Origin of the sequence: Scytonema hofmannii PCC 7110, from assembly GCF_000346485.2 — a bacterium.
GTDB lineage: Bacteria > Cyanobacteriota > Cyanobacteriia > Cyanobacteriales > Nostocaceae > Scytonema > Scytonema hofmannii.
Genome location: NZ_KQ976354.1, coordinates 7,124,151 through 7,181,772 on the forward strand (window position 1 = coordinate 7,124,151; position 57,622 = coordinate 7,181,772).

The 57,622-nt window shown below is 40.7% G+C and carries 57 protein-coding genes and 5 pseudogenes; 36 read left to right on the forward strand and 26 right to left on the reverse strand.

The genetic code is table 11. The features are described 5' to 3' along the window. Positions 1-321 precede the first annotated feature (321 nt). Entirely contained in the window at positions 322-765 is a 444-nt protein-coding gene (locus WA1_RS29740; protein WP_017740682.1) for a hypothetical protein, read from the reverse strand. Positions 766-1,145: 380 nt separating this feature from the next. On the opposite strand from WA1_RS29740, the gene WA1_RS29745 reads away from it, so the two are divergent. The 7 genes and pseudogenes from WA1_RS29745 (at position 1,146) to WA1_RS29770 (ending at position 6,582) form a co-directional block, all read left to right on the forward strand. Beyond that, positions 1,146-2,360, forward strand: coding sequence for a protein kinase domain-containing protein (locus WA1_RS29745; protein WP_017740681.1), 1,215 nt, complete (start codon positions 1,146-1,148; stop codon positions 2,358-2,360). A 221-nt stretch (positions 2,361-2,581) separates the two neighbouring features. Next, positions 2,582-3,001: a hypothetical protein gene (locus tag WA1_RS29750; protein WP_017740680.1), complete on the forward strand. Its 420-nt coding sequence runs from the start codon at positions 2,582-2,584 to the stop codon at positions 2,999-3,001. Between the two features lie 2 nt (positions 3,002-3,003). After that, entirely contained in the window at positions 3,004-3,429 is a 426-nt protein-coding gene (locus WA1_RS29755; RefSeq protein ID WP_017740679.1) for an HNH endonuclease, read from the forward strand. Positions 3,430-3,613: 184 nt separating this feature from the next. Then, a pseudogene (locus WA1_RS61855) lies at positions 3,614-3,679 on the forward strand (tetratricopeptide repeat protein); the annotation flags it as partial. 91 nt (positions 3,680-3,770) lie between these two features. After that, positions 3,771-5,147 (forward strand): filamentous hemagglutinin N-terminal domain-containing protein, encoded by a 1,377-nt coding sequence (locus tag WA1_RS29760; RefSeq protein WP_026134384.1) that lies wholly within the window; start codon positions 3,771-3,773, stop codon positions 5,145-5,147. Then, positions 5,128-5,799, forward strand: a complete 672-nt coding sequence (locus WA1_RS61380; RefSeq protein WP_336389814.1) for a hypothetical protein — start codon at positions 5,128-5,130, stop codon at positions 5,797-5,799. Before WA1_RS29760 ends, WA1_RS61380 begins: the two co-directional genes overlap by 20 nt. Before the next feature lie 354 nt (positions 5,800-6,153). Next, entirely contained in the window at positions 6,154-6,582 is a 429-nt protein-coding gene (locus WA1_RS29770) for a GFA family protein (protein ID WP_017740677.1), read from the forward strand. Between the two features lie 127 nt (positions 6,583-6,709). Here WA1_RS29770 and WA1_RS29775 read toward each other — a convergent pair whose 3' ends face one another. From WA1_RS29775 to WA1_RS55580, 4 genes are all read right to left on the reverse strand, one after another. After that, positions 6,710-6,922 (reverse strand): type II toxin-antitoxin system HicA family toxin, encoded by a 213-nt coding sequence (locus WA1_RS29775; protein WP_017740676.1) that lies wholly within the window; start codon positions 6,920-6,922, stop codon positions 6,710-6,712. Continuing rightward, positions 6,912-7,133 (reverse strand): type II toxin-antitoxin system HicB family antitoxin, encoded by a 222-nt coding sequence (locus WA1_RS29780; protein ID WP_017740675.1) that lies wholly within the window; start codon positions 7,131-7,133, stop codon positions 6,912-6,914. Before WA1_RS29780 ends, WA1_RS29775 begins: the two co-directional genes overlap by 11 nt. A 212-nt stretch (positions 7,134-7,345) precedes the next feature. Then, positions 7,346-7,507: a hypothetical protein gene (locus tag WA1_RS57385; RefSeq protein WP_017740674.1), complete on the reverse strand. Its 162-nt coding sequence runs from the start codon at positions 7,505-7,507 to the stop codon at positions 7,346-7,348. 66 nt (positions 7,508-7,573) lie between these two features. After that, entirely contained in the window at positions 7,574-8,419 is an 846-nt protein-coding gene (locus WA1_RS55580; RefSeq protein WP_148662793.1) for a two-partner secretion domain-containing protein, read from the reverse strand. Positions 8,420-8,675: 256 nt separating this feature from the next. Between WA1_RS55580 and WA1_RS29790 the strand changes: the two genes are divergently transcribed. Further along, entirely contained in the window at positions 8,676-9,302 is a 627-nt protein-coding gene (locus WA1_RS29790) for a nucleoside/nucleotide kinase family protein (RefSeq protein ID WP_017740672.1), read from the forward strand. A gap of 168 nt (positions 9,303-9,470) precedes the next feature. Here the strand turns inward: WA1_RS29790 and WA1_RS29795 are convergent, their stop codons facing one another. From WA1_RS29795 to WA1_RS29800, 3 genes and pseudogenes are all read right to left on the reverse strand, one after another. After that, the gene (locus tag WA1_RS29795) at positions 9,471-10,439 is read right to left on the reverse strand and encodes a hypothetical protein (RefSeq protein ID WP_017740671.1); all 969 of its coding nucleotides are present in this window, start codon (positions 10,437-10,439) and stop codon (positions 9,471-9,473) included. Between the two features lie 66 nt (positions 10,440-10,505). Next, complete coding sequence (locus WA1_RS58830) at positions 10,506-10,775, reverse strand: hypothetical protein (protein ID WP_081402965.1); 270 nt, start codon at positions 10,773-10,775, stop codon at positions 10,506-10,508. Beyond that, positions 10,750-11,427, reverse strand: a pseudogene (locus tag WA1_RS29800) (DUF4058 family protein). Before WA1_RS29800 ends, WA1_RS58830 begins: the two are co-directional and overlap by 26 nt. A 175-nt stretch (positions 11,428-11,602) precedes the next feature. Between WA1_RS29800 and WA1_RS29805 the strand changes: the two are divergent. The 4 genes from WA1_RS29805 to WA1_RS29820 all read left to right on the forward strand — a co-directional run bounded on the left by WA1_RS29805 (position 11,603) and on the right by WA1_RS29820 (position 13,950). Next, on the forward strand, positions 11,603-12,127 hold the full coding sequence (locus WA1_RS29805) for an outer membrane protein assembly factor BamD (protein ID WP_017740668.1): 525 nt from the start codon (positions 11,603-11,605) through the stop codon (positions 12,125-12,127). Between the two features lie 198 nt (positions 12,128-12,325). Further along, positions 12,326-12,550, forward strand: coding sequence for an AbrB/MazE/SpoVT family DNA-binding domain-containing protein (locus WA1_RS29810; RefSeq protein ID WP_017740667.1), 225 nt, complete (start codon positions 12,326-12,328; stop codon positions 12,548-12,550). A 65-nt stretch (positions 12,551-12,615) separates the two neighbouring features. Then, on the forward strand, positions 12,616-13,002 hold the full coding sequence (locus WA1_RS29815; RefSeq protein WP_017740666.1) for a PIN domain-containing protein: 387 nt from the start codon (positions 12,616-12,618) through the stop codon (positions 13,000-13,002). 15 nt (positions 13,003-13,017) lie between these two features. Further along, complete coding sequence (locus tag WA1_RS29820) at positions 13,018-13,950, forward strand: DUF3153 domain-containing protein (protein ID WP_017740665.1); 933 nt, start codon at positions 13,018-13,020, stop codon at positions 13,948-13,950. Positions 13,951-14,089: 139 nt separating this feature from the next. Here WA1_RS29820 and pdxH read toward each other — a convergent pair whose 3' ends face one another. Beyond that, positions 14,090-14,734 carry a pyridoxamine 5'-phosphate oxidase gene (gene pdxH / locus WA1_RS29825; protein WP_017740664.1) on the reverse strand — a complete coding sequence of 215 codons (645 nt, stop codon included), beginning with the start codon at positions 14,732-14,734 and terminating at the stop codon, positions 14,090-14,092. 98 nt (positions 14,735-14,832) lie between these two features. Between pdxH and WA1_RS29830 the strand changes: the two genes are divergently transcribed. From WA1_RS29830 to WA1_RS29840, 3 genes are all read left to right on the forward strand, one after another. Further along, positions 14,833-15,885, forward strand: coding sequence for an AI-2E family transporter (locus tag WA1_RS29830; RefSeq protein WP_017740663.1), 1,053 nt, complete (start codon positions 14,833-14,835; stop codon positions 15,883-15,885). 355 nt (positions 15,886-16,240) lie between these two features. Continuing rightward, positions 16,241-17,059, forward strand: coding sequence for a segregation/condensation protein A (locus WA1_RS29835; protein WP_017740662.1), 819 nt, complete (start codon positions 16,241-16,243; stop codon positions 17,057-17,059). A 366-nt stretch (positions 17,060-17,425) separates the two neighbouring features. Further along, entirely contained in the window at positions 17,426-18,598 is a 1,173-nt protein-coding gene (locus WA1_RS29840; protein WP_017740661.1) for a nucleotidyltransferase family protein, read from the forward strand. Positions 18,599-18,662: 64 nt separating this feature from the next. On the opposite strand, the gene speA is transcribed toward WA1_RS29840, so the two are convergent. Continuing rightward, entirely contained in the window at positions 18,663-20,681 is a 2,019-nt protein-coding gene (gene speA, locus WA1_RS29845; RefSeq protein WP_017740660.1) for a biosynthetic arginine decarboxylase, read from the reverse strand. Positions 20,682-20,868: 187 nt separating this feature from the next. Here speA and ndk point away from each other — a divergent pair, with 187 nt between their 5' ends. After that, complete coding sequence (gene ndk / locus WA1_RS29850) at positions 20,869-21,318, forward strand: nucleoside-diphosphate kinase (protein ID WP_017740659.1); 450 nt, start codon at positions 20,869-20,871, stop codon at positions 21,316-21,318. A 226-nt stretch (positions 21,319-21,544) separates the two neighbouring features. Here ndk and WA1_RS29855 read toward each other — a convergent pair whose 3' ends face one another. From WA1_RS29855 to WA1_RS29870, 5 genes and pseudogenes are all read right to left on the reverse strand, one after another. After that, the gene (locus tag WA1_RS29855; protein ID WP_017740658.1) at positions 21,545-22,273 is read right to left on the reverse strand and encodes a TerC family protein; all 729 of its coding nucleotides are present in this window, start codon (positions 22,271-22,273) and stop codon (positions 21,545-21,547) included. A gap of 267 nt (positions 22,274-22,540) precedes the next feature. Then, positions 22,541-22,765 (reverse strand): annotated as a pseudogene (locus WA1_RS61860) (DUF433 domain-containing protein); the annotation flags it as partial. Positions 22,766-23,000: 235 nt separating this feature from the next. Continuing rightward, the gene (locus tag WA1_RS29860) at positions 23,001-25,511 is read right to left on the reverse strand and encodes an nSTAND1 domain-containing NTPase (protein ID WP_148662795.1); all 2,511 of its coding nucleotides are present in this window, start codon (positions 25,509-25,511) and stop codon (positions 23,001-23,003) included. Further along, positions 25,444-26,091, reverse strand: coding sequence for a hypothetical protein (locus WA1_RS60375; RefSeq protein ID WP_017740655.1), 648 nt, complete (start codon positions 26,089-26,091; stop codon positions 25,444-25,446). The genes WA1_RS29860 and WA1_RS60375 overlap by 68 nt, the downstream gene beginning before the upstream one ends. A gap of 2 nt (positions 26,092-26,093) precedes the next feature. Beyond that, positions 26,094-27,335, reverse strand: coding sequence for a P-loop NTPase fold protein (locus WA1_RS29870; RefSeq protein WP_017740654.1), 1,242 nt, complete (start codon positions 27,333-27,335; stop codon positions 26,094-26,096). Positions 27,336-27,354: 19 nt separating this feature from the next. Between WA1_RS29870 and WA1_RS29875 the strand changes: the two genes are divergently transcribed. Both WA1_RS29875 and acs read left to right on the forward strand, forming a co-directional pair. After that, on the forward strand, positions 27,355-28,557 hold the full coding sequence (locus tag WA1_RS29875) for an RNA-guided endonuclease InsQ/TnpB family protein (RefSeq protein ID WP_017740653.1): 1,203 nt from the start codon (positions 27,355-27,357) through the stop codon (positions 28,555-28,557). A gap of 220 nt (positions 28,558-28,777) precedes the next feature. Next, positions 28,778-30,748, forward strand: a complete 1,971-nt coding sequence (gene acs, locus WA1_RS29880) for an acetate--CoA ligase (RefSeq protein WP_017740652.1) — start codon at positions 28,778-28,780, stop codon at positions 30,746-30,748. A gap of 479 nt (positions 30,749-31,227) precedes the next feature. Here the strand turns inward: acs and WA1_RS29885 are convergent, their stop codons facing one another. Both WA1_RS29885 and WA1_RS57390 read right to left on the reverse strand, forming a co-directional pair. Further along, positions 31,228-31,497 carry a hypothetical protein gene (locus WA1_RS29885; protein WP_272819255.1) on the reverse strand — a complete coding sequence of 90 codons (270 nt, stop codon included), beginning with the start codon at positions 31,495-31,497 and terminating at the stop codon, positions 31,228-31,230. A gap of 19 nt (positions 31,498-31,516) precedes the next feature. Continuing rightward, a complete protein-coding gene (locus tag WA1_RS57390; protein WP_017740650.1) occupies positions 31,517-31,744 on the reverse strand; it encodes a hypothetical protein in 228 nt (75 codons plus the stop codon). Between the two features lie 1,472 nt (positions 31,745-33,216). Here WA1_RS57390 and WA1_RS29895 point away from each other — a divergent pair. The 10 genes and pseudogenes from WA1_RS29895 (at position 33,217) to WA1_RS29935 (ending at position 42,307) form a co-directional block, all read left to right on the forward strand. Next, a complete protein-coding gene (locus WA1_RS29895; RefSeq protein WP_066613059.1) occupies positions 33,217-34,260 on the forward strand; it encodes a substrate-binding periplasmic protein in 1,044 nt (347 codons plus the stop codon). Between the two features lie 440 nt (positions 34,261-34,700). Then, positions 34,701-35,405, forward strand: a complete 705-nt coding sequence (locus WA1_RS29900; RefSeq protein WP_017740648.1) for an iron-containing redox enzyme family protein — start codon at positions 34,701-34,703, stop codon at positions 35,403-35,405. Positions 35,406-35,595: 190 nt separating this feature from the next. Then, positions 35,596-35,762: pseudogene (locus tag WA1_RS60380) on the forward strand (argininosuccinate synthase); the annotation flags it as partial. A 115-nt stretch (positions 35,763-35,877) separates the two neighbouring features. Further along, the gene (locus WA1_RS29905) at positions 35,878-36,303 is read left to right on the forward strand and encodes an SLATT domain-containing protein (RefSeq protein ID WP_017740647.1); all 426 of its coding nucleotides are present in this window, start codon (positions 35,878-35,880) and stop codon (positions 36,301-36,303) included. A 789-nt stretch (positions 36,304-37,092) separates the two neighbouring features. Next, complete coding sequence (locus tag WA1_RS29910) at positions 37,093-37,956, forward strand: substrate-binding periplasmic protein (RefSeq protein WP_017740646.1); 864 nt, start codon at positions 37,093-37,095, stop codon at positions 37,954-37,956. Between the two features lie 7 nt (positions 37,957-37,963). After that, complete coding sequence (locus WA1_RS29915; protein WP_017740645.1) at positions 37,964-38,638, forward strand: amino acid ABC transporter permease; 675 nt, start codon at positions 37,964-37,966, stop codon at positions 38,636-38,638. Between the two features lie 8 nt (positions 38,639-38,646). Next, on the forward strand, positions 38,647-39,321 hold the full coding sequence (locus WA1_RS29920) for an ATP-binding cassette domain-containing protein (RefSeq protein ID WP_017740644.1): 675 nt from the start codon (positions 38,647-38,649) through the stop codon (positions 39,319-39,321). 195 nt (positions 39,322-39,516) lie between these two features. Then, positions 39,517-40,353 (forward strand): Uma2 family endonuclease, encoded by an 837-nt coding sequence (locus WA1_RS29925; protein ID WP_017740643.1) that lies wholly within the window; start codon positions 39,517-39,519, stop codon positions 40,351-40,353. Positions 40,354-40,443: 90 nt separating this feature from the next. Next, the gene (locus tag WA1_RS29930) at positions 40,444-41,238 is read left to right on the forward strand and encodes a Uma2 family endonuclease (RefSeq protein WP_017740642.1); all 795 of its coding nucleotides are present in this window, start codon (positions 40,444-40,446) and stop codon (positions 41,236-41,238) included. A gap of 367 nt (positions 41,239-41,605) precedes the next feature. Then, positions 41,606-42,307 (forward strand): tetratricopeptide repeat protein, encoded by a 702-nt coding sequence (locus tag WA1_RS29935; RefSeq protein ID WP_017740641.1) that lies wholly within the window; start codon positions 41,606-41,608, stop codon positions 42,305-42,307. 177 nt (positions 42,308-42,484) lie between these two features. On the opposite strand, the gene WA1_RS29940 is transcribed toward WA1_RS29935, so the two are convergent. From WA1_RS29940 to WA1_RS29950, 3 genes are all read right to left on the reverse strand, one after another. Next, positions 42,485-43,063 (reverse strand): Uma2 family endonuclease, encoded by a 579-nt coding sequence (locus tag WA1_RS29940; protein ID WP_017740640.1) that lies wholly within the window; start codon positions 43,061-43,063, stop codon positions 42,485-42,487. Between the two features lie 67 nt (positions 43,064-43,130). After that, entirely contained in the window at positions 43,131-44,408 is a 1,278-nt protein-coding gene (locus WA1_RS29945) for an MFS transporter (RefSeq protein ID WP_017740639.1), read from the reverse strand. Positions 44,409-44,638: 230 nt separating this feature from the next. Beyond that, positions 44,639-45,106 carry a MarR family winged helix-turn-helix transcriptional regulator gene (locus tag WA1_RS29950; protein WP_017740637.1) on the reverse strand — a complete coding sequence of 156 codons (468 nt, stop codon included), beginning with the start codon at positions 45,104-45,106 and terminating at the stop codon, positions 44,639-44,641. A gap of 505 nt (positions 45,107-45,611) precedes the next feature. On the opposite strand from WA1_RS29950, the gene WA1_RS60385 reads away from it, so the two are divergent. The 3 genes from WA1_RS60385 (at position 45,612) to WA1_RS29965 (ending at position 46,479) form a co-directional block, all read left to right on the forward strand. Further along, complete coding sequence (locus WA1_RS60385) at positions 45,612-45,779, forward strand: hypothetical protein (protein ID WP_272819256.1); 168 nt, start codon at positions 45,612-45,614, stop codon at positions 45,777-45,779. 165 nt (positions 45,780-45,944) lie between these two features. Continuing rightward, positions 45,945-46,277 (forward strand): type II toxin-antitoxin system RelE family toxin, encoded by a 333-nt coding sequence (locus WA1_RS29960; RefSeq protein ID WP_017740635.1) that lies wholly within the window; start codon positions 45,945-45,947, stop codon positions 46,275-46,277. After that, on the forward strand, positions 46,234-46,479 hold the full coding sequence (locus WA1_RS29965; protein WP_017740634.1) for a type II toxin-antitoxin system Phd/YefM family antitoxin: 246 nt from the start codon (positions 46,234-46,236) through the stop codon (positions 46,477-46,479). The genes WA1_RS29960 and WA1_RS29965 overlap by 44 nt, the downstream gene beginning before the upstream one ends. Before the next feature lie 147 nt (positions 46,480-46,626). Here WA1_RS29965 and WA1_RS29970 read toward each other — a convergent pair whose 3' ends face one another. After that, complete coding sequence (locus tag WA1_RS29970) at positions 46,627-47,541, reverse strand: glycosyltransferase family 2 protein (protein ID WP_017740633.1); 915 nt, start codon at positions 47,539-47,541, stop codon at positions 46,627-46,629. Between the two features lie 80 nt (positions 47,542-47,621). Between WA1_RS29970 and WA1_RS29975 the strand changes: the two genes are divergently transcribed. Then, the gene (locus WA1_RS29975) at positions 47,622-49,373 is read left to right on the forward strand and encodes a hypothetical protein (RefSeq protein ID WP_017740632.1); all 1,752 of its coding nucleotides are present in this window, start codon (positions 47,622-47,624) and stop codon (positions 49,371-49,373) included. 214 nt (positions 49,374-49,587) lie between these two features. Here the strand turns inward: WA1_RS29975 and WA1_RS29985 are convergent, their stop codons facing one another. After that, the gene (locus WA1_RS29985; RefSeq protein ID WP_017740630.1) at positions 49,588-52,068 is read right to left on the reverse strand and encodes a caspase, EACC1-associated type; all 2,481 of its coding nucleotides are present in this window, start codon (positions 52,066-52,068) and stop codon (positions 49,588-49,590) included. A 633-nt stretch (positions 52,069-52,701) separates the two neighbouring features. On the opposite strand from WA1_RS29985, the gene WA1_RS61385 reads away from it, so the two are divergent. From WA1_RS61385 to WA1_RS30000, 3 genes are all read left to right on the forward strand, one after another. After that, positions 52,702-52,911, forward strand: a complete 210-nt coding sequence (locus WA1_RS61385; protein ID WP_017740628.1) for a hypothetical protein — start codon at positions 52,702-52,704, stop codon at positions 52,909-52,911. 128 nt (positions 52,912-53,039) lie between these two features. Further along, a complete protein-coding gene (locus WA1_RS29995) occupies positions 53,040-54,119 on the forward strand; it encodes a TPM domain-containing protein (protein ID WP_272819257.1) in 1,080 nt (359 codons plus the stop codon). Positions 54,120-54,180: 61 nt separating this feature from the next. After that, positions 54,181-54,747: a Uma2 family endonuclease gene (locus tag WA1_RS30000; protein WP_017740626.1), complete on the forward strand. Its 567-nt coding sequence runs from the start codon at positions 54,181-54,183 to the stop codon at positions 54,745-54,747. A 21-nt stretch (positions 54,748-54,768) separates the two neighbouring features. Here WA1_RS30000 and WA1_RS58265 read toward each other — a convergent pair whose 3' ends face one another. Together WA1_RS58265 and WA1_RS55590 are read right to left on the reverse strand one after the other, a co-directional pair. Next, the gene (locus tag WA1_RS58265; RefSeq protein ID WP_017740625.1) at positions 54,769-54,906 is read right to left on the reverse strand and encodes a hypothetical protein; all 138 of its coding nucleotides are present in this window, start codon (positions 54,904-54,906) and stop codon (positions 54,769-54,771) included. A gap of 99 nt (positions 54,907-55,005) precedes the next feature. Then, positions 55,006-55,158: a HAMP domain-containing histidine kinase gene (locus WA1_RS55590; protein ID WP_017740624.1), complete on the reverse strand. Its 153-nt coding sequence runs from the start codon at positions 55,156-55,158 to the stop codon at positions 55,006-55,008. Positions 55,159-55,329: 171 nt separating this feature from the next. Between WA1_RS55590 and WA1_RS30005 the strand changes: the two genes are divergently transcribed. Continuing rightward, positions 55,330-56,241 carry an RpnC/YadD family protein gene (locus WA1_RS30005; protein ID WP_017740623.1) on the forward strand — a complete coding sequence of 304 codons (912 nt, stop codon included), beginning with the start codon at positions 55,330-55,332 and terminating at the stop codon, positions 56,239-56,241. 91 nt (positions 56,242-56,332) lie between these two features. On the opposite strand, the gene WA1_RS30010 is transcribed toward WA1_RS30005, so the two are convergent. Continuing rightward, a complete protein-coding gene (locus WA1_RS30010) occupies positions 56,333-57,118 on the reverse strand; it encodes a hypothetical protein (RefSeq protein ID WP_017740622.1) in 786 nt (261 codons plus the stop codon). Positions 57,119-57,137: 19 nt separating this feature from the next. Then, positions 57,138-57,622 (reverse strand): annotated as a pseudogene (locus WA1_RS60390) (phospholipid carrier-dependent glycosyltransferase); the annotation flags it as partial.

Sequence of the window (57,622 nt, forward strand, 5' to 3'; positions counted from 1 at the left end):
GGTGCCCTCTTGTCTGTCAGAATCTGATGTTGACTCTGGTGTCTCTCAAAATCGGTTGAGTACGATCGCCTGTCTATCGGATTGGGTTGAGTACGATCGCCTGTCTATCGGATTGGGTATTGAGCACATCCCCACCACCGCGCAAGTCATATCAAGAATGCGTTTGCCAAGGTAGCCCGCCCGCACTTGATTCGAGTTTCGTAAATCCTGATTCTATATTCTCATTAGAGAATAGGGGGTCTGACCCCCCATTCGCCAGCTGTATCCTTAAAGAAGTCGGGGATCTTGCAGCACATCAAAAATAACGTGGTCAAGTACTAGTTACCAACCATATACTTTCGGATAAAGGCTATGTTGTTCTCTTATTCTTGGACGCGATATTCCTCTGTAATAAGGTGAATAGTATAATGGGCGATCGTTAACAATCACGGGATTAATCACCGTTGAGTTTCTAATTTGAGGATTAACTAAAACTGGGTTGACAATCGTGGAGTCAATAATCTTGTATCCCCCTTGTGGGTAGGGGTAATAACCTTGTGGATACGAATTATAGTTGTGTTTCAGTGGTAATCCTGTAGCGGGATTTACGGGTATAGGAGTAGAAATAGGGCTACCGTAAATATAATTACCGACAGTAGGTGCTTGAGGAACGACGTAAGTAGTACCGCCTTTAATATCTACCCAGTTAGCTGAAACAGGAACAGGTGTGACTGCTACTATTGCTGCGATCGATCCCAGCCCAAGTAAACTTTGTTGCCAGTACATAATTTTAAGTGTTTTTTCTTAAATAAGAATATTTAATTAAATATATCATTTTTAGTTCCTAATGGTAATAATACGTAGTTTGTTAGCATCTTAATGTCTAATAGTTCGCGCAGGCGGACTTTACCTGTATAGTAGCTCATTATATTCGCCAAAACTTTTCAAATATCCTCTTACATATTTTCAGCAAAGGGATAGGCAGAATCCTGCAATTTGTGTTTCTCAGCTTTGCAAGTGAATGTACACAAAATGATATTCCCACAGATATTTACTATTTCTATGATAACAGTCAAGGCAAAAGTCAGTAATGCTAATAAGCATTTTGATTGCAAGCACCCACGATCTATGGGGTTTACTTCATCCTTTAGTAAAGGTAGATTTCAATGCTAAAAGAAAAAGAGACTTTAGTCAGGCGTTATGAAATAATTCAGCATCTTTGTAGTGGGGGATTTACAGAAACATATTTAGCTGAAGATAAATTTTTACCTGATAAACCTCGCTGCGTAGTTAAACAACTCAGACTGCGATCGCTCGACCCCGATACCCTTAAAAAAGCTAGAGAGTTATTTGAAGCAGAAGCTCAAGTCTTGGATAAATTGGGAACTCATGACCAAATTCCACAACTCCTAGGTTACTTTGAAGAAAACCAAGAATTTTATCTTGTTGAAGAATATATCGATGGCGAGAATTTAGAAAAGGAACTAGCACAGGTAAAAAAACTGAGTGAAGAGAAAGTTTTAATTCTGTTACAAGAAGTATTGGAAGTTGTCAAATTTGTACATCAAGAAAATGTCATTCATCGCGAGATCAAACCTGCAAATATTATTCGTCGCAAAACTGATAACAAAATAGTGCTGACAGGTTTTGGTGCAGTTAAACAAGTTCAGACACAAATAGTGACTGCTGAGGGAGAAACGAGCTTTACCATACCTGTTGGAACTAAAGGTTATATGGCTAATGAAGTTTTAGGTGGTAAACCTCGTCGTAGCAGTGATATCTACGCTTTGGGAATAACAGCCATTCATGCGCTGACTGGAAAAGACCCAGGAAAGGACGATCCACCTGAATTAGAACAAGATCCTCGTACTAGAGAACTTATCTGGCGCAAGCACGCTAACGTCAACAACCGACTCGCTACAATTTTAGACAAAATGATTAAGTCACACTTTAGAGACCGCTACCAAGTGGTAGATGAAGTGTTAGAAGATTTGCAGAAGTTACAAAACTCTTGGGAAAATACAGTCAGTACGTTTACCTCGACGATCGCCACCAAAAAATTACCTTCTTTACGGCTACCAAAGTTTAAGTATGTCTTTGCTATTTTAGTCGCCATTGGTATAGTTTCTGCAATCCCCCAACTTTTACCATCTCTTCCTAAACTATCGGTTGTTCATTTATCAAGCAACACTGAAGCACTATTCCAAGAAGGAAAGAAACTTGCTACAGATGGTAAGTATGAAGAAGCTATTCGCGTATATGATAAAGCTCTAAAACACAATCCAAAGAACGCTCATGATATTTGGGAAGCAAGAGCGATCGCTTTATTCGGTTTAGAAAAATACGAAGATTCTTTAACATCTATTGTCATTTGTCAATAGTCATTTGTCATTGGTATGATTTGCGCTCCCCTGGATTTCTTACAAATATTTAAACGACTTACCCAAAATGTTAATGCCACTTAGATTTGAGATAAAATACCCCGTCAACGTAGTGTTATAATTCGCACTGTGTCTAAAACGCTTAAACTCTATAAAGGATAAAGGTTTTGGTAATAGCGCTAATATTGAAAGTATAAACAACTTACGACATCCAGCAACCAATGGCAACGCAAAAAGTCACGGTTGAACTTCCACAAGCCATTTTTCAACAATTGGCTCGTATTGCCTCAGCAACCCAACAGCCTTTGGAAGTCCTGGCTGCTCAAAGCATTGCCAGTAACTTACCCCCAACGCCTGACAATGCCCCAGTAGAAATTCAGGCAGAACTTTTGCAAATGCAAACGTGGGATAGTAAAGAATTGATAGCGATCGCCCAAAGTCAAACGACTCCAGAACAGCAACAACGTCATATAGAATTATTAGAGAAAAATCAAAATGGCGAACTTACCTATAGCGAACGTCGAGAACTTAGCGAGTTAAGGATAGCAGCTGACCGCTTGATGTTACAAAAAGCTTATGCTTGGTCAATTCTCCGTTGGCGAGGACACAGAGTCCCTGCTTTAAATGAATTACCCGAATAATCATGGCAATTCCTGACAAAATTCGTTCTGAAGTGTTAGCAAGGGCAGGCTTTAGGTGTGAGTATTGCAAAACTTATTCCCGCTTGATTGGTATGCCTTTGGTAATGGAGCATATCCTTCCTAAAGCTGCTGGAGGTAAAGATGAATCTGAAAATTTGGCAGCTTCCTGTTATCGGTGTAACGAATTTAAAGGTGCAAAAACCCATGCAATTGATCCACAAACAAGTCAATTAGTGCCGTTATTTAATCCAAGGCAACAATCTTGGCGAGAGCATTTTAATTGGGTAAATGGTGGAACTCATGTTGCTGGTCTAACACCTATAGGTCGCGCAACTGTAATTGCTTTGCGACTAAATAACGAGTACATAACAGAGGCGAGAGTATTGTGGATTGAGAGTAATTGGCATCCTCCTTCAAAGGAATTCTAGAGAGAGCTATTATCCAGTTGAATATTGCGTGAATTTTTGAGAAGAAATATATTGTTAGAAAAGCAATTGCTTTATACAAATTAAAAAGATATGAAGAAACCATTACAGCATTAGACCAAGTTACAGTATATAAACCAGATAATGCATTTGCCCGGTATGGTAAAGGATAAGCCCTCTCTAATTACAAAAATATCAGGAAGCAGTCGAAGCTTATAATAAAGCGCTGAAACTCAAGCCAGACTACACCTAAGCAAAAGAAGCAAGGCAAAGAATTGTAGCAAAACTCTAGTCAAAAGCATGAATCCATAGAACAGTAATAATGTTGGAACATTGGAGTGTATATGTTAGGACGAGTTTTACGTAGAACTTCTTTCCAGCGAAGTTGGTCTTGGCAGTTATTAACAAGTTCGGTTTTCCTTACAGGAACAGTTGCAGTTTGGGATTGTGCTCGTGCTCAGCTCGCAACCGATACCACTTTAGGGAATGAAAGTTCTATCGTGACTCCTAACGTCGTTATTAATGGTTTACCAAGCGATCGCATTGATGGTGGTGCAATTCGAGGTGTCAACCTTTTTCATAGCTTTAGTGAATTTAATGTTGGTGAAGGACGGGGTGTTTATTTTAGCCATCAACCTGGAACTGAGAACATTTTGAGTCAGATAACAGGAAATAACCCCTCCAACATTCTAGGGACGCTAGGTGTCACAGGAGGAAATGCTAACCTGTTTTTGATAAATCCGAATGGAATTATTTTTGGAACCAATGCTAGTTTGGATGTTAAGGGTTCGTTTGTAGCCACAACAGCTAACGGGATTCAGTTTGACAATCTGGGCTTTTTTAGTGCGACGAATCCAGAAGCACCTTCATTGTTGCTAACGATTAATCCAAGGGCTTTGTTTTTTAATCAGATTAATCAAAATGCAGTCATTCAAAATAATTCCATTGCACCAGCAGGTATAGATCCAGCAGGTTTTAATGCTCTAGGTTTAAGAGTACCAGATGGGAAAAGTTTGCTGCTAGTGGGTGGTAATGTCACCATGGATGGCGGGAAATTAAGTGCTTATGGTGGGAGAGTTGAGTTGGGGGGGTTAGCAGCACCTGGAAATATTACATTGAGTATAAATGGTGATAGTCAGAGCTTAAGATTTCCTGAGAATGTGACTCGTGCAGATGTATTGCTTAGCGATCGATCTGCAATAAATGTAGAAGGATCTGGCAGTGGTAATATTACAATCAATGCCCGAAATGTAGAGCTTTTGAAAGAAAGTGCCCTTTTCGCTGGTATTGGGGAAGGTTTGGGGACACCTGAAACTGTCGCTGGGGATATTACCCTCAATGCTACTGGAGAAATCAAAGTTGCTGGTAGGAGCAGGATTGCAAATTTTGTATTCTCAGGAGCAAAAGGTAATGGAGGTAATATTACCATTGATGCTGGTTCGTTGTCATTACCAGATAACGCTCAACTTACTGCCGTAACTTTCGGACAGGGAAATGCGGGGAATGTGACAGTGCGGGCAAAAGGTGCTGTTTCTCTTGTAGAGGGTGACATCCTCAGCACGGTGGAAGCAGGAGGTGTGGGTAAGAGTGGCAATATCGATATCAATGCTGCTTCACTATCACTAATTAATAGCGCTCAACTGCTAACTTTTACTCGTGAAGCTTCTGATACCCAACCAGCAGGACAGGGGGATGCAGGTAATGTCAATGTTAAAAGGTAAACTCAACGCCGAATCTGCATCCGGTAACGGTGGTAACATCAACCTCAACAGCAATTTACTTTTACTCCGTCGTAGTGCTCAAATCTCCACTACCGCAGGAACAGCCGAAAAAGGTGGCGATGGCGGTAATATCAATATCAACTCAAAATTTATCGTCGCTGTCCCTAACGAAAACAGTGACATCACAGCTAACGCTTTCACAGGTCGAGGTGGTAACATCAACATTCGCTCTCAGGGAATATTTGGTATGGAAGCACGTCCCAAAGCATCAGACATCACAAACGATATTACTGCTAGTTCCAATTTTGGCTCATCGGGTATTGTCGATGTCGTTTCCCCCGACAACAGTTCCATTCAAAACAACCTCGCTGAGTTGTCGCAAACTCCAATTGATACTAACGCTCTGATTGCCAATAGTTGCATTGTTCGCACTAACTCTCAAAAAGGTACATTTATCATCACTGGTTCTGATGGTTTGCCTAACCGTCCTGGGGATGTTTCAGTTTCAACCTATCCCACGGGTGATGTTCGTAACGTACAAGCTGAGAATATATCGCGTCCCTGGCAAAAAGGCGATCCAATTGTAGAACCATCTGGTGTTTTTCAACTGGCTTCAGGACAACTGGTATTAAGTCGCAAGTGTTCTCAATAAATTGGCAATCTGATACGACTGGAGGCAATTTCCATAGCTGACAAACGCTTCAAACAATATTTAGAAAATTTACACCAAAGGAACCAGCAATGAAATCTGATCAAGAAAAAAGAACGCAGTTTTCAGCAGAGGCTCAAAAACGCATAACTGCTCGGGCGCAGGAAATAAAGAACGAACTTCACATCCTTAAGACGAGATAACATTACGCTTGCTACAAAGCGCGAATATCATCCGTGCTCTTGGTGGTTCTATAGAGATCGCAATTCATCTTCCCGAGCGGGAGCCTGTGAAGTTAACTTTTCCTTTTTACACTACAATTGTAGTATATAGTTAAGAAAATTTCAGGAGAAAGAGATGGCGGGCGAAACCGAGCAAAGAGGAAGTTGCCTATGCGGGGCAGTTCGCATTGCAATAAAGACAATAAAGAACAGTGTGGATGCTTGCCACTGCAATATGTGCCGGAAATGGGGAGGTGGTCCTTTGCTCGCGATTGAGTGTGGGAGCGATGTGCAATTTGACGGCACTGACAGTATATCGATCTTCAGTTCTTCGGACTGGGCTGAGCGCGGCTTCTGTAGCAAGTGTGGAAGTCATCTGTTCTACCGTCTAAAAAAATCCGGGCAATACGCGATTCCTGTTGGACTGCTTGATGACAGTGAGCAATGGGTCTTTAATCAGCAGATTTTTATCGATGAGAAGCCGCCGTTCTATGCGTTCGTGAACGAAACTAAAAACCTGACCGGAACCGAAGTTTTTGCACAGTATTCCGAGCTTTTAGAATAAGGAGGTTACTGACAGTCCCGCGACTATCTGGTAGAGTATCATCACACTTCTTAAAAGTTTCTGTAATAGAGCAATGCATATCTCGATTCAGTTTGGTTCTGCAAAAAATAATTTTTTGTCCTTTTGACTACCGGAGTTGATGAAAATCTTCTTCGGTAATCTCCAATTGTTTGAGGATTTCGTGGAATAACCAACCACCGATTTCGGCATTGCCATGAGTTGGGATTGTCGTTGCTCGCCCATCAGGATGTTTCCAACGCGCATGACTACCTTTTTGTCGAGCCTTGACAAATCCCAATTTCCGTGCAACTTTCTCTATTTCTACGGCTTTAGCAGGCATTGGCTACGACTAACTCAACATCTTCAGGTAGCGATCGCCCAGTTTCTTGATATTCTTCCCGAATCATCTCAAAAACGTACACTAGCTCACTATGTGCCTCATCTTGGGTTTTTCCCCATGCATGACAGCCTGAAATTGCGGGAATGTATGCAACAAAGGTGCCATTGTCGTCAGGACGGATAACAGTTGTGTAGTCTTGCAAAGACTTCATAAATACTGATTTTAAGCATATTTCTTTGAACCCAATGCTAACATAAATTGCTAGTATTTTGGTCAAGCCAAGCAATTAAATTGGAATACATGAGAAAAATTTAGCAATTCTTCTCCCAAAGTTTCTATTTGTTCTTTGGTGAATACTCGAATTCACTCAATTATGGATGAATCTATCTCCCCAAAACGATGATTTAATCAACAACTAAGAAACTAGAAAGCTTCCTTATTTTCCTCCTGCAAAATATCTTGCTCGAATTCGCTCCGCCTGCGATCGCTGTGAAAAATAACAACATCATGCTCAAGAATAACAGACCCGATCTCACTGGGCGCAAAATATGCGCCACAATCTATAAATACAAAGAGTTCAAACACGAGAGGATCTGATGCAATCGGCGTTACGGATCGAAACCAAAGTTCTACCGGGCAATAAGATTGAAATTAACTTGCCTGCGGAACTATCTCAACCTCTGTCGGACAAACCATTGAGGTCACATTCTCAGGAAATCCCAACCTCAAATTATCCCCATCAAACAGAAGATTGATATTTCCAGCTTCCACCAACCCTCCCAGATCTACTCTTCCACCAAGAGCATTTAAGCTGACATTACCACCAATAAGCAGCAAACTCTTACCATCCGGAACGCGTAAACCAATTGTGTCAAAACCTGCTAAGTCTTTTCCTGCATCTGCAATTGAATTATTTTGAATCGATGCAGTTTGATTAATCTGATTAAAAAACAATGCCTTTGGATTAACAGTCAGCAACGACGAAGGGACTTCTGGATTGATAGCACTAAAAATGCCCAGATTTCCAAACTGAACCCCGTTTGCTGTTGTCGCCACAAACGAACCGCTCACATTTAAACTGGCTTTTTCTCCAAAAATAATTCCATTCGGATTGATCACAAATAAATTCAGTGGCGAATTGCCAAAAGTACCCAGGATTCCCAAAATTTCGGAGCGATTATTTCCTGTGACCCGCGCCAAAATATTCTGAATTTCTGTATTTGGACTCAAAAAATATGCCTCTCGCCCCGCACTGACATTAAATTCCTGAAAGCTGTGGAAAAGATTGTTACCCCTAACTGCTCCCCCGCTAATTGCATCTACAGCAAAACCGTTAGTATCAAGTGGTACAACCTGCGATCGCTCATCACCCAAAGTCTCATCGGGTACAATATTACTCTGAGCAACAGCGTGATTCAGAGAATATACCACCGTCTGCAACACAACTCCACTTAGGGTTGTTAGCACCCTCAAACGCCAATCATAAATATTTACCATCTTTTTGTCTGACTTGAGATAATTCAGATCCAACCGTGTCATCTGCTGGGATATGACCGAATAATTCGTAATTCATAATTAAAAATTTAGGAATTATGTTTTCATTTGGATGCACGCCTCATACATCCGCATTGTCTAATGATTTGAGATGAAAAAGCAATAATATTTGTGACTGTGAAATTTACTGTTATCTCAAGACCTTCAACTGCTACACCTAGCTAACTTTTTTTTTAAGTAACCATTCAGACAAGGGTTTATGAATAAATTAATTAATGAAACACGAGTGATTTTAATTGGCGGTTCCTCTCATGTAGGTAAATCAACTCTTGGGCAAGCAATGGCTGTGAAGCTTGGTTGGAGTTATCGTTCTACGGACAAAATCGCTCGGCATCCCGGACGTCCTTGGGTAGGTGCAAATGGTTTGGCGATTCCGGAGCACGTAGCAGAACATTATAGGGATTTGTCTGTCGATGCTCTTTTTTTAGACGTATTGTCGCATTATGAGAAAAATGTATTTCCACAAGTCGAGGCTATTGTTCGTTCTCATGCCACTGATTTATCAAAGGAATGCCTTATATTTGAGGGATCGGCGTTATGGCCAGGATTTGTAGCGAATTTAATTAACAAAAATGATGTTAAAGCAATTTGGCTTACAGCTAAAGACCAACTCTTCCAACAACGAATCAAGCGTGAAAGTAATTTTTGTAATGTTTGTAAGTATGAAAAACGCTTAATTCAAAAGTTTCTAGATCGTACCCTATTCTACAACAAACATATGAGGAAAGAAGTTGAGCGTCTTGGATTTATGTGTATTGATGTAGAATCTGTGTCAACAGTAGACGAACTTTCAAAGAAATGTATGGAATTGATAGAGGCTTTGTAAATAAGCGATCGCTACCGTTATTCATTTTGGGAATTTCTAAGAAATAAATTCTTCATCTTGTGGGACGGGCGTCCTCGCACGTTCTTTATCAGTGACGGGCAGTGAGAGTGCATACCAAAAAAATAGGTAAAGTTCCATCAGCGTTCATCTGCGTTCATCTGCGGTTCCTTAACTCTCAACCTTTAGGCCAACGCCCAATCCAGACACCACCTCGAAAGCGCCAACGGGGAAAAAATAAACGCATAACCACCCAAGTTTTTTACTCCGCATATCTTTAATCTCAAAATCATTCGCCACGTCCAACCGCCCAAACTGATTTAAAGGGAGTTGGTAACGCTCAATCATATCTTTCAACACGGGACTCGCACTAGGATTTGCTTCTAATCCCGTTGCATCAATAATAAAATCTGCGGCTGGAATATCAGTTGTAATTTTGTTGTCAGAGGCGTTACCCGCAATCGAGACTTTTAACTTACCTTGTTCGTTGCGCTCAACTCGATCCACTTGACCAAAATAAATCCGATACCATTGTTCCTGACTGTTAAGTCCTTGGTGAATAAGTCGTCGCCAGTCCCGTCGATCTGCTGTTGTTGTACCGCCCCAATCTTGTAAAAGTTGGTAACGTTCTGGTGGTTTCGCGGCTTCTAGTATTTTACGCATATCTCCACCCCATGCAGCTTTTGGCCAGTTAAAGGGTTGAAATTCCCAATGATTTTCTACAAAACGTTGGGCTGGACCAAATTTATTTCCTCGGGGATTTGGCGATCGCATCAAGTGAATAATAGAAACCTGGTGCTTCTTATTTTGTCCGCGTACTTCATTAAGTTGTTGAATAATGCGAGAAGCAACAATACCTCTACCCCGAACAATAACTATACCTCCTTGCTTCTTTAAATGCTGATAGATATGTTCGTGATTTTCATAAGCATTGACCACCGATTTTCGGTCATCATAAGTTTCTCGATATGTCAATAAATCTGGTAGAAATTGTACTGAGGGATAACCAACAGATAAATGAACATATTTAGCAACCAAAACTTTATACTCATGTTCTCTTATACCAGGAGGAGAATAAACAATCACATAGCGTCTATCATCCGTTTTGCGGATAACTTTAATGTCCCCTGCACTCCACATATGTCGCCAACCAATGCGCTTAGCTTCCCTATCTATGGATTCATAAACATTACCTGCGATAGGAGTTTAAGTATCTGTACCTAGTAAAGGTTCAGCAAATACTTGCCACAGACATTTACCAGTATTGCGGAGATTACCAACAAAAAGACTTCTCCAAGCTTCTCTCAAAGCATACCCCGGCCAACCCCAAATGTTATCCGGACAGGAATCAGAATTAGAACGAATCCGTTCGTACTTCTCTGGTATTTGAGAATTAAGACACAGCAGACGATAGCGGTGGAGGTGGAGCGCTGTAGTTGATGAAGTAGTCCTAGCCCAGTTGCTCGTAAAGTTCATCAACCAACTTTTGTAAATCCACAATAGGAGCGGCGTCTTCAGCTCGCACGGGAAGTTCAAACGAAGGGATGCGATCGCCAAGGTCGAACGGGTACAAGTCGGCTGTGGGTCGCGTCTCTGAGCGACTGACTAAAATGCGATAATGACTGATGGTGTTACTTAGGAAAGGTAAAGGTTCTCCATCTCGAAGCAAGTCAACTTCCACCAGATGAGTCAAGCTGTCCAACACTAGCTGTCGTTTAGATTCATACTTCTGTCATCCGTCTCCTCTTTTGTTAGCAGGGGAGAGAATTTCAATAGCTGTCACTACCTCTTTTGTCGTCGCATCTTTCACCTCAATATAAGATTGTCGGACTTCTTGAAGTAGCGGAACGGTAACTTTGACTGGTAAAGCTTGTGGTTCTGTCATAGTAACAGTCGTCGTGACTTGTTCCCGTCTTCGGTTCTGCTGAACTGTCAAGTCTGGTCTACCAATAGCGATTGCCATGTCACCGCTCACTTTGTATACCCATTTGTCCGTTACCACTCGATATTTTGGTAACAATTTGGGAATCAAGTCCTTAGCTAGCGCCGCTATCAAGTGGTTGTGGAAATCTGACCAGTAATCTGATTGTTCGAGATAAGGATTCATCCCAGGAAATGGGTTAGGCATATTTCAACTCACTGGTTAGGTGGTCGCTGGTCACTGGTCACTATTTAAAATGCTAGCAAAACCTCCATTGATATAGCCAATGGCTTAAGAGCATCCCAGTCAGTGAAAAAAATATGACTACCAATAGTCTCCACTGTTGGCAAAATAGAGAGAGTGCCGATTTTTTGTATGCAAAGTGAGTTCTGAAAGTTTAGAAATAGCTAAAACCAGGTATCAAGCTGGGAGAATTGCTTTTGAGAAAGGGCAATATCGGGAAGCCGTCGAACAACTCTCAAAAGCAAGCGACCTCCTAGCCCCTAATTCTCGTCTTGCTGGGGAGGTGAAACTTTGGCTTGTCACGGCTTATGAAGCGGCTGGACGATCCGAAGAAGCACTTGACCTTTGCGAACAACTCAAGCGCCATCCTCATCTTGAAACCAGCAAGCAAGCGAAAGAATTGCACTACATTCTCAAAGCACCCAGGTTACAACGTCCAAAAGAATGGATGACTGAAATTCCAGACTTGGGAGCAATAGCCGATAATGAAACCAACACTCGTTTCACTGTCAAGCCTAGTTCTTCCCCAAAGCAGATGCGACCCGAACCAGAATTCGTCGATCTCAGTCAGGTAAATACTAAAGATAATCGATTTATCTGGGTGGCGTTAGTTGCGATCGGTTTAACCTTAGGTGGGTTGCTCTGGATGGGTTTGTCAGGTTAACTCGCTCTGTTGTTGAACCTCCAGCTATCGTAGAATGAAGATTCTAGTGGCATATATGCCCGCTTCACAGCTAAGGAGCTATGTACTTACCATCAATCTCTAATGTTTGCTCGAGATTTAACTGTAGAAAAGTAAAAGATTTTAAAGTGGTCTTGTAGCCTTACAATTAAGTAAGGCGCATTTGTAAGGCTTATTGCTATGTCCATTGCAACAGTCACAATTAAAGGACAAGTTACTATTCCCAAGGAAATCCGAGATTATCTGAAACTAGAAACTGGCAGCAAAATTGAATTTATAGTGGATGAAAATGGTGATGTCAAGCTCGTGGCGCTGAATGTCCCGATTGAAGCGTTGTCTGGATTTTTGCATCGTCCTAATATGACGACTGCAACAATAGAGGACATGGAAGCAGCGATAAGCTGAGTACAGCTTGCGCTTCGCGATAAGCCGGGTACGGCTTGCGCTAAGAGCGATCGCAGAGGGTGCTCGTGATTGGACTTGATACAAATGTTCTGGTTCGATATCTTACCAAAGATGACGTTAACCAATGGGAACAAGCGTCTCAAATCGTTCAGGAAAATCAACCTTGTTTTATTAGCAATGTTGTCTTAAGCGAAGTCGTGTGGGTTTTAAGAGGACGACCTTATCAATTTGGAAAAGATGAAATCATTGCCACCTTAGAGATGATATTGCAAAGCTCGGGCTTTGAATTTGAAAACCGTTCCATAGTTTATCAAGCACTACAACGTACTAAGCAGGGACGATCTGATTTTTCGGACTATTTAATTGGAGCGATCGCTCAACAGGTTAGCTGTACTGAAACGGTAACTTTTGATCGAAAATTGCGAGGAGATAAAGGATTTCGTTGCCTTTAAATCACAAACAGCAAAGTGAATGTTCCACGCATCCTAACGGATAGCAAATTGAAAAAAGACTTATTGATTTTTGGAGATATTTATAGCATGAAATGGTCTATATTTCAAAATTATAACCGCATATCTACGCATATACACGCAGAAAAACCAGAAAATCATCAGCGTTCGTCAGCGTTCATCAGCGGTTCAAAAACAATAATTGTATGGACTGTACTGTTGATATCTCTACTTCTCTCAGGATGTGTGAAATACGATCTAGGTGTTAACTTTAACAATTCCAATCATGGCGAACTGGTGCAGCATATAAAACTAGAAGAACGGCTGCTAAGTTTCAGTGGCGACTCTGTCTATGAATGGTTAAATAGCATAGAACGCCGCGCCCGCAAATTAGAAGGCAAAATACGGCGACTTTCCAAAGAAGAAATTTTTGTATCCATACCTTTCAGTAATGGTCAAGAATTACAAACAAAGTTCAACGAATTTTTCCAACCGAATGGCTCTCAAAAATCTGAACCAGTAACCAATGAATCTAACGCGGAACTGCCAAAAATTGAATCAAATATACTCTTGTTTCAAAACAATTTTTTACTCTTAGTTAGAAATCGGTTGATATATGATTTGGATTTGCGATCGCTAGGTCTAATTTCCAGCAAAGGTTCTGTCCTGTCTAATCCTGCTTCCATTCTCGACTTAGAATTTGGCTTAAATACTCCTTGGGGTGCAAAAACTGTGGAGAAAACTGAGAATGCGATCGTGCCAGAAAAGAATGGCAATCAACTTGTGTGGAGACTTAACCCCGGAGAATTAAATCATATAGAAGTTGTGTTTTGGCTTCCCAGCCCTCTTGGAATTGGTACATTGTTCATTATTTTATTTGTAGTGGGAGGGCTGTACCTAAGATACAGTTTTATGCCTGACCCTAGAGTTCAGTTTGCTTCAAAAGGCTAATGGCTAATACCATTTTGGATTTTAGATTTTAGATTTTGGATTGACTTGATTGCAGCCAAATATCTGTCGCATTGTTTTTTCAAATTGGTATAACTTGAATTATTGTGTGGGGAAGGAGGGGACGCCCTCCCTGTTTTCCTTAAGGCGATAACCGTTCAATCTTCCAACTGCCATCATTTATACGGGTATAGCGCAGGCGATCGTGCAGCCGATTGGGACGTCCCTGCCAAAATTCAATTTCTACGGGGATCACTCGCAAGCCACCCCAATGTTGGGGACGAGGAACATCTTGATTTTGATATTTGGCTTGAAGTTCCTGTATTCGCTGTTCGAGGACTGCTCGACTTTCTATCGCTTCACTTTGATTGGAAGCCCATGCACCCAAGCGACTGTTGAGAGGACGGCTATAAAAATATTCATCTGACTCCGCATCGGAAATTTTTTCCACACGTCCAGAGATGCGGATTTGGCGTTCTAGTTCTGCCCACCAAAAAACAAGAGATGCTTGGGGATTTTCTGCTAGTTCCTGCCCTTTTTGGCTATTGTAGTTTGTAAAGAACACAAAACCTCTTTCATCAAAACCTTTAAGCAGTACCATTCTTGCAGATGGCTTACCCTCTCGTGTCGTAGTTGCAAGCGTCACGGCATTTGGTTCCACAAGTTGGGCGGCTATAGTCTGGTCGAACCATCGTTTAAACTGTATAAAAGGATTGGGGTCAACATCAGTTTCGCTTAAACCTTGCAAGGTATAATCTTTGCGAAGGTCAGCAATATTTTTATCCATTTTCATCTTCCTGTATTAAAAAGTCCGGAGTTGGGGCTAACAGTGACCAGTGACCAGTGACCAGTGACCAGTGACCAGTTAACCAAAGTTAAAATAAGATGCGCCGTTCAGCCTCACTTCAACGTCTTTTAATATATGGTCTGAGTGGTCCAATTATCGCTCTCAATTTCTGGTTGCTGTATTTGATTTTTCGTTTATTCCAGCACCCCATCACTATTGTGAGCATTGCAGCAATTTTGGCTTTTTTACTGAACTACGCGGTTAAGTTCTTTGAGCGTGTTGCTCTTAGCCGCTCTCTATCGGTGACGATTGTATTACTGCTGACACTCACACTTTTGATTGTTTTGGGCGTTACACTCGTGCCAATAGTGATTGACCAAACAATTCAACTTTTAGATAAGATTCCAAATTGGTTGGCAACCAGTCAAGCCAATCTAGAGTATTTTGAAGCCATAGCCAAAAAGCGACGTTTACCTTTAGATCTCACAGTTGTCAGCAATCAAATCAATGCCAACATTCAAAGTATGGTACAGCAGATCGCTTCTACTGCTGTCGGATTTGCTGGAACAGTCCTTTCAGGGTTACTGGATGTGATATTGGTCGTTGTCTTGGCATTCTATATGCTTTTGTATGGCGATCGCGTTTGGTTTGGGTTATTTAACCTTTTACCAGTTTATATTCGAGTCCCATTGAGAACGTCCTTACAGCGTAACTTTCACTACTTTTTCCTCAGCCAACTTTTACTGGCGGTGTTTATGGTAGTCATTATGACTCCAATTTTCCTCGTTCTCAAGGTTCCTTTTGCGCTGTTATTCGCTATAGTTATTGGCATATCGCAACTTATACCTTTTATTGGAGCAACATTGGGGATTGGGTTGGTCACATTTTTGGTGTTGTTACAAAGTTGGTGGTTAGCTGTGCAGGTGGCTGTAGCTGCAATCTTTGTACAGCAAATCAAAGATAATTTACTCAGTCCCAAGCTACTTGGCGATTTCATCGGAGTTAATCCTATATGGATTTTTGTAGCTATTTTAATGGGTTTTGAGATCGCTGGTTTGTTAGGGACACTTGTTGCAGTTCCCATTGCCGGAACGATCAAAGGAACTTTCGATGCCATTATGAATAGTAAATCAGTGACCAGTGACCAGTGACCAGTAATCAGTGACCAGTGACCAGTGACCAGTGACCAGTGGTTATTTTTGAGACTAGCAGTGTGTATAAAAATATCATGGTATACTGGATTCCAAAAACGAAATATTCTGATACGTTTTACTCTCTATGTACAGCGCTAACGATTTTGAAATCGTTTAGATGGTAATTTACACGGTAACTAAACTACCAAAATGTCATATGTAATAAGTTTCACCGGAAGCATCAAGCGATCGCAAGGGTAAAATTTGTTATTAGTTAGTAGGGGCGCAATGCAAAAGCGCCCGTACAGTAGTTAGTAGTTCTAACCACTAACCCCTACTCCCCACTCCCCACTCCCTACTCCCCAACTATTTAATGGACGCTGCTGAGCTATTAGAAACAATTACGTTGCTCATTTACCAGGCTGAACAAGGGGAAATTGACCCTTGGGATGTCAAGGTGATTGAAGTTATCGATAGTTACTTAGAGCTCATGGCACCGGAAACTGCAACAAGAGGGTATGAAACCGATTTATCACAATCGGGACAGGCTTTTTTGTCGGCATCAAAACTGGTATTATTTAAGGCAAACACTTTGATGCAGTTGCAAGCAGCTGCAGAGGAACAAGAAGCTACTGAAGAAGCTCTATTGGAAAGTGAAGATGGAGTCACTTCTCGCCATCAGCGCTTGCCATTAGAACGTCATCTGCGCCGTCGCCTGCAAGCTATGCCCCCACCGAAGCGCCGCGTGACTTTGCAAGAACTTATAGAACAGCTGCAAGTCATGGCAAAACAGTTGCAGCTAGTAGAAAAAGCAAGTAAGCCTGCTCGTACTCGACGCCAACCGAGCCTTCAGTCTATGAAGGCTGCTTTAGAATTGGCTCACCAAGAAAATCTGACAGAAGTGGCTTCAGAACTCGAGCAGGTTTTACGCCTTATGACTCCAGAATTAAATTTGGAGAAAAATTGGTTAAATCTAGAACAACTGGTGGAATTATGGACTCAAGCAAAGCAACAGCAACACAAGAGTACAAGAGAGCATTCGCACGAAAACCATATAATTAGCGTTTTTTGGGCATTACTATTGCTTTGTGCTCAGTCTAAAGTGGAACTTGTTCAAGAAGAATTTTACCAAGACCTAAAAATCAGGTTACTCACTGATTCGCCAAGCACTATGGATATACCCTTAAATTAAGGATATACAACATTGTCATATGGGCGTTCGCTATGATGACTTCAGCAAACCTTAAAATCTAATTAAATTGGAAAAATGACCAATACAAATTATAAAGGATGAAGGATAAGGTATGAAAGATGAAAAAAGTATAAAGTATCGAGGTTATTAGCTGAGGTATAAAATTTTCATACTTGGCAACTCGGATTTTATGCTTTTTTTATACTTGATACCTTACACTTCATATTTGGTTCTTATGCCTATCATTGCGCTGATGTGCAATAGCTGCATTCAGTGGTTTTAGGGATGACGAAAAAGCGGAAATACACTGATGATAAAGTATCAATTGATAACAGTAAACTGGCTTGTGTTGAGGAATAAAGATATATGAAGGCGATGATTCTTGCGGCAGGTAAAGGTACTCGCGTCCGGCCGATTACCTACACGATGCCCAAACCGATGATGCCCATCATGCAAAAGCCAGTAATGGAATTTTTACTGGAACTTTTACGTCAGCATGGGTTTGACCAGATTATGGTCAACGTTAGCCATTTAGCAGACGAAATCGAAAATTATTTCCGTGATGGTCAACGGTTTGGCGTACAAATTGCCTATTCTTTTGAAGGTCGCATTGTTGACGGTACCCTTGTAGGGGAAGCTGTGGGATCTGCTGGAGGAATGCGGAAAATTCAGGATTTCTACCCATTTTTCGACGATACCTTTGTGGTGTTGTGCGGTGATGCTCTGATTGACCTAGACTTAACAGCAGCAGTGAAGTGGCACAGAGAAAAGGGGGCGATCGCCACCATCATTATGAAATCTGTTCCACTAGAAGAAGTTTCTAGCTATGGTGTCGTGGTTACAGATGAAGATGGTCGAGTCAAGGCTTTCCAAGAAAAACCCAAGGTAGAAGAAGCTCTTAGCACGAATATTAACACGGGGATCTACATTTTTGAGCCGGAGATCTTCAATTATATTCCCTCTGGAGTAGAGTATGACATTGGTGGTCAGCTATTCCCAAAATTGGTTGAAGTTGGTGCTCCTTTCTACGCTATTCCAATGGACTTTGAATGGGTAGATATTGGTAAAGTCCCAGATTACTGGCGAGCAGTTCGCGGTGTGCTGTCGGGAGAAATCAAAAATGTCCAAATCCCAGGGCATCAAGTCGCTCCTGGAATTTACACTGGCATGAATGTTGCTGTCAACTGGGACAAAGTGGATATCACAGGTCCAGTCTACATTGGCGGTATGACCCGAATTGAAGATGGTGCAAAAATTGTTGGCCCTACAATGATCGGTCCCAATTGCTGGGTGTGCAGTGGCGCAACAGTTGAAAATAGCGTCATCTTTGACTGGTCTCGATTGGGACCGGGAGTCAGACTGGTTGATAAATTGGTATATGGTCGTTATTGTGTGGACAAGACTGGAGCGACGATAGACGTGCAAGCAGCAGCTTTAGATTGGCTGATTACTGATGCTCGTCAAGAACCACCATCCCATACTCCAGTCGAACGACAAGCGATCGCTGAATTGTTAGGAACAAATGCTCCTGTAACGTAATTTGTTAGTGGTTAGTGGTTAGTGGTTAGTAGTTTACATACAACTAACAACTAACAACTAACAACTAACTAGCCAAATACGTATATCTTCGTAGACTCTGTTCGTAAGTTTGTAATAGTTTTTGAGATTCTGCGAGAGTAATTCGATTTTCAATCAAAGCTTGCTCGCATCTCTGACGGATATTTTCCAGCATATCCTCAGAGTCATACTGTACGTAGCTCACGACCTCGCTCATGGTGTCCCCTTTGACAACGTGTTGGATTTGGTAACCCTTGGGCGTCAAGTGGATGTGAACCGCGTTGGTATCACCAAAGAGGTTGTGTAAATTCCCCATAATTTCTTGGTAAGCTCCATTGAGGAACATCCCCAAGAAGTAAGGGTCTCCGGGCTTGAACTTGTGCAGTTCCAAAACAGATTTGACATCGCGCAAGTCAATAAAACGGTCTATTTTGCCATCGCTATCGCAGGTTAGGTCTGCAAGGATTCCTCTCTGTGTTGGTTCTTCACCCAAGCGGTGTATGGGCATGATTGGGAACAATTGGTCAATTGCCCAGCAATCTGGTGCGGATTGAAACACGGAAAGATTGACGTAGTAGATGGAAGCCATAATTTTTTCAAGGTCTTCCAAGTCGTCGGGTACGTATTCTTGCTTGCGAGTGATATCAAGAATTTTTTGACAGCAAGCCCAGTAAAGACGTTCCGCTTTGGCACGTTCTCTCAGACTTAAAATACCTAACTTGAAGCGGCTGATTGCCTCTTCTTTAAATTGGGTCGCATCGTGGTAAAACTCTTGATAGTTCTCTTCGTTTAACGATTGATAGGTTTCCCACATATAGGTAATGATGGGCGACTCTCCTTCTTGGGGAGGGTCTGGTGGATCTCCGGGGATTTCGCTGGTACTGAGAACGTCAAAAATTAAAACAGATTGATGAGATGCGATCGCACGTCCACTTTCACTAATCAGTGTTGGTACGGGGAGATTCTTCTCCGCACAGGTATCTTTTAGTTCAGCAACTATGTCATTGGCATAGTTCTGCATATTGTAGTTTTTTGAAGCGTAGAAGTTGGTTTGAGAACCGTCATAATCTACACCCAAACCACCGCCAACATCAAGATATTTCATATTTGCCCCTTGAGTCGCCAATTCTACGTAGATACGACCGGCTTCTTGGATGGCATCTTTAATCACATGAATGGCAGAAATTTGCGAACCAATGTGGAAATGAAGTAACTGCAAGGATTCCAATAAGTTAGCATCGCGTAACTTGTCAATGGCTTGTATGATTTCTGGAATGGTTAGACCAAATTTAGCGCGATCGCCACTGGAAGTTCCCCACCGTCCCATTCCTTGAGTGCTCAGTTTAGCTCTCACGCCAACAATCGGTTTGATCCCCAACTGCTGGCTGACCTTAATCACAAGATCCACCTCTTCAACTTGTTCTAGAACGATAATCGGCGTTTGTCCCAGTCTTTGAGCCAGCATAGCCGTTTCAATGTATTCCTGGTCTTTGTAGCCGTTGCAAATCAACAGTGCTCCTGGGGTGTCCAGTAGAGCCAAAGCAATCATTAACTCTGGCTTGGAACCTGCTTCTAAGCCAAATTGATGGGGTTTGCCAAACCGCACTAAATCTTCAACTAAGTGCCGTTGCTGGTTGCACTTGACAGGAAATACGCCACGATAAACGCCAGGATAGTTATAGCGGGCAATAGCTTTGGCGAAACAAGCGTTTAACCGTTCGATCCTGTCTTCCAGAATATCAGAAAACCGTATCAACATGGGAAGCCCCAAGTTACGCTGCTTGAGAGCATTCACCAGTTCGTACAAGTCTAGAGAACCACCGCGATCGCCCTTAGGAGAAACAGTGATATGACCCGCAGCATTGATGGAAAAGTAGGGTTCACCCCAACCTTCTATCCGATAAAGTGCTTCGCTATCTTCAATTTTCCAGATGCGAGTTCCATCTGCTGTAGTAGTCATTGGCAGCAGTTTTTGTTGTTTTTGTGCTTTTATTTCGGCTTTGGTTGCATTGGAGGGAGGTTTCACCACCTCGTCTGATGTAGTAGTCGTTAAATCACCACGCATTTCTTTCCTGACCTTTTTGTTTCACCCACGAGAATACAATGTATCGCATTCATCTCGAAGCGCATATGCATTCGGAGATACTTTCTGCGATAATTTCAGATTGTCATTTGTCCTTTGTCATTTGTTAATAACCAGTGACCAGTGACCAGTGACCAGTGACCAATTTACTTAATTTGAGGAGATAGCTTTGGAACGCACATTTTTAGCAATTAAGCCCGATGGCGTACAGCGTGGACTAATCGGTGAAATTATCCGCCGCTTTGAGACTAAAGGCTTTACCCTCATTGGTTTAAAGCTTGTAAAGGCTTCCCGAGAATTGGCTGAACAACATTACGATGTTCATAAAGAAAGACCTTTCTTTGGCAGCCTGGTCGAGTTTATCACTTCCGGCCCGGTTGTGGCGATGGTCTGGGAAGGAGAGGGCGTTGTCTCCTCAGCTAGAAAGTTGATTGGCGCAACAAATCCCTTAACAGCAGAACCAGGAACAATCCGAGGTGACTTCGGCATTAGTATTGGTCGCAACCTCATCCACGGTTCCGATGCTATTGAAACAGCACAACGGGAAGTTTCCTTGTGGTTTAAGGAAGAAGAATTGGTTGCTTGGCAACCTCATTTGACACCTTGGTTGCACGAGTAGTTTCCACTCTCAGGCTTTTGGTAAAGCATTAGCCATTAATACAGCCTCCCCTCATCCCCAACCCCCTCTCCCACGGGGAGAGGAGGCTTGTTGAGCTTACAAGATAGGTAATTGATTTTTTGGAAATCTCTTGTTTACTGAACTCAATAAACAGTCAGCCAATCCTTGAGCTTCATAGTATAGCGTACATTTTTCTACTTGTGTAGAATTGCTTTATTCTCTATGCTTATTGTTGAACTTCAGTTTTTTCTGGTTCCTTTATTGTAGTTTCATCGTCTGAAACTTTACGTTTGGAGAACCCCCAAGCTAAAATCAGGGCAATAGAAGTAATCATTACCCATTGTGGTGGTACAAAGGAGTCGTTCACAACTTTCAAAAACAAGCGCAAGCCCACAAAGGCAACTGTAATGTAACCGGCATCTTCCAAGTAGACGTATTCATCCAACCAACGAATAAACAGACCTGCCATAAAGCGCAGAGTTACAACACCAATGGTAGTTCCTGTTAGTACCAACCAAGTCTCATTAGATACAGCGATCGCAGTGGTTACACTATCAAGAGAAAATGCTAAATCTGTCAGGGCGATAACGGGGATCGCTTGCCAAAGGGAATTAAATCGAGGCCCGTGGTGTTGATTATCTTCACCTTCTTCAGAGGTAAAATGTTGGAATACTAGCCACAGTAGATAAGCTGCACCTAACAATTCAAACTGCCAGAACTGTTGTACCCAGGTAGCAGTTAGAAGTAACGTGATTCGCAGAACATAAGCAACGACTAAACCAATGTTCAGCGCCTGACTTTCGAGTTTCTTGTTTTCCAGACCTTGAGCGATAGCCGCAAGAGCGATCGCATTATCTGCAGAGAGTACCGCCTCTAAAAAAATGAGGAGCAGCAAGACTATAGATGTTTCTAAACTAGGATGAAAGTGGAGGTAGTCAAATATTTGGTCTAGCATTCCTGTTTTCTCAAGCAGCAAAAATTAAAAGTGATCGGCAAAAGAGGGCTTAGTATACAAAACGTAATAAAAAGCTACTCTCTCCAGCTTAACGTGTAGTTGGTAAATTCTGTTCAAGTTGTACCGACAATATTCTATACTTTGAGTTGCATAGCATCTCAAAAAAGTATAAATTAATACATATAACGATTTTGTAGGCTGGGTTGAGGAACGAAACCCAGCAAATGGAGATTAAAAGTTCTGGTGGTGCGGGCATCTTGTCCGCCTTTAATAAGGGACAAAAACCCTCACCCCCAACCCCCTCTCCCATTGGGAGAGGGGGCTTTTTAAAGTCACAATCTCTTCTTGGTTCGCATAATAGTAAGTCAACGCTGCATCAACTTGTGCTAAATTCAAATGCATTCTTTTCTTTACAATTTCTTCTAAAGACTTTTCGGCGTTATAGTCAATAATAATGTTTTGAACAGATATTTTGGTTCCGGCAATATGTGGATATCCTCCACATCATTCCAGTTTTGGCGAATAGTTTTGGCGAATAGAATTCGCTACTATACAAACAAAGTCCGCCTACGCGGACTTACGAAAAATCAGGTTTCTCAAACCCACGGAGGTGGGTTTCGCCTGTGTAGCCGCGAATTCTATTCGCCAAGGCTTGGGTATTTCACACAAACAGAGATGTTGCAGTTTCCCCAATCCAAAATCCACTCATCTAAAATCCAAAATCATATTATTGTTCCCTCAACTTTTTCAACTCATCTGTTGTGAAGGGATTCTTTCCTGCATTTAAGGCATTAATCCAGCGTTGACGCTGCGATTTTTGCTCAGAATTATCAGACCATTTGATAAAAGCTTGGAAGTCTTCAATCGCTCCTTTGCTATTACCAGTTAGCGCTTTAGCTAGTCCTCGACTATCAAGAATATATCCCTCTTTTGGAGAAAGAGCAACTGCTTTTTCACAAGCAAATATGACATCTTTCGCAAAGCCCCGCAAGCTACCACCCCAACAAAGAGAATTCCAGTCAACGGCAGAAATGGTTAAAGAGGGATCGAGTTTTTGAGCATCTTTGTAAAGAGCGATCGCTTCTTTGAATTTATCCTGCTTTATCAGTGTTTCTCTTCGTATAAGAAAAGCTACTGCTTTTGGATTATTTTCTATAGCTTTTGTTTCTGGATTCAAGTCAATATTTCGATCCAGTTGTTGTGCTTTTTTAAACTTAACTAATGCTACCTCAATTTCTCCTTCTTGCGCGAGTTCTATGCCTTGGACAACTATAGCTGGTGCTGCTTTTACTTCTGAATTGTAGTTTAGTTGAGAGTTCCACATTTTAGCTTTATTAAACTTAGCAACTGCCCGCTCAAAATTACCCTCAGTTGCTAATTTCTCACCTTGTTTCACGAAAGTCGAGGCGGCGGCAATCTGGAGAGGCTTTGTTTGACATACCTGAAGTTCTGCCAATGTCTCAGGATGCTGGGGCAAATAGTATTTGAGCCAATCGCATCCCAACACAAGTAAATTTTTTAGATCCAAATTCCATAGTTTCACCGTCTTGTCCGAACTTGCAGAAGCGATGGTCTTGCCGTCGGGGCTGAAGCTGACGCTCAAAACCGAGGCGTCATGCCCTTTGAGGGTTTTGAGTTCTCTGCCTTTTGACTCATACACTGCTTGCCGTAAAGCAACAACAACTTGATTGCGGGTATTGGCTTCCATCCACTTTGACCAAATTGTCTGTTGCAGTTTGTCTCCTGCTTTAATACCTTCTACCAAAGCTTCTTCTTGAACATTAGCAGTAAAAAGTGCTTCGGAAGAAGAAACAAGAGCGCTGATTTGGGCATTTGTTTCACCAATTGTTGACTTGACTCCAAATGTCACAGCGACGGCTGTTAATGCTACCAACCCTACCCCTGCACCAGAAGCTATTCTTAATTGCTGTTTTAAAACCTGATTTAACTTGGCTTCTGCTAATTGACGTTTTTGTTTTTCTCTTTCTAATTCTGCTAATAATTCGGCACCTCGTTGTTGGCGAATAAAAGATACTAGATAATCATGAACAAGTTGATAGCGATCTGCTGGAGATTGCGGTATCAAGAAGACTATCCCTGATGTCACTAAAATCTTTAAAACTAACTCTAGTTTATCAACTTCGGCTGCTAAGACTGCTAGAGCCTCTACTAATTCAGCGTAGGTTTTCAACGGGCGGGTGTTATTCTCATCGGTGAGTAAATACAAGACTAATTGAGCAGCACGTTCGTTTTCTTGTCCGCAATCTTTCACAACTTCTTCTAAATACCTTTGGACAAGCTGTTCTTTTGGTCCTTTTTCCTGATACTGTTCCAAGGTAGTAATTTTCTCTGTTTCCAGTTGCGAACCCACGACTTGCAACTCAATAGGGCGAACCTCTCCTTCTTCTGCAGCTAAATCTCGCACCAATTCGTCAATCAGTGCTGGTTCCAAAGAAGAGGAACGTTGGGTTAAACTTTTAATGACCTTTCTCGCACCTTCTGGAGAAAAGTTGCCGAAATAGTAGCGAATTCCTTTATTCAGGATATCATTTTTTGTGACTTCTAAATTTGTGATGCGATCGCACTCTAATAAATAATGCAAATAATCTTCTCGTAAAGCAAGAATCACTTTCACATAGGGAATATCTAAACTATCCAAAGAGAGTTTCAAAAACTGCCAAAACTCTTTTCGTTGAGATGGTTGAGAACAGTTAAAGAAAAACTCCTCAAATTGGTCAAAAATCAGAATAGTTAAGAAATTGCGAGTTGCATTTTGCCGTAATTTTTGAACAATCTCATGACTATTTTGGATTTTGGATTTTGGATTTTGGATTGAAATAGATTCACTTGGACTTGATTCTACCCAACTATCTGTTGTGTCACGAAGCACTTTACCCAATTCCTGCTGCCAATCGTTGTAAAATCTGACTATTACAGGCAAAGGAATCCGACTATCAATTGCAGGTATGTCCTGTAATGCTGGTACTAATCCTGCTGTCAGCAGCGAACTTTTTCCAACTCCAGAGGGACCATAAATCACGACTAATTTTTGGTCATCCCGACTGATACGCTGGATTAATTGTTTAACATCTTCCTCTCGCCCAGATGCAACAATTTCTTGAGCAATGGTTCCTTGCTGAGAAGTTGTTTCGACAGCATCACCATACAATTCAGTTGAACCAACCGTTATTAAAGCAGGATGAATCACCTGTCGCTGAGATTGCAATCTCAGCTGCATCCATACCTATTTTTAATGCAGCATTGTCTAAAAATCTGTCTCCACCTGTTTCTAAAATTTTGGAGAATAACCCATCTGCTTTTTTTTGGAGAACTTGAATTAAGTCAGTGTTAGAGATGGCAAATCTAATTGGTACGCCAGCATAAGTATAGAAATCTGGTGCTAATTTTATGAACTTTTGCAGCACCAAATCGTTAATCCAGAAGACTACGGGAAATGAAAAACTTTGAGGAAAATCATCCCGGACTCGATTCATGGAAATCAACAGATCGTCAATTGCCGTAACTGACTGTAACCCCAATACCATAATGGCATTGGTAACAGATAATCTGTCAATTGTCAACTTTTCTTGAATAATTGAATATAGATTTGTGGCTGACTTATCTAAAGTTACTTCTAGTACTTGTAATTCAGGGTTTTGGCGCAACTGTTCTAGAATTTGTTCTTGCAGATGTGCGTAGTTGCAGCGCACTAAAATTAGGGAAAAGCGACCTTGAGAACGAGCGATCGCTCTGACAAGAGTCGCTAGCGATCGCTCATTTTGCACGGAAATCTCTTCGGGATTTATCGGTTCGCTCATACCTATAATTGCTTGGCTTCTGCTAATACGGGATTAATACCAAACCAGCGTCCCTGTTTGTCCTGATATTCAAAGACAAACAAACTTCTTAATAAAGTTTGGTAATCATCTTCACCACTCACACTTTGCTGCTGAACGACTTGACGCAGTAATTCCCACTCGTATTTTGTAATAGATAGCACTAAGGTTTCGCGGTATTCGCGGATAGCATTTTCCAGACATTCCTGCGACAAAGGGGGATCTTCTGACTGAAGACAACTGTAGAGCAGTCCCAATAAATTTCGCACGTGACCCCCACTGATTTCGCAAAGCCTGACTAATGTATCTGGAGTATCGAAAACTTCTGCAATCAAACCCAACCTCAGTTCGGAGTTAACTGTGGGAAAAGCTCTCGCTAATACTATCTGTTGCAACAGCGCCATACCTTCAGAGCATGGACTTCCATCACGTAACTGCACGGGAACTATCGGTAGTATCTTGGGACCCACTCCACCGCCCAAACGATTTTTCATCGTCTCATATTCATTAGAGAATACCAAAGCCAGAGGTATTGTGTAAACAACATGGCACTTCAGTTTGCGTAACTCTTCGCCGCGATCGACAAACAAGTGTTCTGGTTGCGATCGCTCTCGGTTTTTCGCCCTGGGATCGACTCGATCCAAATTGTCCACAATCACCACCAACCCTTTCTTACCCTTATCTTTAAGTTCCTGGTTAGCACGAGTTAAGAATTCTTCATTCAGAGATTCCAAAATATTATTAGTGCGAGGTTCCAGATATTGCCTCAACTGACTTCGCAAAAGAGGACTATCTTTTGTTTTAGCGCTAATTTTAGCAATACCTACAGATAACTCCCCCGCAAGTTCTTTGGGAGTTTGTAAAAATTCATGAATTTCACCTAATAGTTTCGCAAAATATCCCGGTCTGAGTTTAATTCCCACTGCTTCTAAACTTTCACTCACTGACCTAGCGATTGCAAGTAATATATCTGTAACATCTACATCAGCCATGTCTAGGTCTTGTGTAGACTCAAAATATACCACATGAAAACCTTGCTGTTGTAACTCTGCTTCCAATTTTCGCAACTCTGTCGATTTGCCACAACCAATATGACCGGTAAATAATTGGCATGTTGGTTTATCTGGTGAAAGGCGTGTAATTGTTCGCCCAAGTGCTTCAATTACTTTAGAACCACGCACAGAAGCAAAGTCTACATAGTACTGTCTATCTTGAGGATTTGCCAAGACTAGAGTTCTGCTGGGGTTGCAACTGTCAAAAAATCAATGTTTTACAACTTATCCCGAACTAGATAAAATTCTTAAGGACAATCCACATTACAAGGCTTTGGCTGCACAGGCTGCACAGCAAACATTGAAAACTGTAGGAGAGTCAATTACTAGTTACAACGGATTAGTTAATGCATATTACAAGGGAGAGGTTGATAAACCATCATTACCACAATATAGAAAAAGTGGTGGACTTGCGGCAGTTACGTTCCCACGACAAGCACTGACCTATAAAGATGGTTGTTTTTATCCATCAATTAGTAGAGAAACTAAGCCACATCTGCTAACTGAAATTGCTTTACCATTACCAGAATTCATTGATTCAGATTGGGTTAAGGAAGTGACAGTGCGTCCTTGTTACGGTCAGTTGTGGATTGATTGGGTAATCGATGATGGTAAACAGGTTGTTGAAATTAATCCCAATCTTGATTACACGCAAGCTTGGAGTTTTGACCATGGTGGAACGAATTGGTTAACAGGTGTTTCAACACTGGGACAAAGCTTAATCATTGATGGTCGCAAATTGAAATCAATGAATCAGGGCTATTGCCGTCTTGTTGCTAAATATAAACAAGGGAAATCGGAGTTTTACTGGGATTCTAATCTTGATAGAGTCCAACTTAAACGCAATAACCAGATGAGAGATGCCATCAATAAAGCAGCAAGATTCATTATTAATCGATGCCTCGCTGATGGCATTGGCAATCTTATTATTGGTTGGAACGAGGGACAGAAGAATGGTTCCGATATGGGCAAGCGTAGTAACCAAAATTTTGTACCAATTCCGACTGGTAGACTTATTGAACGTCTTAAACAACTTTGTCCTGAATATGGAATTGTTTTAACAATTACTGAGGAATCTTATACGTCGAAAGCGTCTTTTCTGGATGATGATTTCCTACCTACTTTTGGTGAGAAACCCAACGGATGGAAGCCTTCAGGTGAAAGAATTGAACGTGGTCTTTACAAAACCAAAAAAGGTTTTTTAATCAATGCTGATTGCAACGGAGCCGCCAACATTGCAAAGAAAGTAGCCACACAGCTAGGACTTGTTCTAGTTAAGGTGGGTAGAGCAGTTTTGAGTCTGCCACATCGGTATGATTTGTTCCAAAGTCTAAAGAATTCATTTCGTAATACGTTACGGAGTGTGGCTTTAGCCCACGGAGAAACATCCATGTAGAATCCCCCGTGTTTCAACCGGGGGAGAACTCAAGATGCAGTCATGATTAGTCATCGCACCCCAAATTCAAAAAACAAAATCCTTTTTTGTAAAGTAGAGATATAGCATACCAAGTCCCTACTCTGTTAATTTCCATACATCTTAACGAAAATCAACCACACTTCTGGTAATTTTACGTACACAATAGTTTTCAGTTGGAACGCCAATAACAGAAACCATCATGTCCCAAATCACCATAGAATCCATCCTTCAAGAAAAGCGTTTATTCCATCCCAGTCAGGAATTTTCTCAAAACGCTCACATCAAAAGTCTTGAAGACTACCAGCGCCTCTACGATAAGGCTAAGGCAGATCCTCAAGCATTCTGGGCAGAATTGGCTGAACAGGAGTTGCACTGGTTCCAAAAGTGGGACACGGTGCTAGACTGGCAACCACCTTTTGCTAAGTGGTTTGTTGGGGGAAAAATTAATATTTCTTACAACTGTATTGACAGACACTTGACAACTTGGCGCAAAAATAAAGCTGCGATTATTTGGGAGGGGGAACCAGGTGATTCCCGCACTCTCACTTATGCCCAATTACATCGGGAAGTTTGCCAGTTTGCAAATGTGCTGAAGCAGTTGGGTGTGAAAAAAGGAGATAGGGTTGGCGTTTATATGCCAATGATTCCTGAAGCAGCAATAGCAATGCTGGCTTGTGCTAGAATTGGCGCACCCCATAGCGTTATTTTTGGTGGTTTTAGTGCAGAAGCATTGCGCGATCGCCTTGTGGATGCCCAAGCAAAACTTGTCATCACGGCTGATGGTGGTTGGCGCAAGGATGCGATCGTTGCTCTCAAGGATCAGGTAGATAAAGCTTTGGCTGATGGGGCTGTTCCTTCGGTGGAAAATGTCTTGGTTGTGCAGCGTACCAACCAGGAAATCCATATGGAATCGGGACGAGACCACTGGTGGCATGAGTTACAAAAAGGTGTATCTGCTGATTGTCAGGCTGAACCTATGGACAGTGAAGACATGCTGTTCATTCTCTACACTTCCGGTAGCACGGGTAAACCGAAGGGTGTTGTCCATACAACTGCGGGTTATAACTTATACACCCACATGACCACGAAATGGATTTTTGACTTGCAGGATACCGATGTATATTGGTGTACTGCGGATGTAGGTTGGATTACAGGACACAGTTACATCGTCTACGGTCCTTTGTCCAACGGTGCAACAACTCTTATGTATGAAGGTGCGCCCCGTGCTTCCAATCCGGGCTGTATGTGGGACGTTATTGAAAAGTACGGGGTGAATATCTTTTATACCGCACCTACTGCAATTCGTGCCTTTATCAAAATGGGCGAACAGCTACCGAAAGCAAGAAATCTTTCTTCTCTGCGCTTATTGGGAACTGTAGGCGAACCAATTAACCCAGAAGCTTGGATGTGGTATCACAAAGTGATTGGTGGGGAACGCTGTCCAATTGTTGATACTTGGTGGCAAACGGAAACGGGCGGTATTATGATTACACCGTTACCTGGTGCTATTCCTACAAAACCTGGTTCTGCAACTCGTCCTTTCCCTGGAATCTTAGCTGATGTTGTGGATTTGGATGGTAACCCTGCGGGTGATAATGAAGGTGGCTACTTGATTGTCCGGCATCCTTGGCCTGGTATGATGCGAACAGTCTATGGCGATCCAGACCGTTTCCGCCGCACTTACTGGGAACACGTTCGCCCTCAAGATGGGCAATCTGTCTACTTTGCTGGCGATGGCGCAAGACGCGATGAAGATGGATATTTCTGGGTGATGGGTCGTGTCGATGATGTGATTAATGTAGCTGGTCACCGTCTCGGTACAATGGAAATTGAATCGGCTCTCGTTTCCCATCCTGCGGTTGCTGAAGCAGCAGTCGTGGGTAAGCCGGATGAACTTAAGGGAGAGGAGATTGTTGCTTTTGTGACTCTAGAAGGAGGAAGTACAGCAACGGATGACTTGAGCAAGGAACTCAAGCAACATGTTGTTCGGGAAATTGGTGCGATCGCACGTCCGGGAGAAATCCGCTTTACCGATGCTTTGCCTAAAACTCGTTCTGGTAAGATTATGCGGCGATTGCTGCGAAATTTGGCTGCAGGACAAGAAGTTTCTGGGGACACTTCTACTTTGGAGGATAGGGGTGTTTTGGATAAGCTGCGGGAAGGTGCTTAGGAATTTTGAACCGCAGATGAACGCTGATGGACGCGGATAAAGCAGTGTTCGAGTCAATAAACTACTGCATTTTCTTGTGGTGCGGGCTTCTAGCCCGCCACAAATGAAAGACGGGCGAGGACGCCCGTACCACAAGAAATTGTGACAGATTTTTTGGCCTTACTTCTGACTATTCCCTTTCCGCCCGAAGATTACCTATTTAAATGAACCGCAAAGACGCAAAGAGCGCAGTGATTGCACTGAAGATAGTTGCAATGTTTTTGACGTTTGGCTGTTGTTATGCAGGTTCATGTTGACTGAAAAATATATGGAAAAATGAAAAAGCTAGTGAAGTAGAGTGTCCACTTGCACTAGCCTTGGTAGAAGTCACGACTATCCTAGCTAGAAGGATTTGTTGATAAGAGTATTTAGTTGTGGTTTGACCCCAGAACTCCAGTTTTTTCAACCGTGTAGTGTTTGTGGATGAGAAATGAGTGAGTCTAATTGGTATTGTTTTGGGTTCCTCCTGATTTTAAAAACTCAATCAAATCTTGCATTTGCTCTTTGTTGAGAACATAACGTTGACTGGGAACTCCTTCATGAATGAGTGCATACTTTTTTGTACTACCGTTGTTTCTCACGGTTTCGATAACAAGACTTGAACGACTAAACCCCGTACCTTGAATAGTTTTTTCAAAAAACTCAGCTAGGTTGGACAAGAAGGCTTGACGTTGGTCTGGATTGTTTTGCTGATTTGGGCTGGGTTTCATGCCAATCTTTATGATGTCCCTAACGTAAGGATTCATGAATCATTGTTATTGCTAATAAGGACAGCAAAATAGCTCCCACACGCACAATCAGACCTCCTAATAACGGTAGCAGTGGGTTCATAAGATGAATTGCACCAAAAGTTATTGACACCAAAAAGACGATTCCAAAACTTGCTAGTGCTAGCAAAAAATATTTGAGCGACGTAGAAATCACTCTGAATAGAAGATTAGGCTCATTTTCTGTCACAGTTTTACACCTACAATAGTTCAGTTGAATTCTGGAGAGGGCATTGCTGAATTAAGCTGTGATTGGTGGGTAGTGCGATCGCTTTGACATTTGAAGTCATATATGAGTAACCAAACAAGTCGTTTCAGCCTTTTTAAGAACTCGTTGATGTAGTCGAGCTACGTCATGTCTAAAACGGCTATCCTCGCCCTCTATACTTGTCAGATAAGTCTTGCTAACAATTTGGTTGCTAGCATCAATTAGGTTCTACTGGGTTTGTTGAATTATGCTCAGTTAGCCCTGAACTAAAGTATGCGCTGAGGCGCACGCTAACGCGAAAGGGCTAAAAGCTCTTTATCTAAGGCTATCTCAGCCAAAGGCTCTATCCCATTGTCATGGGTTTGGTGCTGCTCAATGTGAAATTTATTTCACATCTGAGTGCCAACGAAAATCTCTCTAACTCCCCACGACCCAAAACCAGGGTCTTTCACCACAATTTCAAATTGTGTTTCTCAATACTTAGCTAAAACACTGTGTGGATTATTGTTTACAACTATCCACAGCTTTATTTTGTTGTGTCAATAATTCAGGTAATACTTTCCTTGTGATACTAAATTACTAGTGAATTGGCACAGAATCTTGAAGTCTAAAATCCTTGGATAACAAGGGTTTTACATCTAGCTATTCCATGCATCTTCACATGAGGTATTACAAGGATTTTTACAGAGTCAGATACCGAAAATCTGCGATAGCGATCGCAATTTGCTAGAGTACCCTACTTTTGAGATTGATGCCCAACCAGATTGGTAAAGTCTTAGTTCTTGCTTTCATATAAACTTGTCCTTTAAAGACAGTTTTTAGCGATCGCTGTAACTTTACATTACCTGCGAGGAAAAGCTATTTAGTTTAAACAAACCGATCTACAAGATACCCATCGGACATCTTTACCCGAATTGTTATAAAGCAGTTGCCTGCTGTTGCTTCGTATGCTGTCTTTCTAGGACAGTCTATACTTTTTTTACTTTATAGGTATATTATCCATTTTTGCTTCAAGTGTCAAGCTTTTAACGTCAGTCACGATTTGCAGATTTTTAAAGGTGAAATTAGCTTTGGGAGCGAGGAATACCAGGTTTTAGTGTAATTTGGTTGAGTTTAGCTAATTATGAAAAAATTTGAGAATATTTCTCTTTGTCAGTCGCTCGGTTCCAAATTGGTGTGCTTTTATGTAGATTGTTATTAAATAGTGCAAAATTTTGATAGTATAAAACCGTCATTTAAAGTTTGTCATGACAACCTTTAAATAATGTCATGACAATCATGCTCTTGACGTGCTTACTTCTGATGCAAAAAAACTGAGTTACCCGAACGCGAGTACAAATGTACGCTGTGCTTTAGGGAAGGCAGAGTTATTTCTGGGTAGGTGCGCCTACCTTTTGTGACCACTTATAGGTGAAGAACTAAAAAATTCTATAAATGAGGAGGTGGGTAATTTTGTGACACGTTCAACACGCAATCAATCTAAAAGCACTCCACCTAAGTCTGAGTTCGTTCAAGTTGTTGAAAAATACCTACAAGAAGCAGGATGGACTAACCAAGAGTTGATGAATGAAATCCAGGTTGGAGAAACACAGTTTTATCGGTGGGCACGCGGCGATAGCGTTCCGAGAAAAGCTATTGTTAATCGCATAGCAGTTTCTTTAGCACGGCGGCTGGATCAAACGCGCCAAAAGTTACCTCACGATCCCTTTCCAGCCTCTGATGAAATTGACGGAATCGTGAATGAGCTGCTCGAAGCTGCAGGATATAGATCTGCTGTCAAAGGCAAAGGCGCAGATTATAGCTGGCATGAAATAGCCAAAAACCAATCATGGACACTTGGATATACTGAGGTTCCAACTTGGTCCCAGATTCCAGATAAACCAGGTTCTCCCCCAACTGGTTTAGCCATTAAATACGCCGAGCAAATTGGTCGATTATTGGGGATCAATACAATTTGGGAATATTTGACTTGGCAGGAAATGCCTTTGGCAATCCGAGAACGACGAGTTCATGGTATTGCACCTTTCTTTCTTGCACTACCAGAGCGCTTTTTTGACTACCGATTCTCTCAGTCATGTAGAGAGGAACCTTTCAGTCTTTCTGCTGTCCTTGTTCCTGTGCAGGGCGAAAACTTTGCCATGCTTGAAGACTTGCCTAATAGACGCGTTCAGTTGCTTCATGTAAGGGGTGAGATAGGAAGTTGGGCTGCTGCAGTGCTTAGCGATTCATATCAACATCAGGAATTTGAGGACAGAAAAAAAGCTATTAGCCACCTATTGGCAACCGCAGGAAGAGCGAACGATGTTATTCCTGTATTTTTGTCTGATAGTTTGACCTGTCAGTACATCTCCAATGAGAACAACTTACAGGTCATCAAGATCGAAAGATTGAAAAATATTAAGACGGCTCCAGCCTTTGCCTTTCATCCAGACGAAAAGAAATTGACTACGGCAGTTAATTCTGCTATAGAAATTCTTCCAAAGATTCAGATTAAATGACACAATAATATGGTGGTCTGCTTTGTCAAAAAATTACAAAGATAGTCCGGGTATAGGAGTATCTTTGTAAGTCAAAATAGGGTAGACAAATCTTGATAGCAAAGAAGTTATATAGAACATTTGATCGTAGGGAGGATAATACTCACCATATGAGGCTTTTGTTCAGCATAGCCCTATCTACAGTACTATAAAGATTTCATAAATCATCGATTATGATTTATAAATTCTATTATAAGTTCTATAGTTATGTGCTTTAATGCATCTAAAATATAGCGATTTATAGTTGGCCACAATACATTTAAATGATTGTCTTGTGGAACGGGCGTCTCGCCCGTTTTAAGTGGGCAAGATGCCTGTCCTACAAGCACTGTATTAGATGCAAGTGAGAAGCGCTATATTTGTAGGTTTGACTTGTACAAATTTTGAAAAATCACACTCAAATGAATAGTAATGTTTTAGAAAAGATCGCATTATCCAGCCTAGTTGAATCAATCATCGCTCAAGAGGAAAGTATCTTAAGCGAATTAGAAGTAGAGCATCATCTCTATAAATTAATAATGCAAGAAGAAGGTTTAAAACAATTTGCAGAAGCTTTCTACTTCGTGCGATATAACTTTTGCCATTTGAATTTTATATTAGGAGAACGATGTGGTATTAATGAGTTTTTATGGAGAGGTTTAGCAAGGAATTTAATAGAAGAATTAGGTGGAAGAAAAGGACCAAGTCATAACCAATTATATAGAGATTTTTTATCCTGTGTAGGTATTGATTCAGAAGAGTTTTTACAAGACTCTATATTCTCGTATCAATTCAATGCTTCGTGGGAGAAATTTTGTAGAGATGCACCTCTTTTGGAAGCGATCGCTGCTATTTCAGTCTATGAAGTTCTTGATAAACCAGATTATGCGCTCTTGCTACGTGTTCTTGAAAAATCTGGTGTTGACAAACGAGGTCTTCACTTTTTTCAAGTTCATGCAGTTGCAGAACATTTTGAGATGTTTGAAGATGTTATCTCCTGGTTAAGCAAACAGGAAAAAGGCGAGGAAATTATTAATAATGGGAGAAATTTTGTCTTTCGCATGCAAAGGATGATGTGGTTAGGGCTACTAAACACTTTGGAAGAGCTTTCCGAAAAGCGAAGGTGACGATGATAGCTTCTATGTGTTATGGTCTGTAATTATAAATGCTCAAACCAACAATCAAGAATTTTTCAAATCAGGGTTATTGCAACTGAGATTATGTTTCAGCCAGGACTATTTGCAAATGAACCAGAATTAACTGCAACTAGAAAGGTGTTAAGAAACTAGTGGAGTTGGTACTTCCATGTGAAGTTCCTATCTCAAGTATAAGCGGGGAGTGGAAGAAGTTATTGCTCTAGCCGCAGATTTGGGACAGGGTAATGAATTATATCAAGTCAGAGAGAACGTGCTGAGGTCGGGCGCAAGAGAATCTTTGGTAGCGGACGTTAGAGTTTTACCAAAGGTTAGGCTTTTCCGGCCATTTAAGCGAATGCTATCTATGAAAATTCCTATTTCCTAACAACTGTCCTGTCCCTCTTCACTGATTGTTCAGTTTTTTTGAGAAATTTTTTTAGCCAAAATTAGGAGCACTATTAACATGCAATCATTAACTTCTAAAAACGAGCTATTGAAACAATGTGAATCCGATATTCTCCGCTTTGAGAAGGAAAAGCAATCACATTCTAAGTACGCTGACTACTGGGGTAAGACTTATCTAATTCTTGGAGTATCTGGAACCATTTTCTCTGCCTTATGTGCTGTACTGACTTTCTCGGAGTATAAAATCCAAATCGCCCTTTTAGCGGCGCTTAGTGCTATCCTAACAGGGCTTTTAGCTTTCTTGAATCCTAATCAGAGAGAACAAGATAGGCGAAAGGCAGCAAGAGATTGTAACAATTATGTCACCCGAGTTCAAGCTTTTGTTGCAGAAATTGGTTGTTATAAGACACCAGAAGAAATGTTGAAAGAGTATAAAGTTTTAACTAACGAGAGAAATGAACTGGTAAAAACAAGTAAGTATTAATTGTTCTTGAAGAACGAGTAGGACTCACGCTTTCTCGAAGACGGAGAGAATTGGTTACATTCTCGATTAAATCTACTAGAAGTTTTTTTGATTAAGCTAATTTCTCCTTGTTGAGAAACTGACTCGTGAAATTGACAGATATACAATAAATATAAATATTTTTAGCCTCTATATATATGGTCAATTTTTAGTGACTCCATGTAAGAGCGAAAATAATCATCAGATTCAGATAAATTCAAAATAATTAAGTCAATACTTAGTGACCAAATTTCTTCTAAAACATTAATAAATTTATCCTTGAATTCTTGACTAACATAAGGCTATATAGGCCAAACCTGTCTATGCAGGTTATTCTAGTAAAGTTCACGTAGGTGGATTTTGTTTATATAGTCGCGAATTATATTCACCGAAGCAGTCGGAAATTTCTTATTAATGATTTAGGATTGCTACAGTTTCGCCGGTTTCCTTTCTTATAGGCTCCTGATTCAAACGCTCCGGAGAGGAGACATATTAATACTCATAATTTGTCATAACATTTACAGACCTCACCTGGTATACTGTATTCTTAGATTCAGTAATACACTGTCCTGTAATGACAGTAAAAATTTATGAGTTGATACAATATTGACACATATTGGTTTGATGAGGATATGGAAATTCTCAATCATTTACAAGATAAAGAAACACTTTATCTCCTGGATAGCGTGTTTCTGAGGCTCAGTATTTTCCCTCAAATCAAACAGGATTGCTATAAGAGTTTATCTCATAGTTTTTTAAAACAAATTAAACATGAGTTACAGCAAAAGTGGGCTTCGTCGTTTACTGACATTGGGTATTGCACTGGTTATTACTATTTTATTTTTTCTTAGCTCGTGTACTAGCAATTCTCCACGAGTCAATGAGTCCACTTTGTCTGAAATATCCTCTACTGGAAGGTTAAAAGTTGGATATCTAATTTTTCCTCCAACAACTACGAAAAACCCTACTACTGGTGAGTTAGGAGGTCATCATGTTGAAACGATTAAAGAAATTGCTCGCTTGAATAAATGGAAGCTTGAGTTTATTGAGACAGATTGGGCAAACTTTGCAGCTGGGCTTAACTCTCATCGCTTTGATGTTTCAATAGTTCCTACTTTTGTAACTGTTCCAAGAGCGTTGTCTGTCTATTTTACTAGACCTCTTTTTTTTGCGGGTAATAGTGCAGTAGTGCGGATTAACGATCGCCGTTTCACAAATCTTCAGAGTATAGACCAATCTGGAGTTGTAGTTGCAGTGACTCAAGGTGAAGCGGGAGATGAATATGCAAGAGCAAATTTTCAAAAGGCAAAGATTACTAGATATTCTGGTGGGGATCAATCACTTGTCTTCCAAGCAGTTATAAGTGGTCGAGCAGATATTGCACTTGGTGACGCTTATGTAACATCTCAGTTTGTCAAAGCCAACTCAACGCGGGTGAAAGACTTATTTGCTGAATCTCCATATAATTTGACTCCTGTTTCATGGGCCGTACGTCGAGGAGATGATGAACTTCTTAACTTTTTAAATAGTAGTTTAGAGGCATTCGATTATCAAGGACAGCTTCTTGAATGGGAACGAAAAGCTGGCGCTAACTGGCTTCATCTTAAAAAAGTTTGGGAATTTAGTAAGAAGTAATCTGCATATGGACTGGAATTTCTCTGTCGTTTGGAACAATCTTTTACCACTTTATTTTGCCTTTATAACAACAGCCTGGATTAGCATTGGAAGTATTACGTTAGGAACTATTATAGGTGTACTTTTAGGAGTTTTATCACTTATTTCTTTCAATTTCATTTCATGGTCGGCTAGACTTTTAATTGAGCTTTTTCTTGCGGTTCCAACTCTTGTACTCCTTGTATGGCTATATTACAGTTTGCCACTGATAATTCCTGGCTTAGTTATTGAGGGACAAAGTTGTGCTATTCTTGGTCTCAGTTTAAGTCTTTCCGCGTTTGTGGCTGAAATAATTCGAGGAGGAATTAACTCAGTACCTATTGGCGAAATTGAGGTAGCTTATTGTACGGGAATGACTCGCCTTGAAGCAATTCGCTATATTCTTATCCCTCAGGTTATCCGTAAATCTTGGCCACCTCTTATGGGACAGTACATAACAACCTATAAGTTTTCTACATTGGCATCAGTCATTGCTGTTCCGGAAATTCTACACACGGCAAACTCGATTATTGCTCAAACATATCGACCACTAGAAATTTATTCTGCTGTGGCGATTATGTTTATGATTACTATAATTCCTCTTAATATTCTTCTAAGGCGAGTACAACGTGTTAAACGATTAGGCGGAATTGAAAAAATATAACTTCTACAATGGAAAACTCATTTCTAAATGTAAAAGATATAGGAAAAGAATTTAATCGCACTCAGGTTCTAAGTCATGTCTCTTTTTCTCTAGAAAAAGGTGAAAGTATGGTGATTCAAGGACCAAGCGGGTGTGGGAAGACAACTCTGTTACGATGTATTGCATTCTTAGAAGAAGTTAATCAAGGGCAAATCATTTTTAATGGAGAAACGGTTTCTAAGCCAGGGTTTATAAAACGCAATTTCGGTAAGCATCGCTTAGAAATTGGCATGGTATTTCAACAGCTATATCTTTGGTCTCATATGACCATACTTGAAAATGTGTCACTTCCTCTCTGGCTTCGTAATGGAAAAAGGAAGAAGATTGCAGATAAAGTTGCAAAGGAAAAGTTAGCTCTCCTAGGTATTGAGCACAAAGCCAATGATTATCCAAACCAGCTATCAGGAGGTCAACGGCAAAGGGCTGCGCTTGCACGCGCACTTGTGCATTCTCCTCAACTTCTTTTATTAGATGAAATCACCGCAAATTTGGATTCAGAAACAGCTGACAAGGTTATAGCAATTGTTGAAGAAATTTCAAAAAACACATCAGTGATATTAATCACACATTCTCATCTGTCTTTAGCCAATTGGTCATATGTTTTGTTCTTTGACGGTATACAATGGAAGTTTAAAAAAACTTAATGAATTAGCGAGTGTCTTTGAATATTAAGGAGATAGATCTGGAAGTGGCGATCGCTGATAGCAATCTTCTTTGATTTGTGAAAATTTTCAGTGTTCCAGATCCCCGACTTATCAAAGAAGTCGGGGATCTAATTTTTCTCGATTGATTTAGGATTGCTATTACAATAAAAATCAGATAGATGACTGGTGAATCTTATGACTTCTGTCACTACACCAACTGACTCAGTACTGAGTTTACCCGACCACAGGCAATTGCCTGACTCGGACGGGACATTTGTGAAAAACTTACAAGAACATCCTCAAAGTATTTTACTAACAGATTCGATTAAACCTGTTTTAGAAACTCTGCATCCTGACGGTCAATATTGTATCGGTCAAGATTCTGGTATCTATTGGCGATTAATAGATCCCCCAGAGAGGGGGGCTGAAGCACCGGACTGGTTCTACGTCCCGAACGTACCGCCAACTCTTAATGGCAAAATGCGCCGTTCTTACGTTTTGTGGAAGGAGTATGTTGCACCATTGATTGCGATCGAATTTGTCTCAGGTGATGGGAGTGAAGAACGGGATAAATCTTCGCCATCACAAGGAGGAGAAGGGAAAGTTGGGAAGTTTTGGGTTTACGAGCAGGCGCTCCGCATTCCTTATTATGCGATTTATGAAGTCGAAAAAGCGGGGGTAGAAGTATACCGTCTCGTAGGTAATGCTTATCAGCTAATGACACCCAATGAAAGAGGTCATTATGCCATTACACCCATGGCAGTAGAGTTAGGAATTTGGCAAGGACGGTATCAAAATGCAGAATTGCCGTGGTTGCGCTGGTGGGATGCTGAGGGAAATTTACTTCTGACAGGTGAAGAACGTGCTGAGGTTGAGCAACAAAGAGCCAATGCTGAGCAACAAAGAGCCAATGCTGAGCAACAAAGAGCTGAGCTTGAGCGACAAAAGCGGGAGGAAATTGTAGAAAAATTGCGATCGCTTTCTCCAGAACAGCTTAACGCATTGGGAATTAATCCAGAATTATTGGATTAGCTGAAACTCTAAAAATGAGTAACGAGCAATAGAGGTTAATTTCCTAGTCCCCAATCCCTAGTCGCACCTAATAAAGAAATGGTAAATCTTATGACTTCTGTCACTACACCAACTGACTCAGTGCTGAGTTTACCCGACCACACGCAATTGCCTGACTCGGACGGGACATTTGTGAAAAACTTACAAGAACATCCTCAAAGTATTCTACTGACAGATTCGATTAAACCTGTTTTGGAAACGCTGCATCCTGATGGTCAGTACTGTATCGGTCAAGATTCTGGTATCTACTGGCGGTTAATAGATCCCCCAGAGAGGGGGGCTGAAGCACCGGACTGGTTCTACGTCCCGAACGTACCGCCAACTCTTAAGGGCAAAATGCGCCGTTCTTACGTTTTGTGGAAGGAATATGTTGCACCGTTGATTGCGATCGAATTTGTCTCAGGTGATGGGAGTGAAGAACGAGATAAAACTTCGCCATCACAAGGAGGAGAAGGGAAAGTTGGGAAGTTTTGGGTTTACGAGCAGGCGATCCGCATTCCTTATTATGCGATTTATGAAGTAGAAAAAGCGGGGGTAGAAGTATACCGTCTCGTAGATAATGCCTATCAACTGATAACACCCAATGAAAGGGGTCATTATGCTATTACACCAATGGGAGTAGAGTTAGGAATTTGGCAAGGACGGTATCAAAATGCAGAATTGCCGTGGTTGCGATGGTGGGATGCTGAGGGAAATTTGCTTCTGACAGGTGAAGAACGTGCTGAGGCTGAGCGACAAAGGGCCGATATTGAGCGACAAAAGCGAGAGGAAATTGTAGAAAAATTGCGATCGCTTTCTCCGGAACAACTGAATGCGTTAGGAATTAATCCAGAATTATTGGATTAGCTGAAACTTCAGAAAGGAACCTCGAAATGAAGATATTGAAACCAGTGGTCTATTGGTAGAAAAAGTGAAGTAAATTTTGTTTATGAAATATAATTTCATCGAAATAACGGAACCACACCAATATTCTGCTTTAGAAGTTTTGAAAAAAACTTACACTACGATATTTTCTAATGTCCATCCTCATCTTCTTTCCCTCTTACTTTGCGCTCTTTGCGTCTTTGCGGTTTTTTTCACTCGTCACTTGTGAGTTTACAGACTACTAGTAGTCCGCCACATAAATTCTGATAGGTCAAGCAATTCTTAAGCTTACTCTCTTCTTCTCCTCTGCGCCTCTGCAGTTTTTTATCCAAATAAAAGGAAACTCGAAATGAAGATGTTGAAACTAGCAAAAGCAAAATTAACAAGTGGAATTTGTACCAGTTTATTTTTGACTTTTGCTTTGATTCCATCTTCTCTGGCTGCAAAGTCTGGTGGTGAGTACCGACAATTAGGGCTGTTGTATCGCCAACAAGGACGGTTTCCTGAAGCCATTACAGCAATGCAAAAATCTGTGGAACTCGAACCGAAAAATATCATGGGACGCGTGAATTTGGGTTGGACACAGCATTTAGCAGGTCAGGAAAAAGATGCGGCTATCTCTTTATGGCAAGCTATCTATCAAGAACCGTTGTTTGTTCCTGCTTACAATGCTTTGGGAATTGTCTATTTAGTTGATGGCAATGTACCAGTCGCAACATTAGTTCACGCTTGGGCTGCTATTCTCAAACCGAATAATGAAATTGCTTACTTTAATTTGAGTTTGTCTTTACATCGGCTACAAGTTTATAACTTTGCTATTATTTGTGCTGAACGTGCTGCTACATTAGAGCCTAGTAATCCTCATCCTTTGGTTGCTGCTGCGATCGCTTATTGGGATAATGGCGATAAAGATGCTGCTAAACAAGTCTATACAAAAGCTATACAGTTGGATTCTAGGTATCGCGATCGCTCTTTTTTAAGTCATCTTAAGCAAGCGGCTTTTACTCAAGAACAAATTGAAAGAACAGAGCAAATACTGACTGCGATGTAAATTCATAAAATTATTTCACGCAAAGGTGCAAAGACGCTAAGAAAGTTTTAGCATAATTGTTTGTTGATACTTATATCCTATATAGGACTCCTATTTGATTTTTGAACTGTATGTAGGTAGGGCTAAAGCCCACCACATGATATTTTGTGCGGCATAGCCCTACTACTTTAAAATTTTTCATGATGGTTCTCCAGCTAAAGTAACATCTTCATAGATTGCTACTATTGGGCAACGAAAATCAACACTTGCTAAATGCACTTCTTCGTCTTTTTCAAACGAAAAAAGTTCCCATCGACCTTCCTGATTGCGGCGGAAACACTCCACAATCATTGTGTCTTGGGAAATGAGGACATATTCTTGAAGTGTTTCTAAGTGTCGGTAGTTAGCAAACTTTTTACCTCTGTCTAACGCTTCTGTTGAATCGGAAAGCACTTCTACAATTAAGCAAGGAAACTTTTTAAAGTATTCAAATTCTCTATCTCTTGCATCACAGGTAACCATGACATCAGGATAGTGGTAGCAATTTAAGGCTTCAATTTGTGCTTTCATATCAACCGCGTAAAGACGGCAACTGCTACCCCGAAGATGATTTCGCAAGAGGATTGATAAATTTATAGTGATGGTAACGTGAGCATCGCTTGCTCCCGTCATTGCAAAAACTTGCCCATCAATATATTCGTGTTTAATTTGACTGGATTTCTCAGCTTCTAAATATTCTTCTGGTGAAATGTAGTATTCGTGCCTGCTAGTAACCATTTTAGTGCTTTATTTATCTATAATTTAGTAGCCATTATAAACTGATTGCACTATTTTAAAAAGTGAATTATCCTTTGGCACTGACTACAATACCTTTTTCAACAAAAATTGGATAAACTAATTTTCTTAAGGAGGGTAACTGTCTGGCAAAATATATGGAACCTAAAATACAAACTATACCATCAATGATTAAAGTTGTAGGAACACCGATTTGACGAGCTAATGCACCTCCCACTAAATTACCAAAGGGGATCGTGCCTAAAAATGACATTGTATATAAGCTCATGACTCGTCCGCGCATATTTTCCTTAACAATGGTCTGTAAAACTGTGTTACCACTGGCAATTTGAAGAATTGTGCCTAAACCAATCAACAGCATTGTGAGCAAAGAAATTGGAAGTAGGCGCGATATGGCAAAGGCAATTAAACCAATTCCTAAAACAGTCGGACCTAACACAATCAGTTTTCCAAGCCCTACGACGGTTGTTCGTGTTGCTAAATAAATCCCACCACTTAACGCTCCAACTCCCGAACCTGCCATTAAGAAACCTAAAGTTTCTGCACCACCTTTGAGGATTTGTTCTGCAAAAACTGGAGCAAGAACCGTGTATTGCATTCCAAAAAAGCTGACTAAAGCTGATATTAATAAGATAGCTCGAATGGGTGCAAACCCAAAAGCATAGGCAAATCCTTCTTTAATTTCTACTAGAGGGTTGCCATGAGTTGCTGTCATTCGTAAAGGCTTAATTTTCATTGCCAGTAAAGCTAGAATGACTGCTATATAACTCAACCCATCAATGAGAAAACAATAAGCAGTACCAACTCTGGCAATAAGTAATCCCCCAATTGCAGGACCAATTAACCTCGCCCCATTAAACATGGTTGAGTTAATGGCAATAGCATTGGCTAAATCGTCTCTACGTTCCACTAACTCTGGCACAAATGCTTGTCTGGCTGGTGCATCAAAGGCATTAATAAATCCTTGAAACAAACTTAGAACAATGATGTGCCAAATTTGGATAGTCCCAGTAAATGCTAATACTGCTAACGCCAAAGACTGTATCGTTGCTAGTATTTGTGTACCAATGAGAGTTCGTTGACGGGAAAAGCGATCGACAAATACCCCACCAAAAGGAGTTAGAAAAAAGCTAGGAATTTGACTGGTAAAGCCGATAACACCTAACATAAAGGCGGAGTTGGTTAAATCGTAAACCAGCCAAATTGTAGCCAATTGAGTCATCCAAGATCCAATCAGAGAAATGCCTTGTCCAATAAAAAATAATTGATAGTTTTTTGACTTTAATGCGGGTGGCAGTAGTTTGCTTATGGGCGATCGCGTGTTCATAAAAGGTTGGTTTTATACCTGTAACATATCTTCATAAATATCATCAGACTCTAACGCTAACTGCTCTCTACGGGGAGAGAGCAGTACCACTGCTTTTGGAAGAGATTGAATGCTGAATGATTTTTGGAAATTGTTTAGAGTGCGTAGTATTTATTGAGAAAAACTTATTTAGTATGCGTAATATTTTCCAAGGAAAATTTTCAGATCGCATCACCCAATCGGGTGTTTTTCTATGAAAGATTGTCAATTGCCTTACTAAGAAATTGGGAAAACATCTCGCGTTCGGCGTAGGAAATACCCCGCATTGCTTGCTCGCGAATCTCAACGGCGATGGGTGGTAACACCGTTTCGAGTTCCTTACCTGCGTCTGTTAACCAGATGCGCCAGATGCGGCGATCGCGAGAATCCCGTTCTCGACGAATCAATTTTCGTTCTTCCATTCTATCTAGGACACCAGTTAACGTACCGCCAACTTGTTGTAGTTTTTCCCCTATACTAGATGTCGGTAACCCGTCTTCTTCCCACAAACAGCACAGAACAACCCAGTGAAAGGGTGTCAATCCAAACGGTTCCAAGCGTTCTGTAAATTTGCGAGCCAGGAGTTGTGAAAGAAGTTTGATGCGATAGCCAGTCCCATAGGGAGCGCGAACTTGCTGCCAAGACGCCAAATCTTGAGAATTGTGTGGCTTAGGGACCATATCTAATTACTTAGTATGCTTAATATTATTATACTATTTTAGTATTGATTAGCAAGAGATTGCCGTTATACCGCTCGGTAAAGTCTACTCAGATCTACTCACACATGAGCAAATCTCTTCAACCGGAAAGATAGCGGTCAATCAAACCTACCTTGAAGGATTTACACCTTCACAGACGGATGGGGAGTTGGACTCCCCTGCTTGTGCCGAAGCGCGTGGAAACCCAAGATTTCCGGTGTTCGCCAAGCCGTCACCCGCAGAAGAAAGTTAGAGTAGGTGTACCGAACCAAGCATTACGAGAACCTAGCTTCAAGTAATGCTTATGGAAACGCTGCCAGTATGCAAAGATCCGCAAATCTGAAGGGAACAATTCTACTAGAAAATCTTGCCTCCGGGCATGTTGCTGCTTCTGTATTTGAGTTGCCCGACTGTCGAGTAGAAGCACCAAACAGAGAAGAAGCTATTACCCAAATTAAAGCTGCATTTTTAGAACGGCTTAAGCATATTGAAACAATCTCGACCGGATGTGCCAGTTCAGGCTTCAGAACCTGCTTGGATAAAATTTGCGGGTGTTTTCAAAGACGATTCAGATTTTCAGGAAATTATGCAGACAATTCGAGCCGAGCGAAATAGTAATGATGAATCTGAAGTTGACCCTTCTTATTATTTGTAAAGGGAGTTTTAGTGTCTCTACATATTTTAGATACTGACTATGTTTCATTAATTCTGTACAATCATCCCTTAGCGATCGCAAACGCTGCTTGTCCTTCTTCTTAACATATATATATATTTGTCAAGTTATATTAAAATGCGTTTGTCCCGTTAAAATAAACACGATATGCCCTATGAAATCATCCTAGCACCGGAAGCTGTAGAAGACTTACGCGGTCTTAGGGCAGATGTGCGTCAAAAAGTTAGAGAAGCGATAGAAACTTTTTTAAAATACGAACCAACAAAAGTTAGTAAAAGTAGAATTAAACGTTTACGAGGGATGTCTAGACCCCAATATCGTCTTCGGGTAGATGAAATACGAGTTTTTTACGACGTAACTGATGAGACTGTAGAGATTTTGGCGATTGTGCCAAAATTAGAAGCAGAAACTTGGTTAGCGCAAGAAGGAGAACCAGATGAAGGAAGTAGCCCTAGCGGAAATTCAGAGCGATCTATCTAGATATTTAGAATTAGCTGAAAACGAAGAAATAGTTATTATCAATAATGGAAAACCAATTGGAATTTTGATTGGGTTACAGTCAGATGAAGATTTATTTGATTACCAACTAGAGAATGATTCACGTTTTTTAAAGCGGATTCAGAAATCGCGGCAAAGTTTACGTGAAGGGAAAGGTGTAAAACTGGAGGATTTAGATATTTAATATTTACAAAAGTAATTGTAAGACGTGAAGCCAATAATGAAAGACGGCTTTATCCGTGGTGTATACCCACTTCCAACGTGGACTCTTCAGGAAATGAATGCTCGCTCCCTTCTCCCCAAGGGAGAAGGGTTGGGGATGAGGGGCAATTTACCTTTTCCCACTACGTTTGTCAATCATATCAGCTAGTAAAGCAAACATACCCAATTGAGTAGCAGCAACAAAGAGAATCAAAGTACGCTCAGTTAAATCGCGTCTAATAAAGATATCTTGACAGAGTGTAATCAGAAAACAAGCGAAAAATAACCCAGCGACAGGTAAAAAAACGCGTAAAGGCGCAAAATACACTCCTACGCGCAGAATGAGTTGCACAAAACGTAAAGTATCCTGAATGGGTTTAATCTTGCTCTTACCTACCCGATGATGGTAGTCAATAGGGACATAATGAACGATGTAGTGATTGGTAAGCATCGCTAATGTAATAGTGGTGGTAAAGCTGAAGGTATCAGGTAGGATATTTAAAAATTCCTCAACGATGCTTTTACGGAACACCCTTAACCCACTATTCAAGTCTGGAATGCTCGTCATGGCAATCCATTCAGCAAAACGGACTAAAAACCACTTTGGGATTTTACGGAGTTGTGAGTAGGTGACATTGTTCCCTATTCTAGCTCCAACAATCATATCAGCCTGGTTGGTAAGAGCCACTAATTCTGGAATCCGTTCGTTAGGATAAGTCCCATCAGCATCAGTAATGACAATCAGAGGATACTTAGCTTGGCGAATTCCTGATTTTAGCGCTGCACCATATCCCCGATTTCTGATATGGTCAATTATACGAATGTCACCGTGGGAGCTTAAAATATCACTAGTTTCATCTGTAGAGCCATCGTTAACCACAATGATTTCGTACTCACAATTAGCTAAGTTAAGGGTACGGCGCAAATTATTTAATGTTGCTGCAATGCTTTTTTCTTCGTTATATACAGGCAGAACAAGCGAAAAAGCTGGACATACAGATTGTGTAAATTGAGAATCTTTACCTGTTCGCGTGTCTGGCTGCATAATGATTTCGTAAAAGTTATATTATATTGACCAGTCAATTATATTATGTCTAATTATTTAAACATTAAACATTAACAAAAATGGCAGCAACTGACATATATCATCCATTTACCGCTTTAACTAAAAAAACGAAAAGCTATACAATCTTTTGGTTGACGCTAAGTATAGCTGTGGCAACTATTTATAGTGTTATTGCTATATTACCAACCTTTCAGCATCAATACATCATTCAAGATGACGCTCGACAGCATATTTTTTGGATGCAACGATTTGTAGATAACGAATTGTTTCCAAAAGATTTGATAACCGATTACTTTGAATCCATTTCGCCACTAGGGTACAAAGCTTTTTATCAAATACTAGCAATCGTAGGAATTAACCCAATCTTAGCTAGTAATATTGTACCAGTTCTGCTGGGTGTCATGACAACTGTGTATTGCTTTGGTGTTTGCGTTGAAATTTTGCCAATACCAGTCACGGGCTTTATCGGTACGGTGATACTGAATCAGGGTTTATGGCTGGGAGACGATCTCCTTTCAGCAACATCTAGAGCTTTCCTATATCCTTTTTTCTTTGCCTTTACTTACTATCTACTAAAACGCTCTTTATTTCCATGCCTTGTATTTCTAGCACTGCTGGGATTATTCTACCCTGGATTTGTGCTGATATCCGTTGGCGTTTTAATTTTGCAAATTTTTCAGGTTCAAAATGGTTTACCACGATTGTCTAGAGAACGTAGCGATTATTGGTTTTGCGGATTGGGGATAGTGGTTGGATTGGGAAGTCTGCTTCCTTATTTTTTAGATGCTTCGCAATTTGGGCCCTTAGTCACTGTGAAAGAAGCAAGAACATTACCAGAGTTTCTTTCATCAGGAAGAATGAGCTTTTTTCATGATGACAATCCATGGCGATTTTGGTTGAGTGCAAGCCGTGCTGGGCTAAGAATATCGTTCAATCCACCGATAGTTTTTCTGGGACTCTTTTTACCTCTGTTGCTGCGATTGAAAGAGCGTTTCCCACTCGTTCAACAGGTAAGAAAGAATATTTCTATACTGATTCATCTAATAGTTGCTTCCTTATTTTTGTTTTTTGCAGCGCATATTCTGCTGTTCAAGCTGTATCTTCCAAGCCGATTCACAGTGCATAGTTCTAAAATTGTTCTAGCTCTAGCTACTGCGATCGCACTCACGTTAATATTAGATGCCGTTCTTAACACAAGTCGGAAACGCAAGCTTTTAGCAATTTTGTCAACAGTTATCATTGGGGCATTCGTTGTTTTCTATCCCAATATTTTTTGGAACAATAACTTTCCCCGTAATACGTATGTAGTAGGTCAAACAACAGGTTTATATCAATTTCTGCAACAATATCCCAAAGATACCCTCATAGCATCTTTGGTAGGGGAAGCTAATAACATACCTAGTTTTGCTCAACGTCCTATTTTAGTTGGTAGTGAATATGCGATCGCTTATCATGTTGGTTATTACCGCCAACTTCGCCAACGACTAGCTGATTTAATTCGCGCTCATTATAGTTCCGATCTAGCAGATACCCGAAATTTGATTCAAAAATATGGTGTTGATTTCTTTTTAATAGAAAAAGGAGTCTTTGCTCCAGAATACATCACAAAAACAAAATGGTTGCGGCAGTATTTATCACCAAAATTGCCAGATGATATGCTAGCAAAATTGATGAAAGAAACCTTAGAGAGTTTGCAAAAAGCAACAGTTCCCGCTTTAGCCAAGGTTGTGCAAGATTGTACTGCGTTCAGTGCTGGAGAATCGATATTGTTAGACGCAGAATGTGTTGCTAAAAAAACAAATTTTAATTAAGGGATGTCCAAAAAATAAATTATCCGGTGATTGTGGAACGGGCGAGGACGCCCGTTCTAAATCAGTAGCGGGTTGTGAGCACCGCACTACAAGAGAAAGTTGGATATTTTTTTATTTGGAAGTCCCTAAGCCTATTCGCGTAGCGGTTGCGATCGCAACCGCTCCAGTCACTGGGGAATAACTGACAACTCTTGCTATATAAGCAAGAGTCCTTTTACTTTAGTTGCACAAACTCATAACCTGTGTCAGTGCGAGGATTTGATCTAACTTTGACTAAGATGGCATTACCATTGCTTAAAGTTTGACTTTGCATCGCTTGTTGGAGTCCTTCACGAGTAGTATTTTGCTGTAAACCTGTAATAATCGCCTTAGTCGCCTTATAAGCCATCGCCGTTCGCCATGTCACAAGTCCACCCCAAAGTTGCTTAGAATTTGTGAGAAATGAATTATCTGAAGTTGCCGTAGGATACCAAGTTACAACAAGTATTATGCCGTTGACATTGGCTTGCCCATCCTTTAGGGTTTGATTTGTGTAAAGCGTGGAATTTCCAAATAGATCTAACCGTCTTTTACTGGCTTGATTAGCTTTTGCTAATTCTAGAGCTTTTTGAATTCTGTTTATATGAGGAGCTAAGAACAAGCCATCTGCTCCAGTGTTTATAGCTTGAGAAATGACTGCAATTGGATTGAAGTTTGAGTCAGAAAAATCACAATGTGTAGGATTAACATTGCGACCAGCAGCCTCTATTGTTTTCTTAAAAATAGTTTTGAAAGACTGAGCTTCGATAGATTTGGAATCGAAACAAATGGCAATATTGTTTTTGGCAATTTTATTAGTAACGTAATTAGAAAGGGTAACAGCAAGAACATCACTCCTGGGAACAGTGCGGAATATATAGTTGCCAATCTCATCAGAGTTTAGTGCAAAACTGGTGGGAGAGATCATAACTAACCCTCTTTGTTGATACACTGGCGCAGCGGAAATGGAAGCCTCACTAGCGTTATGTCCCACTACAGCTAAAATGCTGGCATCATTGACAAACTGGGTAGCAATATTTTGGGCTAAGGTAGGTTCATTATTATCATTAGCGATCTCTACCTGTAATAGCTTGCCATTAATCCCGTTATCGCGATTCACTTCATCTTGAGCTTGAGCCACACCGCGCAGTATCTCTTTTGCTACATTCGGGTTACGACCAATGGGTACACTGACTGCAATTGTAAGTTGAGCGACTCCCAGACGAGACTTAGCGTTGTTCAAGTAGATTAATGCTTCGGGGTCATTCCGATTGTCTTTCAGAGATGAATTGAAGTTTTGAATAGCGTTCTCACAATTCCCCTTAGCAAGTGCTTTAACCCCAGATTCTTTGTTAGGATTTCTATCTTCTTGCACTAAAATTTTATCACCCAAGCTAATATTATTGTCGCTTACATACTGCTTATTAGCACAGGAATTTATGAGAGGTGTATGAGACATTAAGGACACTACAGTGCCACCAATAATTATTCCCACGATTCCGATGCTCAACACTCCTATATACTGTCTAAAACGTCTACGTATAGAAATGAGATAATTTTCATTTATAGGAGTGGCTACGTCTTTTTTTTCTTGTTCCGCAATTATATGAGTTTGAATAGGTTCTACATCTTCATTTCTAAGTCCTAAAATTTGCTGTAGACGTTGCAATTCGACTTGAGTATCACTACTAATAGGGTATTTTCGTTCTACTTCTTTTACTAATGCTTGCTCATATTCTTGTAATCTTTTTTGGTACTCTCGGTAAGGTTGTAAAACCTCATTTTCAATTACAATAGCTTCTTCAGAGGATAGTTTTAACTTAACTTGAAACTGCTCTAATGCTGTACGACCTGTGGGAGAAATTTCACCGCGACGAGAGAAAAGTTCAACTTCTTTACGATATCTAAGCCTTGGATCGCCAAGTGGTGCTTTAGCCAGTTTGATAGTAAAACCTTCTTTGACTGGATAAATTTCGGGTCTCATCCTTGGTGCAGCTTCTTGAACTTTCTTTTTTGCATACTCATGCAATTCGTCAACCGTAATTACACCGTTGTCATTTGTATCTGCTGCTCCAGTCTCAATACCCTCGACAAGATAACGAGTGTAGATAGATAACTCCGATCCCTTTTGCTCAAAAGAATACTGTGTTGAAGTCGAAGAGGTGAGGATAGCCCTCCCCTCTCCACCCAGTTGATTTACGACATCGACAGAACCATCATCTTTGACTCTCATGTCCTCAGCAAAAGCACCACTAAAGCAACAGTCCAGAATCACTACCTGTCGCTTAGAAGGACTCTTTCTCATGATTTCCTGCACAAAGCTAGCTGAAACTACTGTTGCCTGAACTAGCCCTCCCTTTTCATTTTTACGAGTGCTTCGAGTTGCAAAATAAAGCCTACCGTTTTCATCTTTTATTCCATGACCAGAGAAGTAAAGCAGTACTAGGTCATTCTTCTGACGATCTTCAAATAAGGTTTCGATGGCTTCCTCCATTGCTTGTCGCTCGGGATTTGGCAGAGACCTTACTGTAAAACCACCAATTTCTGAATTATTTAAAACTCTTTGCATTGCCTTTACATCTTTTATTGCGGCAGGCAACGGGGTAAGACCAGATTCACTGACTCCAATCAGCAATGCAACTTTTACTCTTTCGTTATTCTCCCCTGTTTGTGACATTTCTTTAGCTTCCTGTTACAAACTTTTGAGCTTGTTCAATCGCGGTAATTAATTTTTGCTGAGTGCTAGCTTTGACTTTGAGTTTTTTACCGTTAGCTTCGAGTTCCATTTTAATGGTTTTGTTTTAGGACTTAAGCACTCACACGAAAGAAACCGGGTTTCTGGGCAAAGACTCATGGCTGAAACGACAGTTTTTGGTAACGGGACTTTAGTAAAAAACTAGGCTCAGAATAGCCTCAAACAAAGATTTGGTAAAGGTTTTACATCGATTTCTCTGTGGCTCTTGATTTAACTGAACTTGAGGCCTTTTTACCTAATTGACGTATTTCCCTTGGACAGCAAGAATTTCAGGTACTTTAAAATTTTGTTAAATATTGTGTAAATAATGTAATGATAAAATGACATACATTACTGAATACATCGAACTTCTACAAGCTTTCCCCCCACGTCCTAATTAAATCTGAAGAAGATTTAGAAAAGACTCAAGCTGTAGTAGATTCTTTGCTTGATAAAAAAAAATTAAGTCAAGATGGAAAAGATTATTTAAGCCTCTTAGGAACGTTAATCTACTAAGATGAAGAAAAACAAGATATTATTCCGGATATACATGGAATAGTTCTTATCAAAGTTTTGATGGCAGAATTAAACCTTCGTCAAAAAGATTTAGTGCCTATTTTTAAAATGGAATCAATAGTTTGTCACGGATTAAATGGAAAGCGCAAACTAACACTTGAGCATATTCAAAAACTTGCAGATTATTTTCATGTTTCTCCTACAGTCTTCTTTCCTGTGAACCAATCATATCCAGCATCGTTGCTGGAATTACAAGAAGAACGCGAGTGAACTACAATTAAAATTAATTAAAATTCTTGTTTGTTAATGCTTTACACAAATAAGTCTTTTTTTGTTCAAAGTCCAAAAACTTCAAAAAAAATGTTAAAAAAACTCTGTTGATAACTTTAATTTGTTTCGTGCTTTTCTGTATTTCTGTACCCGCAGAAGCTATCAATATCCGAGAAGTTCCTAACCCTCATTTAAACAATCAAGGTTGGGTGACAGATATGGCAAATTTACTTAGCCCGGAAACAGAAGCTCAATTGAATCAAGTTCTTTCTAATTTGGAGAAGAAAACTGGAAATGAAATAGCTGTGGTGACAGTAACAGATACAGCACCTAGTTCCAGCCCAAAGCAGTTTGCAAGAGACCTTTTCTATCGCTGGGGACTTGGCAAAAGAGGAAAAACCTATGGTGTATTATTTTTAATTTCTCAAGATGACCGTAGAGTAGAGATTAAAACTGGGGAAGGAACTCCATCAGTTTTACCGAATAGACGTGTGAAGGAAATTATTGAGTTACAAATCATTCCTCAATTTAAATTAGGAGAATTTTCTTCAGGGATAGTCGCTGGAACACAAGCACTTGTTTCTTCTTTAGAAGGCAATCAATCCCGTTATATGGAGGATATGGCTAAATATCATCCAGAAGTAATTTTCTTGGGATTGATAGGAATTGCTGTCATAGGAAGTGCAGTAGCGATCGCAAAAGCTCTAAGTCACCCTTTACTTGAACCAAATGGTCGTTCTCGGGTGAACAAAATTGAAAACGATGAAGCGGCAAAATGCGCTCAATGCAGACAGCCAATGGAGAAACTGAACTCATTATCGCTTATTTCTTACCTGAGCAAACCAGAGCAAGCTGCTCAAACATTAGGTAGCGTTAGTTTCGAGGGGTGGAGGTGTCCAAAATGTTATCCTAACCCTAGCAATTCAGGAATCCATATACGTGCTTATGCACCTGAGAGCCGTAAATTTACTATGTGTCCTACCTGTAAGGAATTAACTGTGGAACGTACATCACAGATTTTGCAACAAGCCACTGCAGCCAACCCTGGTCAAAAAATAGTGATTGAAAAATGCTATTGTTGCGACTATTACAAGGCAGATGTCAAAACCATACCTGTAATTAGTTCTGACTATTCAAGTGGTTCTTATGATGGAGGTGGTAGTTCCGGTGGTGACTGTGGAGGCGGTGGTGATGGAGGGAGTTGGTAGATAAAATGAGAGATAAAATAAATTTCTGTGAGTGAAAGCGTCTATAGTCGCAAGGAATTTTATGCAGTCAACCACCACTAATCCAGTTCGTTGGACTACTTATGACTTGCAAATTTTTGAAGGCGATCGCGTCAATCGCTACGAGATTATTGACGGAGAATTGTTTGTGACTAGAGCACCAGATTGGAAGCACCAAGCAGTTTGTATCAACATTGGAACCGTACTGAAGCTATGGTCAGACGAGAGTGGATTGGGACAACCTGCAGTTACCCCTGGCATTGTTTTTTCAGAATCAAATAATGTCATTCCTGATGTCGTTTGGGCAAGTAAGGAACGTTTGGAACGATTGCTAGATGAAGCAGGACATCTAACTGCAGCTCCAGAGTTGGTTGTTGAGGTGTTATCTCCTGGTAAAGCGAATGAAAAACGCGACAGGGAAGCTAAGCTAAAGTTGTACTCAGTACAAGGCGTTCATGAATATTGGATTGTGAATCTTAAAGAACAAACGGTTGAGATTTACCGCCGTCAGAATGCGGTACTAAAGCTTATAGCTACCCTATACCGACAAGATGAGCTAACCAGCCCAATATTACCTGGGTTTAGCTGCTTAGTCAGCAAGTTTTTTTAGCACTCAGTTCCCTTACTTAAATCAGTTGTTGCTTGAATGCGATCTGTCCTTTGCTTGCTCATCTTTAAGTTCAGCCAAAAGACGAGTCGCTATCTCATTCTGCTGTTCGTCCGGGAGTTTTTCAAGTTCTGCAATGACACGACGAAGGAGTTCAGTCATATTTCAACACTAAAAGTATCGTAACGATAGGTAATTACTGAATCTTACCTGACACTCCAATGATTTGTCTCGCAATGAGCGGAAAGCGCCATCCCAAATTCAATGATTGGCTTTGACTGAAAGCTCGATCGCAAACTCAGTTCCCTCGCATAAGTTGGAGTTGACTGCGATCGCCCCACCATGTTTGTCAACAATGATTTGACGAGCAATAGCTAGAAAAACTTCATGTAACTTTTGTGTTAGACGAGGCATGTGTTAAACACAGGTTTATTTTTCCTTTACCCTTTTCTCCATGTTTCTTCAAAGCGTAGGCAATATATGTTATTTTCAATATTTATTAATCAAACTTACTTGATTATTTGAATTTCACACTTGTATATATGCTTTCTTGGCAGTACGTAAATTCAATGACTAAAAACCCTTTTGACCAATTTTCGCTCGCAGTATTTTGAAGAATTTTTATCTCCCTTAGGTGAGGTAAGGACAAATTATGAAATTCCAGGGGAACCGAGGTTTGTTGATATTTGGTTTACGCCATCAACTCCAGAGACAACCTCTTCACAAGAATTAGGAATTTTAGCACGAATAGCAGCAACACCCTGTTTACTAGAACCTTTTCGCAAACAACCAACTGAAAGAGAAATTCGTAGCTGTTTAGGAAAGTTAATTCACCTTGAAGCTGATTTGCAGCGTCAAGCGAATCGAGATGAAGAAACAATTGAGCCTGATGAACTACCACGATTGTGGATTATTGCTGCTGCAATTTCGGATAAGTTGCTAAATAAATTGATTGCCAGCGAGGATGAAACTTGGCTACCAGGTATTTACTTTCCGTCAAAAGTGTTTTTAACTGGGATTATTGCAATTGATAAGTTACCCCAAACTCCAGAAACTCTATGGTTGAGAATTTTAGGTAAAGGGCTAATTCAGCAACAAGCGATTGCCGAGGTCATGGCTCTACCGAAAGAAGACATTAGACGCTCTGCGGTTGTCAAGCTGCTTGCGACTTGGAAAGTTAGTATAGAAGTAAGTAGCTTTATTGATGCCGAAGAAAGGGAATTAATTATGAATTTATCACAAGCTTACTTAGAATGGGAACAACAGACCGAGCTGAGGGGAGTGGAGATCGGCAAGGAGATCGGCAAGGAGATCGGCAAGGAGCAGGAGCGGCGTGAAATTGTGGAAAACTTACTTAAAGCGCGTTTTGGTGAGTTTGACTCACAGTTAGCGACAATTGTTCAGCCAATATTAAATTTACCAGCTATTGAGTATGCGGGTTTGCTATTGCAGTTTTCGAGCTTGTCACGCGAGGATTTATTGGCGCGGTTTGAGTAGTTTGATTTAAAGTAATTCAATAAATATAAACTCGGTAATGTTCAATATTTACGTTCATTGCCGAGTTTTTGTTTGAGCAAACCACAAACATTTACCCCAATCGTTTGCTACCTAAGACTCTAGTAGTAAGGATAACAATAAGAGCGATCGCTAAAACTATTGCCAAATTTCTTACAGTTTCCCTATCCCAATTTTTAACACCAACAGCAACCAACGCCCAAACTGTCACTCCCGTGTAAGCGCTGTCTTGATGCTGAATTGCGAGCACTATAGCAACAACTGCTGCTACTATTAACAAAATCAACGTCCATACTTCCCCAGAAATTCCCCCTCCATTCCAATTTTGAGTATACAAAGCACAAGCTACATTCACGATTGTTGCTACACTAATCCATCCCAAGTAAATACTAATAGGAAAGTACACGCACCACTTTTTGATACGAGAAACCGGATTTTTTCCAACTTCCAATCGCAGGTATGCAACAATTAGAGGTAGCAAAATTCCTAACATTGCTATTACTGAAAGAAAAAAAAGTCTATCTAGAAAAAGATACACCCAGATACTTTGAGCTAGACTGGCAATGACCAATAAATAACCTATATTGCGTAAATCTGAATCCTGCTTTTGATTGGGAAGAAACTGATAAACTGCAAACGCAAACAAACCCAGGTATATCAAACCCCAAATTGCAAAGGCATAGTTAGCAGGAATAATGAGAACATCTCGAAACAATGTATTAGAAATTTCACCAATACTTAGTCCATTCAATGGAAAGATATTAGAGATAAGATTCACTACAAAAGCAGCAATAATAGCAGCTAGTGTAAGAAGTTGACGAATAAAATCATTGTCTAATCGGAAGTTAGACTGCTGCATGGTTTTGTTTCAACAATATCTATTTTTCTTTTAGCTTATCGTTATTCAGAAGTTGAATTAAATTTACCTTTTGTACAGTACCCACAAGACGATAAGGCTGAGATACCGAAGTCATTTTTTTTGTAGGAATCCAAGCATAGCTAGCAGGCGGAAGTTCAGAAACTTGTTGTACCTTCTCTCCGTGATGAGGAGTGTAGAAATTAAGCAAAACTCCAGTTTTTCCACCAGTCTGGACAAAATGAATGGCTGAAGAAGACAAAACTCGAGCAATCTCAGGCTGATGAATAAAAGCTTTCATTTCCGGGTTATAGTCACCTATGATGCCAGTACCACCGGCTACAGCCAAAGTTAACCAAGCAGGAATTAACCACCCTGCTATCCAATAGCGAACTGTTAAAAACTTTTGACCATAATGGTAACGAGCAATCCAAATTGCAGGCAAAATCAGCCAACCTATTCCCAATACCAATCCTATAGCAGCGTACTTGCGAACTTCCGCATCAC

What these genes read in the sequence shown, in the direction of transcription:
- WA1_RS29770 (WP_017740677.1), top strand. Translation starts at nt 6,154, where the DNA reads ATGGCGGGCGAAACCGAGCAAAGAGGAAGTTGCCTATGCGGGGCAGTT.
- WA1_RS58830 (WP_081402965.1), bottom strand. Translation starts at nt 10,775, where the DNA reads ATGAACTTTACGAGCAACTGGGCTAGGACTACTTCATCAACTACAGCG.
- acs (WP_017740652.1), top strand. Translation starts at nt 28,778, where the DNA reads ATGTCCCAAATCACCATAGAATCCATCCTTCAAGAAAAGCGTTTATTC.
- WA1_RS29935 (WP_017740641.1), top strand. Translation starts at nt 41,606, where the DNA reads ATGAAGATGTTGAAACTAGCAAAAGCAAAATTAACAAGTGGAATTTGT.
- pdxH (WP_017740664.1), bottom strand. Translation starts at nt 14,734, where the DNA reads ATGGATAAAAATATTGCTGACCTTCGCAAAGATTATACCTTGCAAGGT.
- WA1_RS29950 (WP_017740637.1), bottom strand. Translation starts at nt 45,106, where the DNA reads ATGGTCCCTAAGCCACACAATTCTCAAGATTTGGCGTCTTGGCAGCAA.
- WA1_RS29860 (WP_148662795.1), bottom strand. Translation starts at nt 25,511, where the DNA reads ATGCAGCTGAGATTGCAATCTCAGCGACAGGTGATTCATCCTGCTTTA.
- WA1_RS29985 (WP_017740630.1), bottom strand. Translation starts at nt 52,068, where the DNA reads ATGTCACAAACAGGGGAGAATAACGAAAGAGTAAAAGTTGCATTGCTG.
- WA1_RS29960 (WP_017740635.1), top strand. Translation starts at nt 45,945, where the DNA reads ATGCCCTATGAAATCATCCTAGCACCGGAAGCTGTAGAAGACTTACGC.
- speA (WP_017740660.1), bottom strand. Translation starts at nt 20,681, where the DNA reads ATGCGTGGTGATTTAACGACTACTACATCAGACGAGGTGGTGAAACCT.
- WA1_RS29975 (WP_017740632.1), top strand. Translation starts at nt 47,622, where the DNA reads ATGGCAGCAACTGACATATATCATCCATTTACCGCTTTAACTAAAAAA.
- WA1_RS29740 (WP_017740682.1), bottom strand. Translation starts at nt 765, where the DNA reads ATGTACTGGCAACAAAGTTTACTTGGGCTGGGATCGATCGCAGCAATA.
- WA1_RS29885 (WP_272819255.1), bottom strand. Translation starts at nt 31,497, where the DNA reads ATGAAACCCAGCCCAAATCAGCAAAACAATCCAGACCAACGTCAAGCC.
- WA1_RS30000 (WP_017740626.1), top strand. Translation starts at nt 54,181, where the DNA reads ATGCAGTCAACCACCACTAATCCAGTTCGTTGGACTACTTATGACTTG.
- WA1_RS55580 (WP_148662793.1), bottom strand. Translation starts at nt 8,419, where the DNA reads ATGGTAAATATTTATGATTGGCGTTTGAGGGTGCTAACAACCCTAAGT.
- WA1_RS29780 (WP_017740675.1), bottom strand. Translation starts at nt 7,133, where the DNA reads ATGAAGTCTTTGCAAGACTACACAACTGTTATCCGTCCTGACGACAAT.
- WA1_RS29970 (WP_017740633.1), bottom strand. Translation starts at nt 47,541, where the DNA reads ATGCAGCCAGACACGCGAACAGGTAAAGATTCTCAATTTACACAATCT.
- WA1_RS29855 (WP_017740658.1), bottom strand. Translation starts at nt 22,273, where the DNA reads ATGCTAGACCAAATATTTGACTACCTCCACTTTCATCCTAGTTTAGAA.
- WA1_RS29905 (WP_017740647.1), top strand. Translation starts at nt 35,878, where the DNA reads ATGCAATCATTAACTTCTAAAAACGAGCTATTGAAACAATGTGAATCC.
- WA1_RS29830 (WP_017740663.1), top strand. Translation starts at nt 14,833, where the DNA reads ATGCGCCGTTCAGCCTCACTTCAACGTCTTTTAATATATGGTCTGAGT.
- WA1_RS29755 (WP_017740679.1), top strand. Translation starts at nt 3,004, where the DNA reads ATGGCAATTCCTGACAAAATTCGTTCTGAAGTGTTAGCAAGGGCAGGC.
- WA1_RS29900 (WP_017740648.1), top strand. Translation starts at nt 34,701, where the DNA reads ATGAATAGTAATGTTTTAGAAAAGATCGCATTATCCAGCCTAGTTGAA.
- WA1_RS60375 (WP_017740655.1), bottom strand. Translation starts at nt 26,091, where the DNA reads ATGAGCGAACCGATAAATCCCGAAGAGATTTCCGTGCAAAATGAGCGA.
- WA1_RS29795 (WP_017740671.1), bottom strand. Translation starts at nt 10,439, where the DNA reads ATGTGGAGTGCAGGGGACATTAAAGTTATCCGCAAAACGGATGATAGA.
- WA1_RS30010 (WP_017740622.1), bottom strand. Translation starts at nt 57,118, where the DNA reads ATGCAGCAGTCTAACTTCCGATTAGACAATGATTTTATTCGTCAACTT.
- WA1_RS29965 (WP_017740634.1), top strand. Translation starts at nt 46,234, where the DNA reads ATGAAGGAAGTAGCCCTAGCGGAAATTCAGAGCGATCTATCTAGATAT.
- WA1_RS29925 (WP_017740643.1), top strand. Translation starts at nt 39,517, where the DNA reads ATGACTTCTGTCACTACACCAACTGACTCAGTACTGAGTTTACCCGAC.
- WA1_RS29760 (WP_026134384.1), top strand. Translation starts at nt 3,771, where the DNA reads ATGTTAGGACGAGTTTTACGTAGAACTTCTTTCCAGCGAAGTTGGTCT.
- WA1_RS29750 (WP_017740680.1), top strand. Translation starts at nt 2,582, where the DNA reads ATGGCAACGCAAAAAGTCACGGTTGAACTTCCACAAGCCATTTTTCAA.
- WA1_RS29915 (WP_017740645.1), top strand. Translation starts at nt 37,964, where the DNA reads ATGGACTGGAATTTCTCTGTCGTTTGGAACAATCTTTTACCACTTTAT.
- WA1_RS29745 (WP_017740681.1), top strand. Translation starts at nt 1,146, where the DNA reads ATGCTAAAAGAAAAAGAGACTTTAGTCAGGCGTTATGAAATAATTCAG.
- WA1_RS29945 (WP_017740639.1), bottom strand. Translation starts at nt 44,408, where the DNA reads ATGAACACGCGATCGCCCATAAGCAAACTACTGCCACCCGCATTAAAG.
- WA1_RS29930 (WP_017740642.1), top strand. Translation starts at nt 40,444, where the DNA reads ATGACTTCTGTCACTACACCAACTGACTCAGTGCTGAGTTTACCCGAC.
- WA1_RS29910 (WP_017740646.1), top strand. Translation starts at nt 37,093, where the DNA reads ATGAGTTACAGCAAAAGTGGGCTTCGTCGTTTACTGACATTGGGTATT.
- WA1_RS29790 (WP_017740672.1), top strand. Translation starts at nt 8,676, where the DNA reads ATGAATAAATTAATTAATGAAACACGAGTGATTTTAATTGGCGGTTCC.
- WA1_RS29940 (WP_017740640.1), bottom strand. Translation starts at nt 43,063, where the DNA reads ATGGTTACTAGCAGGCACGAATACTACATTTCACCAGAAGAATATTTA.
- WA1_RS58265 (WP_017740625.1), bottom strand. Translation starts at nt 54,906, where the DNA reads ATGACTGAACTCCTTCGTCGTGTCATTGCAGAACTTGAAAAACTCCCG.
- WA1_RS29775 (WP_017740676.1), bottom strand. Translation starts at nt 6,922, where the DNA reads ATGCCTGCTAAAGCCGTAGAAATAGAGAAAGTTGCACGGAAATTGGGA.
- WA1_RS29810 (WP_017740667.1), top strand. Translation starts at nt 12,326, where the DNA reads ATGTCCATTGCAACAGTCACAATTAAAGGACAAGTTACTATTCCCAAG.
- WA1_RS29920 (WP_017740644.1), top strand. Translation starts at nt 38,647, where the DNA reads ATGGAAAACTCATTTCTAAATGTAAAAGATATAGGAAAAGAATTTAAT.
- WA1_RS29840 (WP_017740661.1), top strand. Translation starts at nt 17,426, where the DNA reads ATGAAGGCGATGATTCTTGCGGCAGGTAAAGGTACTCGCGTCCGGCCG.
- WA1_RS61380 (WP_336389814.1), top strand. Translation starts at nt 5,128, where the DNA reads ATGTCAATGTTAAAAGGTAAACTCAACGCCGAATCTGCATCCGGTAAC.
- WA1_RS61385 (WP_017740628.1), top strand. Translation starts at nt 52,702, where the DNA reads ATGGCAGAATTAAACCTTCGTCAAAAAGATTTAGTGCCTATTTTTAAA.
- WA1_RS29835 (WP_017740662.1), top strand. Translation starts at nt 16,241, where the DNA reads ATGGACGCTGCTGAGCTATTAGAAACAATTACGTTGCTCATTTACCAG.
- WA1_RS55590 (WP_017740624.1), bottom strand. Translation starts at nt 55,158, where the DNA reads ATGCCTCGTCTAACACAAAAGTTACATGAAGTTTTTCTAGCTATTGCT.